This window comes from Rhodoglobus sp. GW821-FHT12B09 (assembly GCF_058809925.1).
Genome location: NZ_JBXATB010000001.1, coordinates 5823 through 61882, shown reverse-complemented (window position 1 = coordinate 61882; position 56060 = coordinate 5823). Strand labels below are relative to the sequence as shown.

At 70.2% G+C, this 56060-nt stretch carries 54 protein-coding genes and 2 tRNA genes (1 of these 56 only partly in view); 23 read left to right on the top strand and 33 right to left on the bottom strand.

Going from position 1 to position 56060, the window contains the following annotated elements; genetic code table 11:
• Together AC1RTC_RS00305 and AC1RTC_RS00300 are read right to left on the bottom strand one after the other, a co-directional pair.
• On the bottom strand, nt 1-692 hold the 5' portion of the coding sequence (locus tag AC1RTC_RS00305) for an NB-ARC domain-containing protein (RefSeq protein ID WP_493153453.1). The gene continues 1819 nt to the left of window position 1, outside the view; the window shows 692 of its 2511 coding nt (coding positions 1-692); the start codon lies at nt 690-692; the stop codon falls past the left edge of the window.
• A gap of 130 nt (nt 693-822) precedes the next feature.
• A tRNA-Glu gene (locus tag AC1RTC_RS00300) sits at nt 823-895 on the bottom strand.
• A gap of 66 nt (nt 896-961) precedes the next feature.
• Here AC1RTC_RS00300 and AC1RTC_RS00295 point away from each other — a divergent pair.
• Complete coding sequence (locus AC1RTC_RS00295; protein ID WP_493153452.1) at nt 962-1396, top strand: hypothetical protein; 435 nt, start codon at nt 962-964, stop codon at nt 1394-1396.
• On the opposite strand, the gene AC1RTC_RS00290 is transcribed toward AC1RTC_RS00295, so the two are convergent.
• From AC1RTC_RS00290 to AC1RTC_RS00280, 3 genes are all read right to left on the bottom strand, one after another.
• Nucleotides 1385-2317, bottom strand: a complete 933-nt coding sequence (locus tag AC1RTC_RS00290) for a diacylglycerol/lipid kinase family protein (protein ID WP_493153451.1) — start codon at nt 2315-2317, stop codon at nt 1385-1387. The genes AC1RTC_RS00295 and AC1RTC_RS00290 overlap by 12 nt on opposite strands.
• Before the next feature lie 317 nt (nt 2318-2634).
• Nucleotides 2635-4713, bottom strand: a complete 2079-nt coding sequence (locus AC1RTC_RS00285; RefSeq protein ID WP_493153450.1) for a copper-translocating P-type ATPase — start codon at nt 4711-4713, stop codon at nt 2635-2637.
• Between the two features lie 2 nt (nt 4714-4715).
• A complete protein-coding gene (locus AC1RTC_RS00280; RefSeq protein WP_493153449.1) occupies nt 4716-4991 on the bottom strand; it encodes a metal-sensitive transcriptional regulator in 276 nt (91 codons plus the stop codon).
• 48 nt (nt 4992-5039) lie between these two features.
• Here AC1RTC_RS00280 and AC1RTC_RS00275 point away from each other — a divergent pair, with 48 nt between their 5' ends.
• A complete protein-coding gene (locus AC1RTC_RS00275; RefSeq protein WP_493153448.1) occupies nt 5040-5678 on the top strand; it encodes an MBL fold metallo-hydrolase in 639 nt (212 codons plus the stop codon).
• Nucleotides 5679-5727: 49 nt separating this feature from the next.
• Here the strand turns inward: AC1RTC_RS00275 and AC1RTC_RS00270 are convergent, their stop codons facing one another.
• From AC1RTC_RS00270 to AC1RTC_RS00195, 16 genes are all read right to left on the bottom strand, one after another.
• Nucleotides 5728-7566, bottom strand: a complete 1839-nt coding sequence (locus AC1RTC_RS00270) for a DUF2207 domain-containing protein (RefSeq protein WP_493153447.1) — start codon at nt 7564-7566, stop codon at nt 5728-5730.
• 25 nt (nt 7567-7591) lie between these two features.
• A complete protein-coding gene (locus AC1RTC_RS00265; RefSeq protein WP_493153446.1) occupies nt 7592-8086 on the bottom strand; it encodes a GNAT family N-acetyltransferase in 495 nt (164 codons plus the stop codon).
• A gap of 10 nt (nt 8087-8096) precedes the next feature.
• On the bottom strand, nt 8097-9506 hold the full coding sequence (locus tag AC1RTC_RS00260) for a DHA2 family efflux MFS transporter permease subunit (protein WP_493153445.1): 1410 nt from the start codon (nt 9504-9506) through the stop codon (nt 8097-8099).
• A gap of 77 nt (nt 9507-9583) precedes the next feature.
• Nucleotides 9584-10129 carry a TetR/AcrR family transcriptional regulator gene (locus AC1RTC_RS00255; RefSeq protein ID WP_493153444.1) on the bottom strand — a complete coding sequence of 182 codons (546 nt, stop codon included), beginning with the start codon at nt 10127-10129 and terminating at the stop codon, nt 9584-9586.
• Nucleotides 10130-10356: 227 nt separating this feature from the next.
• Nucleotides 10357-10428: transfer RNA gene (locus AC1RTC_RS00250), tRNA-Gln, on the bottom strand.
• Between the two features lie 35 nt (nt 10429-10463).
• A complete protein-coding gene (locus AC1RTC_RS00245; protein ID WP_493153443.1) occupies nt 10464-11375 on the bottom strand; it encodes an NAD(P)/FAD-dependent oxidoreductase in 912 nt (303 codons plus the stop codon).
• On the bottom strand, nt 11372-12847 hold the full coding sequence (gene gltX / locus AC1RTC_RS00240) for a glutamate--tRNA ligase (protein WP_493153442.1): 1476 nt from the start codon (nt 12845-12847) through the stop codon (nt 11372-11374). The genes AC1RTC_RS00245 and gltX overlap by 4 nt, the downstream gene beginning before the upstream one ends.
• 31 nt (nt 12848-12878) lie before the next feature.
• Nucleotides 12879-13241, bottom strand: a complete 363-nt coding sequence (locus tag AC1RTC_RS00235) for an L-rhamnose mutarotase (protein ID WP_493153441.1) — start codon at nt 13239-13241, stop codon at nt 12879-12881.
• Nucleotides 13238-14137 carry an aldo/keto reductase gene (locus AC1RTC_RS00230; RefSeq protein ID WP_493153440.1) on the bottom strand — a complete coding sequence of 300 codons (900 nt, stop codon included), beginning with the start codon at nt 14135-14137 and terminating at the stop codon, nt 13238-13240. The genes AC1RTC_RS00235 and AC1RTC_RS00230 overlap by 4 nt, the downstream gene beginning before the upstream one ends.
• Nucleotides 14130-14939 carry an RraA family protein gene (locus AC1RTC_RS00225; RefSeq protein WP_493153439.1) on the bottom strand — a complete coding sequence of 270 codons (810 nt, stop codon included), beginning with the start codon at nt 14937-14939 and terminating at the stop codon, nt 14130-14132. The genes AC1RTC_RS00230 and AC1RTC_RS00225 overlap by 8 nt, the downstream gene beginning before the upstream one ends.
• On the bottom strand, nt 14936-16102 hold the full coding sequence (locus tag AC1RTC_RS00220; RefSeq protein ID WP_493153438.1) for a mandelate racemase/muconate lactonizing enzyme family protein: 1167 nt from the start codon (nt 16100-16102) through the stop codon (nt 14936-14938). The genes AC1RTC_RS00225 and AC1RTC_RS00220 overlap by 4 nt, the downstream gene beginning before the upstream one ends.
• A 56-nt stretch (nt 16103-16158) precedes the next feature.
• Nucleotides 16159-16995, bottom strand: coding sequence for a carbohydrate ABC transporter permease (locus AC1RTC_RS00215; RefSeq protein WP_493153437.1), 837 nt, complete (start codon nt 16993-16995; stop codon nt 16159-16161).
• Nucleotides 16992-17882 (bottom strand): carbohydrate ABC transporter permease, encoded by an 891-nt coding sequence (locus tag AC1RTC_RS00210; protein WP_493153436.1) that lies wholly within the window; start codon nt 17880-17882, stop codon nt 16992-16994. Before AC1RTC_RS00210 ends, AC1RTC_RS00215 begins: the two co-directional genes overlap by 4 nt.
• 135 nt (nt 17883-18017) lie before the next feature.
• Nucleotides 18018-19010: a LacI family DNA-binding transcriptional regulator gene (locus AC1RTC_RS00205; protein ID WP_493153435.1), complete on the bottom strand. Its 993-nt coding sequence runs from the start codon at nt 19008-19010 to the stop codon at nt 18018-18020.
• Between the two features lie 92 nt (nt 19011-19102).
• Nucleotides 19103-20371 (bottom strand): ABC transporter substrate-binding protein, encoded by a 1269-nt coding sequence (locus tag AC1RTC_RS00200; RefSeq protein WP_493153434.1) that lies wholly within the window; start codon nt 20369-20371, stop codon nt 19103-19105.
• A gap of 135 nt (nt 20372-20506) precedes the next feature.
• Nucleotides 20507-21412 (bottom strand): IclR family transcriptional regulator, encoded by a 906-nt coding sequence (locus tag AC1RTC_RS00195; RefSeq protein WP_493153433.1) that lies wholly within the window; start codon nt 21410-21412, stop codon nt 20507-20509.
• A gap of 98 nt (nt 21413-21510) precedes the next feature.
• Between AC1RTC_RS00195 and AC1RTC_RS00190 the strand changes: the two genes are divergently transcribed.
• Genes AC1RTC_RS00190 through AC1RTC_RS00165 form a run of 6 tightly spaced genes read left to right on the top strand, consistent with a single transcriptional unit; the run spans nt 21511 to nt 27643 of the window.
• Nucleotides 21511-22251 carry an RraA family protein gene (locus tag AC1RTC_RS00190; protein WP_493153432.1) on the top strand — a complete coding sequence of 247 codons (741 nt, stop codon included), beginning with the start codon at nt 21511-21513 and terminating at the stop codon, nt 22249-22251.
• A complete protein-coding gene (locus AC1RTC_RS00185) occupies nt 22248-22721 on the top strand; it encodes a nuclear transport factor 2 family protein (RefSeq protein WP_493153431.1) in 474 nt (157 codons plus the stop codon). Before AC1RTC_RS00190 ends, AC1RTC_RS00185 begins: the two co-directional genes overlap by 4 nt.
• Complete coding sequence (locus AC1RTC_RS00180) at nt 22718-23566, top strand: SDR family NAD(P)-dependent oxidoreductase (RefSeq protein WP_493153430.1); 849 nt, start codon at nt 22718-22720, stop codon at nt 23564-23566. Before AC1RTC_RS00185 ends, AC1RTC_RS00180 begins: the two co-directional genes overlap by 4 nt.
• Nucleotides 23563-25089 (top strand): aldehyde dehydrogenase (NADP(+)), encoded by a 1527-nt coding sequence (locus AC1RTC_RS00175; RefSeq protein WP_493153429.1) that lies wholly within the window; start codon nt 23563-23565, stop codon nt 25087-25089. Before AC1RTC_RS00180 ends, AC1RTC_RS00175 begins: the two co-directional genes overlap by 4 nt.
• Nucleotides 25090-25097: 8 nt before the next feature.
• A complete protein-coding gene (locus AC1RTC_RS00170; RefSeq protein WP_493153428.1) occupies nt 25098-26681 on the top strand; it encodes an enolase C-terminal domain-like protein in 1584 nt (527 codons plus the stop codon).
• A 5-nt stretch (nt 26682-26686) separates the two neighbouring features.
• Complete coding sequence (locus AC1RTC_RS00165) at nt 26687-27643, top strand: MBL fold metallo-hydrolase (RefSeq protein WP_493154263.1); 957 nt, start codon at nt 26687-26689, stop codon at nt 27641-27643.
• On the opposite strand, the gene AC1RTC_RS00160 is transcribed toward AC1RTC_RS00165, so the two are convergent.
• The 3 genes from AC1RTC_RS00160 to AC1RTC_RS00150 all read right to left on the bottom strand — a co-directional run bounded on the left by AC1RTC_RS00160 (nt 27640) and on the right by AC1RTC_RS00150 (nt 30626).
• Entirely contained in the window at nt 27640-28539 is a 900-nt protein-coding gene (locus AC1RTC_RS00160; protein ID WP_493154262.1) for a 5-dehydro-4-deoxyglucarate dehydratase, read from the bottom strand. The two genes, AC1RTC_RS00165 and AC1RTC_RS00160, sit on opposite strands and share 4 nt — an antisense overlap.
• Nucleotides 28539-29705, bottom strand: a complete 1167-nt coding sequence (locus tag AC1RTC_RS00155) for a mandelate racemase/muconate lactonizing enzyme family protein (RefSeq protein ID WP_493153427.1) — start codon at nt 29703-29705, stop codon at nt 28539-28541. Before AC1RTC_RS00155 ends, AC1RTC_RS00160 begins: the two co-directional genes overlap by 1 nt.
• A 147-nt stretch (nt 29706-29852) precedes the next feature.
• Entirely contained in the window at nt 29853-30626 is a 774-nt protein-coding gene (locus AC1RTC_RS00150) for a fumarylacetoacetate hydrolase family protein (RefSeq protein WP_493153426.1), read from the bottom strand.
• 15 nt (nt 30627-30641) lie between these two features.
• Here AC1RTC_RS00150 and AC1RTC_RS00145 point away from each other — a divergent pair, with 15 nt between their 5' ends.
• Nucleotides 30642-31274: an alpha/beta hydrolase family protein gene (locus AC1RTC_RS00145; RefSeq protein ID WP_493153425.1), complete on the top strand. Its 633-nt coding sequence runs from the start codon at nt 30642-30644 to the stop codon at nt 31272-31274.
• A 72-nt stretch (nt 31275-31346) separates the two neighbouring features.
• Nucleotides 31347-33986, top strand: a complete 2640-nt coding sequence (locus AC1RTC_RS00140; protein ID WP_493153424.1) for a hypothetical protein — start codon at nt 31347-31349, stop codon at nt 33984-33986.
• A gap of 75 nt (nt 33987-34061) precedes the next feature.
• On the opposite strand, the gene AC1RTC_RS00135 is transcribed toward AC1RTC_RS00140, so the two are convergent.
• Nucleotides 34062-35168 carry a branched-chain amino acid aminotransferase gene (locus AC1RTC_RS00135; protein WP_493153423.1) on the bottom strand — a complete coding sequence of 369 codons (1107 nt, stop codon included), beginning with the start codon at nt 35166-35168 and terminating at the stop codon, nt 34062-34064.
• A 24-nt stretch (nt 35169-35192) separates the two neighbouring features.
• Complete coding sequence (locus AC1RTC_RS00130; RefSeq protein WP_493153422.1) at nt 35193-36251, bottom strand: 3-isopropylmalate dehydrogenase; 1059 nt, start codon at nt 36249-36251, stop codon at nt 35193-35195.
• A gap of 65 nt (nt 36252-36316) precedes the next feature.
• On the opposite strand from AC1RTC_RS00130, the gene AC1RTC_RS00125 reads away from it, so the two are divergent.
• Nucleotides 36317-36577, top strand: a complete 261-nt coding sequence (locus AC1RTC_RS00125) for a DUF6458 family protein (RefSeq protein ID WP_493153421.1) — start codon at nt 36317-36319, stop codon at nt 36575-36577.
• A 78-nt stretch (nt 36578-36655) separates the two neighbouring features.
• Here AC1RTC_RS00125 and serA read toward each other — a convergent pair whose 3' ends face one another.
• Nucleotides 36656-38248 (bottom strand): phosphoglycerate dehydrogenase, encoded by a 1593-nt coding sequence (gene serA, locus AC1RTC_RS00120; RefSeq protein ID WP_493153420.1) that lies wholly within the window; start codon nt 38246-38248, stop codon nt 36656-36658.
• 70 nt (nt 38249-38318) lie between these two features.
• Between serA and AC1RTC_RS00115 the strand changes: the two genes are divergently transcribed.
• Entirely contained in the window at nt 38319-38693 is a 375-nt protein-coding gene (locus tag AC1RTC_RS00115) for a DoxX family protein (protein ID WP_493153419.1), read from the top strand.
• 180 nt (nt 38694-38873) lie between these two features.
• Here the strand turns inward: AC1RTC_RS00115 and AC1RTC_RS00110 are convergent, their stop codons facing one another.
• Genes AC1RTC_RS00110 through AC1RTC_RS00100 form a run of 3 tightly spaced genes read right to left on the bottom strand, consistent with a single transcriptional unit; the run spans nt 38874 to nt 40840 of the window.
• Complete coding sequence (locus tag AC1RTC_RS00110) at nt 38874-39287, bottom strand: hypothetical protein (RefSeq protein ID WP_493153418.1); 414 nt, start codon at nt 39285-39287, stop codon at nt 38874-38876.
• Complete coding sequence (locus AC1RTC_RS00105) at nt 39284-39703, bottom strand: hypothetical protein (protein ID WP_493153417.1); 420 nt, start codon at nt 39701-39703, stop codon at nt 39284-39286. The genes AC1RTC_RS00110 and AC1RTC_RS00105 overlap by 4 nt, the downstream gene beginning before the upstream one ends.
• Nucleotides 39704-39712: 9 nt before the next feature.
• Complete coding sequence (locus AC1RTC_RS00100) at nt 39713-40840, bottom strand: mannitol-1-phosphate 5-dehydrogenase (RefSeq protein WP_493153416.1); 1128 nt, start codon at nt 40838-40840, stop codon at nt 39713-39715.
• A gap of 64 nt (nt 40841-40904) precedes the next feature.
• Between AC1RTC_RS00100 and AC1RTC_RS00095 the strand changes: the two genes are divergently transcribed.
• A complete protein-coding gene (locus AC1RTC_RS00095; protein WP_493153415.1) occupies nt 40905-41672 on the top strand; it encodes an FAD binding domain-containing protein in 768 nt (255 codons plus the stop codon).
• A complete protein-coding gene (locus AC1RTC_RS00090; RefSeq protein WP_493153414.1) occupies nt 41669-44263 on the top strand; it encodes a molybdopterin-dependent oxidoreductase in 2595 nt (864 codons plus the stop codon). The genes AC1RTC_RS00095 and AC1RTC_RS00090 overlap by 4 nt, the downstream gene beginning before the upstream one ends.
• Before the next feature lie 124 nt (nt 44264-44387).
• Here the strand turns inward: AC1RTC_RS00090 and AC1RTC_RS00085 are convergent, their stop codons facing one another.
• Complete coding sequence (locus AC1RTC_RS00085) at nt 44388-45290, bottom strand: XdhC family protein (protein WP_493153413.1); 903 nt, start codon at nt 45288-45290, stop codon at nt 44388-44390.
• A gap of 154 nt (nt 45291-45444) precedes the next feature.
• Between AC1RTC_RS00085 and AC1RTC_RS00080 the strand changes: the two genes are divergently transcribed.
• Entirely contained in the window at nt 45445-46698 is a 1254-nt protein-coding gene (locus AC1RTC_RS00080) for an amidohydrolase family protein (RefSeq protein ID WP_493153412.1), read from the top strand.
• Between the two features lie 157 nt (nt 46699-46855).
• Here AC1RTC_RS00080 and AC1RTC_RS00075 read toward each other — a convergent pair whose 3' ends face one another.
• A complete protein-coding gene (locus tag AC1RTC_RS00075) occupies nt 46856-47806 on the bottom strand; it encodes a PDR/VanB family oxidoreductase (protein WP_493153411.1) in 951 nt (316 codons plus the stop codon).
• On the bottom strand, nt 47803-48351 hold the full coding sequence (locus AC1RTC_RS00070) for a helix-turn-helix domain-containing protein (RefSeq protein ID WP_493154261.1): 549 nt from the start codon (nt 48349-48351) through the stop codon (nt 47803-47805). The genes AC1RTC_RS00075 and AC1RTC_RS00070 overlap by 4 nt, the downstream gene beginning before the upstream one ends.
• Before the next feature lie 223 nt (nt 48352-48574).
• Here AC1RTC_RS00070 and AC1RTC_RS00065 point away from each other — a divergent pair, with 223 nt between their 5' ends.
• The 8 genes from AC1RTC_RS00065 to AC1RTC_RS00030 are packed head-to-tail and all read left to right on the top strand — an operon-like array spanning nt 48575 to nt 55992.
• Nucleotides 48575-49819 carry an amidohydrolase family protein gene (locus AC1RTC_RS00065; RefSeq protein ID WP_493153410.1) on the top strand — a complete coding sequence of 415 codons (1245 nt, stop codon included), beginning with the start codon at nt 48575-48577 and terminating at the stop codon, nt 49817-49819.
• A gap of 8 nt (nt 49820-49827) precedes the next feature.
• A complete protein-coding gene (locus tag AC1RTC_RS00060; RefSeq protein WP_493153409.1) occupies nt 49828-50580 on the top strand; it encodes an ABC transporter ATP-binding protein in 753 nt (250 codons plus the stop codon).
• Nucleotides 50580-51395, top strand: coding sequence for an ABC transporter permease (locus AC1RTC_RS00055; RefSeq protein ID WP_493153408.1), 816 nt, complete (start codon nt 50580-50582; stop codon nt 51393-51395). The genes AC1RTC_RS00060 and AC1RTC_RS00055 overlap by 1 nt, the downstream gene beginning before the upstream one ends.
• Before the next feature lie 47 nt (nt 51396-51442).
• Nucleotides 51443-52615 (top strand): ABC transporter substrate-binding protein, encoded by a 1173-nt coding sequence (locus tag AC1RTC_RS00050; protein ID WP_493153407.1) that lies wholly within the window; start codon nt 51443-51445, stop codon nt 52613-52615.
• Nucleotides 52616-52622: 7 nt separating this feature from the next.
• Nucleotides 52623-53375 carry an SDR family NAD(P)-dependent oxidoreductase gene (locus tag AC1RTC_RS00045; RefSeq protein ID WP_493153406.1) on the top strand — a complete coding sequence of 251 codons (753 nt, stop codon included), beginning with the start codon at nt 52623-52625 and terminating at the stop codon, nt 53373-53375.
• Between the two features lie 9 nt (nt 53376-53384).
• Nucleotides 53385-54686: an FAD-binding oxidoreductase gene (locus AC1RTC_RS00040; RefSeq protein WP_493153405.1), complete on the top strand. Its 1302-nt coding sequence runs from the start codon at nt 53385-53387 to the stop codon at nt 54684-54686.
• Nucleotides 54683-55453, top strand: a complete 771-nt coding sequence (locus tag AC1RTC_RS00035; RefSeq protein ID WP_493153404.1) for a creatininase family protein — start codon at nt 54683-54685, stop codon at nt 55451-55453. The genes AC1RTC_RS00040 and AC1RTC_RS00035 overlap by 4 nt, the downstream gene beginning before the upstream one ends.
• Nucleotides 55450-55992: a pyridoxamine 5'-phosphate oxidase family protein gene (locus AC1RTC_RS00030; protein ID WP_493153403.1), complete on the top strand. Its 543-nt coding sequence runs from the start codon at nt 55450-55452 to the stop codon at nt 55990-55992. The genes AC1RTC_RS00035 and AC1RTC_RS00030 overlap by 4 nt, the downstream gene beginning before the upstream one ends.
• The last annotated feature ends 68 nt before the right edge of the window (nt 55993-56060 follow it).

Genomic DNA, 56060 nt, shown 5'->3' with positions numbered 1-56060 from the left:
CGGCCCTGGTGCTGCCGAGACCAGTGCTCCCCGATCGCTGTCTTGCCCGCACCGTGCCCGCCGTGCAGGATCGCGACTGTCGGGCGGTTCGCCTCCACCGCTCGGTCGAGCACCGCGTCGAGCGCGGTCAGCTCCCTCTTCCGGTTCACGAAGGCGTGCCCCCGGGTCTGCAGTTGCTGCGGTACGAGCCGCGGCCGGGTCGGAGGCTCGCCGTACAGCGCCAGGAGCCGCGCCTCGGGCAGCGAGTCGATCACGTTCTGCCACACCTGATCAGCACCCCAGACGACCGCCGTCAGAGGCCGCGCCGAATCGGCGCCATGAGCCCGTTGGATCTCGAGGACAGCGGCAGCGGCCTTCGGCCCCACGACGGCGTTCGTGACGAACCTCCACTCCGTGAAGCGGGGATAGGAGGCCAGGGCGCGCTCGAAGTCCGAGAGCAGCTTCTTCTCGAGCGCCGATTCGGCGCCCGAACCCCGACCGGTGCCGTAGCAGGCATAGAGGATCCGGCCTGCCTCAGCGAGTCCGTCGCTTCCGCCGTCTCCCAGGCGGCCAACCGGCGCGGGGTTGAGGAAGTCCGGGTGGAAGTGCTGAAGAACTTCCGTGATGTAGTCCTCGAAGTCGCGTCCGGTCGCACGGAAGCGGTCGCGGTGCATCACGCGCCGCCACTGCGTGAGCGGTGCCTGTCCGTCCATCTGACCCTCCGCCAGAAACCGTAGTCGGTCGCGGTCGCGGACGCCGCGCGAAACAGGATGCCGGTCGACACGAGAGCCGTGGCGCGAAAATGACAAAAACCCCCGGATGGACCGGGGGTTTTCGCTATTGTGACCCCAGCGGGATTCGAACCCGCGTTACCGCCGTGAGAGGGCGGCGTACTAGGCCTCTATACGATGGGGCCGTCACGACAACTTTACGAGTATGCCATACCGGGCGAGGCCTCGCCAAACACGGAAGAAGGAACAGAGTGCGGCGCGCCATCATCGCCCTCGCGACAGTCGTCGCGACGACCCTCGCGCTCTCGGGCTGCGACGTGCTCGCCCCCACGAGAGACGCCGACGGGAAGATCGTCAAGGCGCTGCAGATGCCCTCCACCGAGGCGTGGGTCGGCGACTGCTTCACCTTCGTGGACGGCAGCAACCTCGCGCTCGCGACAGTGGTGCCGTGCTCCGCGCCGCACACGCACGTGGTGGTCGGGAAGGGCACGCTGACCCAGAAGCGCATCGACTACTTCGAGACGCTCCAGCTGGCGGTCATCTCCGCCTGCCGCGACCGCATCAACCTCTACTCGGCGGACCGCGACGACGACCCCCAGCCCGAGTACATCGTCTCGAACGAGACGAGCCCGGAGGGCGTCGAGACCATGCACTACTCCTGTCTGGTGACGAACTCAGCGTCCTAGCTGCTGGTCGAGGATGCGCATCGCCTTGGGCACCACCTCGATGTCGAGGGGCAGCAGCCCGATGCGCTCGCCATCGGCGTAGGCCACGACGCCCTCCGACTCGATCCGGATCTTCTTCGCGCGGTGGATCGCCACCCGCGGGTCGGACACGTGCTCTCCCTTGAACACGCGCGGGAAGATCCTCAAGAACGAGATGCGCGATAGCGCCTGAACCACCAGGACGTCGAGCAGCCCGTCGTCGACGAGGGCGTCGGGCGTGACCTTCATGCCGCCGCCGAGCGAGACGTTGTTGCCGACGCTGATGAGGGCGCCCGCCGTCACGATCTCCCGGCCGTCGAGCACGAGGCGGTACGGGATCGGCTTGAGCTTCGCCAGCTCGAGCGCCAGCGCGAGCAGGTAGCGGCTCGGCCCCTTCGGGTGCTCCATGTTGTTGGCGCGCTCGTTCACGATCGCGTCGAACCCGGCGGAGAGCACGCACGCGAACCAGCGGACGGCGGGTGCGCCGTCCTCGACGTACTCGACGCGGCCGGCGTCGACGGCGCGCGACGGGCGGTCGAGGGATGCCACGAGCGTCTCGATGGCGTGCTCGGTGTTCTCGTGCGGGATGCCGAGGCCCCGGGCCATGTCGTTGCCCGTGCCCGAGGGGACGATCCCCAGCGGTACCTTCGTGCCGACGACGAGGTTCGTGCCGAGGTTGACCATGCCGTCGCCGCCCACCACGATGAGCGCGTCGGGCTTGCCCGCCACGGCCTTGCGACCCGCGGCCATGAGCTGCTCGAAGTCGGGCTCCTGCAGGCTCGTCACGTCGTGGCCGAGAGCGCGGAGGGTCTGCACGACGGCTGGGCCCACGTCACGCCCCTTGCCGAACGATGCTGTCGGGTTGATCGCCACTACCAGGCGCTTCGGCTTCGTCGTCGTCACGGGCTAAGTATGCCGGTCCTGCGGGTTGAGTAGCGCGCTCTGGCGCGCGTATCGAAACCGAGGTTAGGGCCCCAGCGGGTTGAGTAGCGCGCTCTGGCGCGCGTATCGAAACCGAGGTTAGGGCCCCAGCGGGTTGAGTAGCGCGCCCTGGCGCGCGTATCGAAACCGACGTTCGGGGTCGTGAGGTTTCGATACGGCCCTAGAGGGCCTACTCAACCTGCCTGGTCGTGAGGTTTCGATACGGCCCCGGGGGGCCCACTCAACCTGCCTGGTCGTGAGGTTTCGATACGGCCCCGGGGGCCCACTCAACCTGCCGGCTAGCGCAGCTTCAGCAGCCTCAGGAGCTGCGCGTTCGCGGCGACGATGATCGTCGAGGCCGACATGAACACGGCGGCGAGGGCCGGCGGGAGCAGGATGCCCGCACCGAACAGCACGCCTGCCGCGAGCGGGATGCCCACCGCGTTGTAGCCGGTCGCCCAGAACAGGTTCTGGAGCTCCTTGCGCCACGTCGCGCGGCTCAGCGTGAGCGTCTCGGCGACGCCGCGGGGGTCGCTCGACGCGAGCACGATGCCTGCCGATTCGATAGCGACATCCGTGCCCGCCCCGATCGCGATGCCCACGTCGGCAGTCGCGAGAGCTGGGGCGTCGTTGACGCCGTCGCCCACCATCGCGACCGTGGAGCCGTCGGCCTGCAGCTTCGCCACCACCTCGGACTTCTGCCCGGGCAGCACCTCCGCGAACACCTCGTCGATACCGAGCTTTCCCGCGACCCAGGCCCCTACCTCGTGGGCGTCGCCGGTGAGCATGGCCACCCGCACCCCGCGCTTCTTGAGCAGGGCGACCGCCTCGGCGGACTCGGGGCGAATGGTGTCGGCAAGAGCGATCATGCCGAGGATGCTCGAGCCCTCGATCAGGTACACGACTGTCGCTCCCCCGGCCGAGACCTCGCGCGTCTCGTTGACGAGCTCGGCGGGCAGTTCGAGGCCCCGCTCCGTCACAACGCGGCGGCTGGCCACGGTGAGCTCGCGGTCGCCGACCGTAGCGGTCACGCCCCGGCCCGCGAGGGACGAGAAGCCCTTCGACCGCGGGACTTTAAGCTTGCGCTCCTTCGCGGCGTCCACGATGGCGCGCGCGATCGCGTGCTCCGACTTCGACTCGACCGCGGCGGCGAGCGCGAGAACCTCGTCGTCGACCTCGCCGATGACGCCCTGGCGGCCGGTGGTGAGGGTTCCGGTCTTGTCGAAGAGGACGACGCTGATGCCGCGAGCCTCCTCAAGGGCGAGGCGGTTCTTCACGAGGATTCCGTTGCGTGCTCCCAGTGCCGTGGAGATCTGCGACACGAGCGGGATGGCGAGGCCGAGAGCGTGCGGGCACGCGATCACGAGCACGCTCACTACCCGCTCCAGCACGAAGGCCGGGTCGTCGGGCCGGAGGAGCAGCCACGCGACGAGCGTGATGATCGCCGCCCCGAGCGCGACGTAGAAGAGGAGGGCGGCCGCGCGGTCGGCGAGCAGCTGGGCGCTCGACTTGCTGCCCTGCGCGTCGGCGACGAGCTTCATGATGCCGGCGAGCGCCGTCTCTCCCCCGGTCTTCGTGACACGGATCGTGAGGGCCCCTGAGCCGTTCACACTGCCGGCGATGACCGCGGAGCCGGGCTTCTTGTCGACCGCCGCCGACTCGCCGGTGAGGAGAGACTCGTTCACGTCGGACTCCCCGTCCACGACCTCGCCGTCGACGGGGACGGATGCACCGGGGCGCACGAGCACGTGGTCGCCGACGACCAGCTGCGCCACCGGAACGGGCATGACATGGTCGCCGTGGACGAGGTCCGCCTCATCCGGAAGCAGCTTCGCCAGCTCGCCGAGCGCGTCCTGCGCGCCCATGACGGCGGACATCTCGATCCAGTGCCCGAGCAGCATGATGGTGATGAGGGTGGCGAGCTCCCACCAGAAGTCCATGCCCGGGAGGCCCAGCGTCACGGCCGTGCTGTAGCCGAGGGCGACGACGATCGCGAGGGAGATGAGCGTCATCATCCCGGGCTGCTTCGCGCGGAGCTCGGCGACGGCGCCCTTGAGGAACACGAGTCCGCCATACAGGAAGATCGCCACGCCGAACGCTGCGGGGATGTACTGGCTGCCGGGGAAGCGCGGGCCGGAGAGGCCCAGGATGTCCTGCAGGCCCATCGAGAACACGAGAGTGGGGACGGTGAGGATGAGGCTCAGCCAGAACTTGCGGCGGAAGATCGCGGGGTCGTGGGCGGAGTGGTCGCCGTGGGCAGAGTGGTCGCCGTGGCCGGCGTGGTCGTGAGCGCTGTGGTCGTGAGCGCTGTGATCCTGGTGGTCGTGGTGGGCCTCGACAGGCTCGACCGGCGAGTGGTGGTGCTGTGAGTGGTCCATGGTCAGTTCCCCCTGTTGTTCTCGAGCTCGTACACCTTGAGCAACTCGTCGACCGCGACATCCTGCTCCCCGTTCGCGAACATGTCGGCGACGTGGGTGCGCAGGTGGTTCTCCACGAGCAGTTTGTTCAGGCTCCGCAGCGACTTCTGGATGGCGAGGGACTGCGTGATGATGTCCATGCAGTAGTCCTCGCTCTCGATCATCTTCTCGAGCCCGCGCATCTGGCCCTCGAGGATCTTGGTGCGGTGCAGTGCGCGCTTCTTGATGTCCGCGATCATGCATCCACTATACCCCCCGGGGGTATACGGGAGGAATACGCTACGAAGATGAAGCTGACGAAGTACGAGCACTCCTGCCTGGTCATCACGAAGGGCGACGCGACGCTCGTGATCGACCCCGGATCGTTCACCACGCCGCTCAGCGACCTCAACGGCGTGGTGGCGATCGTCATCACCCACGAGCACGCCGACCACTGGACCGCCGAGCAGCTCAACCGGATTCTCGACCGCAACCCGAGCGCGCGCATCCTCGCGCCCGCAGGTGTGGCGGCAGCCGCACCGGACTTCACCATCGAGACCGTCAAGGGCGGCGACACGGTCGAGGCCGAGCCGTTCGAGCTGCGGTTCTTCGGCGAGAAGCACGCCGTGATCCACTCGTCGATCCCCGTGGTCGACAACGTCGGCGTGCTCGTCGACGGCTCGCTCTACTACGCGGGCGACTCCTACACGGTGCCCGAGGGCGTCGAGGTCGAGACGCTCGCGGTGCCGATCGGAGCGCCCTGGCTCAAGATCGGCGACGCCATGGACTACGTGCTCGAGGTCAAGCCGCGACGCTCGTTCCCCGTGCACGAGGCCGTGCTCTCGCAGATCGGCAAGACCATGACGCAGGCGCGCATCGAGGCCGCCACTGCGCAGGGCGGCGGCGAGTTCTTCCTGCTCGAGCCCGGGGAGTCGTTCGACCTGTAGGTTTCGATACGGCCGCGGGCGGCCTACTCAACCCGGCTGCTCAACCGGCCTAGATCCCGCCGCCGCCCCCGCCGCCGCCTCCGCCGCCGGAGCTTCCGCCGCCGCTCGATCCGCCTCCGCTCGAGGAGCCGCCCGAGCTCGAGTACGACGTCGTCGACGAGACGCTCGATGTGAAGCTCGCGATGCCGCTGGCGAACGCGCCTGCTTGGAAGGCAGAGAAGCTGTCGCCGCTGTACCAGTCCGGCGGCGTCGAGCCGTAGTACTGCTCTAGCGTCTCGCCCCACTCGCGCTCGAGGCCGAAGATGAGCGCGTACGGCAGCAGCTTCTCGTAGATCTTCACGACATCGCCCCCACCGCCCTTGCCGGAGATGCGCTCGGCGCCCGTCACCGACTGGAGCATCTGCAGGCGATCGGCCTCCGCGAGCCGGATGTAGAGCCGCATCCCCTCCAGGTAGTCGTGCACTCGCGCGCCCGCCTCGGTGAGCGGCTTGCGGCCCGCAACCTGAACGATGAGGAAGATCGTCAGCCACGGCACGAGGTTCGCCCCGAGCACGCCGAACACGATTCCCGCCCCATTGTCGTCTTCGCCGAAGGTGCCGAAGAGGAAGATCAGGAAGGCGACGACGGCGAGGACGACCATCACGACGGCGGGCCAGCGCGGCGCGTTTCGTCGCAGCCCGAGGGCGATCTCCTCGGCCTCGATGCTCTTGGACAGCGACTGCACCTGGCTGCCGAGCAGCACGTCGCGCTGGCTGAACCAGCGCTCGGAGCGGCTGGGCGCACTGAAGAAGCCCGTCGAGAAGAGCACGTACATGGCGCGGGCGGAATCCTGCTCGAGGCCCGAGTCGTCGACCTCCTGCACGCCGTACTGCTTCCCCCGGCCGGTGGGGCTGTCCCGCTCCAGGATCCTCACCTTGCCGCGCACCGCGAGGTCGATGATCGTCGCCGACATCCCCTTCTTGGGCTTGCCCCAGATGTTGGCCGCGAGCCACGGGCTCACGCCCGGCTGCGGCTCGTACTGCGCGACAACCGTCGCCCCCCGGTGGTCGCGCAGCACGGTGAGGCGCGCGACCACCGCCAGCGCGACGGACGAGAGGAGGGCGAGGATGGCCAGCAGCGGTGCGAGCGGGATGTAGTCGAGCGGGTTGAAGGGCGCCGCCGCGAACGTCCTCGGCTCGAAGCCGACGGCCACGGTCAGGTTCTGCCGCGCGCTGGCGTCGGTCGCGCTCGCCGAGACGCCGTCGGGCGTCGTCGCGATCTCGCATGTCTGAGTCGCGCCCTCGTACCCGAAGTAGCAGGCGTTCTGGCCCGTGAGAGCGTCCTGCAGCGCGGGCTCGACGTGCACCCGGGCCGTGATGGAGCCGAACGGCTGGTCCCAGCCGGTGCCGTTCGTGTCCCAGTAGAACTCGTCGTCGTTCGTGTCCTTGAAGTACTGCGTGACGTTCGCCTGCGTGTAGGTGATGACGTACGTCTGGGAGCCGTGCACGTACTGGCCCTCCGGCACGGCGATCGTGATCGTGGTGAAATCGCCGTCCGTGCCCATCGCGAAGTCGCGCGGTCTGCCGCCCGCGTCGGTCACCGACTTCACGTCGATCTGGGTGCCGTGCCCGTCGTACTTCGTCGGGATCGCGCGGATGATGCCGCGGTTCTGGTCGTAGTCCGGGAACACGGCGACGAGCGTCTCGACGGTCAGGAGCGTCGACCGCCCGGCGCCGTCGCGCCCGAGCGTGTAGTCGGCGCTGAAGGAGTCGAAGGTGAAGTCGTCGACCCCGGCGGGAGCGTCCACCGCCGCCACGGGAGGGGGGTCATCCGCCACCGCTGCTGACACCGGCACCGCGAGCATGGCGGCAAGGAGAATCGCGCCGGCGAGAATCCTGGGGGCGAGCACGAGCCAACAGTAGGGCTCGCGGGGGTCAGAGCGCGAGCCTCATGAAGGCCAGATCGAGCCAGGAGTCGAACTTCGTGCCGACCTCGCGGAGGACCACGGGCGGCTCGAACCCCAGCGACTCGTGCAGAGCGATCGAGGCGGTGTTGCCCGCCTCGATGCCCGCGACCATGACGTGGATGCCGGCGGCCCGCGCGAGGGCGATCAGCTCGACCATGAGCGCCCGGGCGATCCCCCGCCGCTGGTAGGCGTCCGCGACGTACACGGAGTTCTCGACGGTGAACCGATAGCCGATCCTCTCGCGCCACCGGCTGTAGGCGGCATAGCCCGCAACCGCCCCGTCCACCTCGGCGACGATGACCGGATGCCCGTCCGCGACGTGCGCGGCGAGCCAGCGCTCGCGGTCCGCCCTGTCCACCTCGAGCTCGGTCCAGATCGCGAGCGACGTGCGGATCGAGGCGTTGTGGATCTCGAGGATGGCGTCGAGATCGGCGTCGACGGCGGGGCGGAGGAGGGCGGGCATCCGGGTCACTCTACCGAGCGGCCGGGCGGCGCGCGAAGCCCGCGACGACCGCCGCAACGGCCACGAACGCCGCTGCGCCGAGGAAGAGCCAGGAGAACCCGCCGGTCAGGGCGTCGGGGAGCGCGGTGCCGGCCTTCGCCAGGTCGCCGGCGCGAGCGGTGGCGATCGACGCGAGCACGGCGAGGCCGAGAGCACCGCCGATCTGCTGGCTGGTGTTGACGAGGCCGCCCGCGAGGCCGGCCTCGCCGCCGACCACGCCGTCCACCGACAGCTGCGTCGCGGTGACGAGTGCGCCGCCGATCCCGGCGCCGATCAGGAGGCCGGGCCCGAGCAGGTGCACGAGGTAGACGGCGTCGCTGGGCGCCGCCGAGAGCCAGACCAGTCCCGCCGCGAGCACGAGGAGCGAGACCACGAGCGTGCGCTTCTCGCCGAGCCGCGCGATGATCACCGGGGCCGAGCCCGCGACGAGCACGAGCACCCCGGCGAGCGGCAGCTGCGAGAGGCCGGCCTGAAGCGCGTCGTAGCCGAGAACCGACTGCGTGTAGACCGAGATCGCGAAGAACAGCCCGACCATCGCCGCCCCGACGAGCAGCACGATCACGTTGCCGGTCGCGAGGTTGCGGTTGCGGAAGATGCCCAGGGGCACGAGCGGCTCGGCCGCCCGGCGCTCGACCACGACGAATGCGGCTCCGAGGGCAACCGCAGCCGCGAGGAGGCCGAGGGTGAGCGGGTGCACGAAGCCGACCTGCTGGGCCATGCTGAGCGCGAAGACCGCGGAGACGAGAGCGCCGGTGATGGTCGCCGCGCCCGCGAAGTCGAGGCGCGTGCGGGCCGTCGCAGGGTCGCGCGTGATGAGCATCGGGATGAACACCAGCACGAGCACGCCGATCGGCACGTTCACGAAGAACACCGCGCGCCAGCCGAGGGAGGCGGTCAGCACTCCCCCGAGCAGCACGCCCGCGACGGCGCCGATGCCCGCGACGCTCCCCCAGATGCCGAGGGCCTTGGTGCGCTCCCCCGGCTCCGGGAACAGCTGGGTCAGCAGGGCTAGCGCAGCCGGGGCGAGCAGGGCGGCGGATGCCCCCTGCAGAGCCCGCGCGGCGAGCAGCATCTCCCCTCCGACCGCGAGGCCGGCCAGGGCGGAGGCCCCGACGAATCCCACGGTGCCGATGAGGAACAGCCTGCGGTGCCCGTAGCGGTCCGCGAGCCGGCCGCCCAGCAGGAGCAGACCGCCGAACGGCAGCACGTACGCCGTGATCACCCAGGCCAGGGTGACGGTGTCGAGGGCGAACTGCTGCCCCACCACCGGCAGCGCCACGTTCACGATGGAGGCGTCGAGGATGACGAGGAACTGCGCCAGCGCGAGCACGACGAGCGCGAGCCAGCGCCGCGTGCTCCTGGGGGTTGCGGTGATAGTCATTGGTTCTTCCTTTCGTTGGAGAGTGATTGGTCACTCACTGTTGAGGGCATGAAAAAGTCTTCCGATCGGGCGCGGGCTCACGGGTGGCGGATGCCGTGCGAGAGGACCCGCGCCCACTCCTCCGGCACGGACTCGAGGCCGACGGTGACGATGAGGTGGCAGAGCTGGCCGTAGGCGATGAACCGCTGCACGTCGTCGTCATCGGCGCCGGAGCGGGTCTTGACGAACCGCGTGAGCGCGCCGAGGCCGGCACGCAGGGCATCCCCGACCTCGGGGATCTCGGCCACCGACTGCGCGTGCACCTGGAGCATGAGCAGGGTGCGGTCGGCGATGAGCTCGGCGTAGGAGCCGCCCATGGCGTAGAGCACACCCTCGGGAGACTGGTCGGCCGAAGCGTCCGCACCGGCGGCCACTGACTCCATGATCTCGTCGAAGCAGCGCTCGAGAGCGGCGACGAACAGCTTCTCCTTGCTGGGGAACAGCTTGAATACGTAGGCGGGCGAGATGCGGGCATCCTCCGCGACCGCGGCGATCGTGGTGCCGTGAAAGCCGCCGCGCGCGAACACGCGGGTCGCGCTGGCTGCGACGAGGGGCCGGCGGGAGTCGGCGGTGGAGAGGACCATGAGAGTGACTGTACACTCACTCACTGCGATCGGGCAAGCCTGGGTTCGGGATGCCGCGGTCCCGCGTTAAACGTTGGACGGCGGCCCCTCGGGGCCGCCGTGATCAAAACGTTACCTCACGTCGAGCGCGCTGGATACCCGATGTCGGAATGTTTCACCGCGCGTTCAGGAACGGTTCAACGCAAACAAAAAACCCTCGATCTCTAGGAGAAATCGAGGGTCTGAAGCTGGGGTACCTGGACTCGAACCAAGAACAAAAGAATCAGAATCTTCCGTGTTGCCAATTACACCATACCCCACAGGACCACGGGCAAGCCCGGGCCGACTGTCTACTTTAGCGTACCGGCGAGGCCTCGTGAAACCCGAGCAGATCGCGGTTGAGTGCGGCTGCCACTCGAGCGCCCGTGCCCGCTGCGACGATCAACTGCTGCGGGCCGGGCGGGGTCACGTCGCCCATCGCGTAGACGCCCGGAACGCTCGCGCGGCCGTCGGCGTCGACCACGATGAGGCCGTCGGGGTCGCGGTCGACAGCGAGGGGCGCGGCGAAGTCCAGCACGGCCTCGAACCTCGGGCGGATGAAGACGCCGACGCGCGGCACCGTGCTCCCGTCGGCCAGGACGACGCCGGTGATGCCCGAGCGGTCGCCCGCGACATCCGCCACCGCCCTTCTGTCGACCCGGATGCCCAGGGTCGCGAGGTGCGCCTCGTCCTCCGGGGAGACCGTGCCGACGCCGTTCGTGAAGACGATGAGGTCGCGGCTCCACTGCGACATGAGCAGTGCGCGCTCGGCCAGGTCGTCGGTCTCGCCGACGAGGGCGATGGGACGGTCGGCGTACTCGTAGCCGTCGCACTCCATGCAGGAGTGGGCGCTGGTGCCGTAGAAGGCGCGCAGGCTCGGCAGCGCCGGCGGGAGCTCGCGGAGGCCGGTGGCCAGGATGACGGTGCGCGACTCGACGACGCCGGACGTGTGCGTGATCGAGAATCCCGTGGGCGAGGGCTCGACAAGCTCGACCAGCGATCGCTCGTAGGACGCCTCGGGGTAGGCCTCGAGCTCCTCGCGGCCGAGGCGCCGCAGCTCGAGCGGGGAGATGCCGTCGCGGCTCAGGAAGCCGTGCGCGTGGAAGGTCGCCGAGTTGCGCGGCCGGTTGCTGTCGAGCACGAGCACCCGCCGCCGCGCGCGGGCGAGGTTGAGCGCGGCGCTCAGCCCCGCGGGACCGGCGCCGATGATGACGGCGTCCCAGCTCACAGCGCGGCTCGGAGCCTCTCGATGCGGGCCAGCGTGTGCTCGCGGCCGAGCAGCTCCATGGACTCGAACAGGGGCGGGCTGATCCGGCGGCCGGAGATCGCGGTGCGCAGGGGGCCGAACGCGACACGGGGCTTGAGCTGCTTCACGTCGATGAGTTCGGTGCGCAGGGCCGCCTCGATGGCCTCCGTGTTCCACGGGGCGACGGCGGGCAGCACGGATGCCGCGGCCTCCAGCACCACGGAGCCCTCGTCCCCCGGCATTGCGTCGGCGGCGAACTGCAGCTCGTCGTCGGGGGTGAACAGGAACGCGAGCAGCTCGGGCGCCTCGCCGAGCAGTTGCATGCGCTCCTGCACGAGGGGCGCGGCGGCGAGCAGCATGGAGCGGTCGGCGTCGTCCTTGACCAGGTCGCCGAGGTACGGCAGCAGGCGGTCGGCGAAGTCCTCGACGGTCAGCAGGCGGATGTGGTCGCCGTTGATCGACTCGGCCTTCTTCACGTCGAACCGCGCCGGGTTGGGGTTCACGTCGACGACGTCGAACGCGGCGACCATCTCGTCGATCGAGAACACATCACGGTCGTGCGTGAACGACCAGCCCAGTAGGGCGAGGTAGTTGACGAGGCCCTCGGGGATGAACCCGCGGTCGCGGTGGTGGAACAGGTTCGACTCGGGATCGCGCTTGGAGAGCTTCTTGTTGCCCTCCCCCGTCACGTACGGCAGGTGGCCGAAGCGCGGGATGAACTCGGTAAGCCCGATCTCGATGAGCGCCGTGTAGAGCGCGATCTGCCGTGGGGTGGACGAGAGCAGGTCCTCGCCGCGCAGCACGTGGGTGATGCCCATGAGCGCGTCATCGACGGGGTTCACGAACGTGTAGAGCGGCGCACCGTTGGGGCGAACCACGACGAAGTCGGTGAAGGACCCGGCCGGGAACGTGATCTCGCCGCGCACCAGGTCGTCGAAGCTCAGATCGCTGTCCGGCACGCGCAGCCGCAGCGCGGGCTGGCGGCCCTCGGCGCGGTACGCCTCCCGCTGCTCCTCGGTGAGGTCGCGCTCGAAGTTGTCGTAGCCCTGCTTCGGGTCGCGGCCGGCCGCGACGTTGCGCGCCTCGATCTCCTCGCCCGTGGCGAACGACTCGTACAGGTGGCCGGATGCCTTGAGCTTCTCGATCACGTCGAGGTAGATCCCGGTCCGCTGCGACTGGCGGTAGGGCTCGTTGGGCCCGCCCACGTCGATGCCCTCGTCCCAGTCGATCCGCAACCAGCGCAGTGCGTCGAGCAGCTGGAGGTAGCTCTCCTCGCTGTCGCGCTCGGCGTCCGTGTCCTCGATGCGGAACACGAGCTTGCCGCCCGTGTGCCGCGCGTAGGCCCAGTTGAACAGGGCAGTGCGGATGAGGCCGACGTGCGGCGTACCGGTCGGCGAGGGGCAGAACCTGACGCGGACGTCGGAACCGGCAGCAGTGGAGAATGGCGCAGTCATCGCTGTCAAGTGTACGAGGCGCGGGTCGGGTCTACGGAGACCACTGCTTCTGGCCGTCCATCCCCCAGACCGGCGGGAGGATCTCGTCCGCCCCCGCCTCGGCGCTCAGCAGGCCGCCGATCCGCTCGTTCCACGCGGGGTCCACAGGCGGCTGCGAGCGCAGGGACGCGATGGTCTCCGCGTACGGCGCTCGGGAGACGATGACGTGCACGAGACGGTCGCCGTCGCGCCAGATAGTCCAGGTGAGGATGCCGTGCTCCCGCAACTGCGCGGCCGCGGCGTCCGGGATCCGCGAGTGCACCCTGGCGTACTCGTCCGCCCGACCGGCGCGCACGGTCGTGCGGCGGACCGTGACGAACTCCGCGGCACCGGGATCGGAGGCCGAGGACGTCACTCCGGGATCACCGCGCCCTCGGGCAGCAGCCCGAGACCGGCCAGCTCGGGCCAGAGGGCGGCGGGGACATCCGCCGACCACGCCGCGACGTTGGCGCGCACCTGCTGCGCACTGCTGGCCCCGAGCAGCACGGAGGTGACGGCGGGGTGCGCCCGGGAGAACGTGAGCGCGGCATCTCGGAGTTCGACGCCGTGGCGGCGCGCGACCTCCTGGATCGCGCGGGCGCGCGCGAGGTGCTCTTCCGAAGCCGGCCGGTAGTCGAAGGATGCACCGTCGCGCGGGTTCGCGAGCACGCCGGAGTTGTAGACACCGCCGAGCACGACCGCCACCCCGCGGTCGCGGCACTCGGGGAGCAGCTCGCCGGCGGCTCCCGCATCGAGCAGGGAGTAGCGGCCGGCGATGAGGAGCACGTCGAGGTCGAGCTCGCGGATGAACCGCAGCGGCATCTGCCACTGGTTCATGCCAGCGCCCACAGCGCCGATCACGCCCTCGTCCCTGAGGTCGAGGAGGGCGGGGAGCGCGCCGTCGAGTGCCTCGCGCTCGTGGTTGTCCGGGTCGTGGACGTACACCGTATCGACGGAGGCGACGCCGAGCCTGCCGAGGGAGGCGTCGAGGCTGCGGAGCACCGCGTCCCTCGAGTAGTCGAAGTGCCACTGCCGGGTCTCGGGGTCTACGGTGCGTCCGACCTTGGTAGAGAGGGTGAGGCCGTCACTGCCGAGCTCGCGCAGGGCACCGCCGAGCGCGAGCTCCCCCTGCCCGAGCCCGTAGTACGGCGCGGCGTCGAAGTAGCGGACCCCCGCGTCGAGGGCGGCGGCGACCGCGGCGGTCGCCTCAGGCTGGCCGGCGCCGGAGGAGAGCGCGGCGACGCCGAGGCCGAGGGTGGCACTCCTACTCAAGGGGGCGCCCGTCCGCCTCCCACTTGAGGTACTCGGCCTCCCCCACCTCGTCGAGCGGGTAGTACCGCCGCAGCGAGCCGCCCGCCTTGAGGCGCATCCGGGAGAACACCTCCCAGGTGTCGTGCTTCGTGCTCGCCTCGAGGATCGCGGGGGCCTTCTTGATCGGCACCACGACCGCGCCGTCGTCGTCGGCGATGATCAGGTCGCCCGGGATGACCAGCGCGCCGCCCACGGCGACCGGCACGTGGTATCCCCAGGCGAACAGCGTGCCCTGCGACGCGTAGTGCGGCGTGGAGCCGAGCGACCACACGGGCGTGCCGTTCTCGCGCACGCTCTGCGAGTCGCGGATGCGGCCGTCGACGACGATTCCGAGCCCGCCCCGGTTGTGGAAGTGGTGCGCGAGCATCTCGCCCACCACGCCCGACCGCGGCGAGCCGTAGGCCTGCACGACGAGCACGTCGTTCGGCTCGACCTCGTCGAGCACTGCCCAGAGCGCGGTCGACCGCTCGACGTACTCCTGGGTCTCCCCCGCGTCCGTGTAGATGTCCTCGCGCAGTGGCATGAACTGCAGCGTCACGGCCCTGCCGACGATGCGCGTACCGGGCGCGTTCGTGGTCGGGCCCTCGATGAAGCTCCGGGTGATGCCCATGCGGTGCAACTGGGCGGAGGCCGTGGCCGAGCCGATGCCCGCGAACGCCTCGAGCAGGGCGGGGTCGATCGGGGCGATCTGCGGACCGCGCACAGGAAGGGACCACACGCCCTCGATGCGCCGCGCGGGAGCCGCCTCGTCCGTGGAGCTCATCGGTAGACCTCGACTCCGTAGTGGCCTTCGACATAGGGATAGGTATCCGCGAGGCCGTCGATCACGCTCACGCCGAGCCCCAGGTCGTCGGTGAGGGTGACGCGGCCGTCGACGACGCGGGATCCGCCCTCGACCGAGTCCCACACGAGCGGGCCCTGCGCGCGCGACTCCTCGACCATGAGGCCGTTCGGCAGGGCGGCCACCGCGTGCGCGTTGGCCATGGCCATGACCCCGTTGTGCCACGAGTGCGGCACGATGTCGACGCCGTAGCGCTCGGCCATAGCCCCGATGGAGAGGAGCTCGGTGATGCCGCACACCCCCGCGTCCGGCTGGGCGATGTTGAGCGCGCCGCGCTCCAGCCACGGGCGGAACTGCTCGAGGGTCGTGAAGGTCTCGCCGCCGGAGATGCGGAGGCCGACGGAGTTGGTGATGGCGATGTAGCCCTCGATGTCCCGCTTCGCGATCGGCTCCTCGAAGAAGAGGGCGCCGCGCTCGTCGAGGCCGTAGGCGACCGCCTGCGCCTCCTCGCGGCTCAGCCGGCTGTTCGCGTCGACGGCGAGGCCGATTCCGTCGCCCACCTCGGCCCTCACCTGGTCGAACAGGCGCAGGAAGCGGTCGGGGGTCACGCCGTCCCAGCCCCAGTGCGTGCCGAGGCGGAACTTCACCGCCGAGTACCCGGCGGCGACGTAGCCGACGATGTCGTCGACGAGCTGGGCGGGGTCGTCGATCCGCCAGTCGTAGCGGACACCGCCCGAGGCGTAGAACTGCACGGAGTCATCCGCGTCGGGGTTGATGAGCCGGCTGACCGGCAGGCCCGCGGCGCGAGCACGGGCATCCCACAGCGCGCAGTCGATGGCGGCCACGGCGTAGTCGTAGGCCGACTCGATGGGCCGCGCGAACGACGTGCCGGTCGGGCGCGGGACGATGCGCGGGTCGTCGAGCTCGGCCCCGATGAGCGTGGGGGCGAGCCACGAGACCCAGTCCTCGATCTGCACGGGGTTGCCGTAGGCGCACGCCTCGCCGATGCCGACGATGCCCTCGTCGGTGGTGATGGTGACGACGGTCATGTCGGCCTTGACGCTGCGGAACGTGTGCGTGAACCACTGCTCGTCGAGGCCGTGCATCCTCGTCGCATGGGTTGTCGTGACGTCGGTGATCTTCATAGCGGCTGTCGATTGCTTTCTCGAAGGGGCTGGATTCTCGGTGGTGGCTGTGGCTGTCATCCCTTGACCGACCCCTCGGTGAGGCCGTCGATGAACTGCCGCTGCATGATGAAGTAGGCAATCATCACGGGCAGCACGGCGACGAGCAGGCTGCCGAAGACGCTGCCGTAGTCGGAGTTGAACTGGCCGACCGACGAGTAGATGCCGGTGGTGACCGTCTTGCCGCCCGACGGGCCCAGGATGATGAGCGGGTCGAGGAAGTTGTTGAAGGAGGAGAGGCCCGTGAAGATCGCGATCGCGGCGGTCGCCGGCTTGAGCACCGGGAAGATGATGCGCCAGTAGGTGGTGAACGCACCGGCGCCGTCCACGGTCGCCGCCTCGTCGAGCTCGCGGGGTATCGACCTGATGAACCCCACGTAGATGAAGATCACGTACGGGATGTGGAGTGCCGCCAGGTAGGTGATGAGGGCGAAGAGCGTGCCGTCGATTCCCAGGAACTGGAACACGCGCGTGGCGGGGATCAGCAGCACCTGCGAGGGGATCAGGATGCCCGCGATGAGCACCACGTAGACGAGCACCGACCAGCGGCTCAGGGACCGGGCGAGCACGTAGGAGATCATCCCGCCCGCGAGCAGGGCGAGCCCGACCGACCCGAGCGTGATGATGATCGTGCGGCCGAACGAGCCGATGATGTCAAGCTGCGGGTTCGTGATCGCCGACACGACGTTGTCGAGCGTGAGCCTGTCGAACGGGAGCGTGAGGGGCGAGCTCTGGATGTCGGCGTTCGTCTTGAACGCGCTGATCACCATGATGTAGATCGGCACCAGGCTGATGAGGAGGAACGGGAACAGGGCGACCTGCCTCCCGATGGCTGCGGCGGGTCGCTGCTTCACAGGACATCCCTTTCACGACGGCGGAGGAGGGTGATGAGCACGCCGGCGACGATCGCCACCGACACCATGAGGACCGCGGCGTAGGCGGAGCCCCTGCCGAGGAACCCGAGGCTGAACGCCTCGGTGACGACGCGGTAGGCGAGGGTCTGCGTGCTCCCCCCGGGGCCGCCCGCCGTGATGGCCAGGATGCGGTCGTACTCGCGCATGTTGAAGATGAAGACCGAGACCACGTTGACCGTGAGCACCGGAGCGAGCATGGGGAAGGTCACGTGGCGGAAGGTCGAGAGCGGGCCGGCGCCGTCGACCACGGAGGCCTCGACGAGCGAGCGCGGGATGTTCTGCAGACCCGCCAGGTAGAGCACCATGTTGAAGCCGAGGCTCTGCCACACGATCACCCAGATGATCGAGGCGAGGGCCGATTCCGGCTTGCCCAGGAACTCGACGGGCGCGACTCCGAAGGAGCCGAGCAGCTGGTTGATGACGCCGCCGTAGTCGAGCAGCGTGCGCCAGAGGAACCCGACGATGAGCGGGCTGAGCACCATCGGCAGGAAGAAGATCGAGCGGTAGAGCGAGGTCAGCACGCCCGCGCGGTTGAGCAGCAGCGCGAGGCCGAGGCCGACGACGTTGAGCAGGACGGTCGACGAGACGGCGATGATGAGCGTCACGGCGACCGCGCGGCCGAACCCGGGCGAGTCGAACAGGCGGCGGTAGTTGTCGACGCCGACGAAGTTCGCGTCGAAGCCGGAGCCGCGCCAGTCGGTGAAGCTGAAGTAGAACGACAGCACGAGCGGCACCGCGATGAGCACGACCACCATGAGCAGTGCCGGTGCCGACATGAGCGTGCGAACGAACGAGTCGTTGAGGCTTCTAGTCCTGAACCTCTTCATCGGCGTCCTCCATTGGACCTCGGGGTGAAGCACCGCGCGTCGATGCGCAAGTGCGTGTACTTAGACTGACAACGTTTGCGCACATTGTCAAACTTGTTGCGCAAAGCGGTCCACGGGGGACGCGGAGGGGGCGAATCAGGCGCGCGCGACGCCCGTCGACTCGCGCACGACGAGCTCGGTCGGCAGCGCGACGCGCTGCACCGACCGGGCATCCGGATTCTCGATCAGATCGACGAGGAGGTCGACCGCCGAGCGCCCCACGCGGTTGGGCTCGACGCGGATCGTGGTGAGCGCGGGGCTGATCATGGACGCGTACGGGAAGTCGCTGCCGCCGATGATGCTCAGGTCGCGGGGGCAGACGAGCCCCCGCGAGCGCATCTGCGCGATCATCCCGAGCGCCATCTCGTCGTTGAACGCGATGACCGCGGTGACCGACGACGCGGCGACCGGCTCGAGGGCTGCGGCACCGCCGTCCGCGGTCGTCGAGTACGGCCCGAACTCGGTGACGCTGATGCGGTGCTGCTCGGCCTCGGCGCGCAGCACCTCCAGCCGGTACCGGTTCGCCCAGGAGTACTCGCTGCCGCTCAGGTAGCCGATCGAGCGGTGCCCGAGGGCGACGAGGTGCGCGACGGCCTGCCGCAGTCCGAGGGCGAGGTCGGCGCGTGCCGACGACATGCCCTCGGCCTCGCGGTTGACCACGACGAGCAGGCTGTCGGAGTTGTAGTGGGCGAGGTCCGCGTCCGTCGTGGCAGCCGCCACGGGGTGGATGATGAGCCCCGCCGTGAGGTTGGAGATCTCGCGCACCACGTCGCGCTCGAGCGTCGCGTCGTTGTCGGCATCGGCCAGCAGCACGATGTAGCCGCGCGAGCGGGCCCTCAGCTGCACGCCCTTGAGCAGGGACGTGAAGAACGGGTTGGCGATGTCGGGGACGACCAGGCCGATCGTGTTGGAGTGCCCCGTCACGAGCGTCTTGGCCGCCTGGTTGGGCACGTAGCCCAGGTCGCGCGCCGCGCGGAGGATAAGGTCGCGCGTTGCCGCGTTGACCCTTCCCTTCTGCCCCAGGGCGCGGGAGACCGTGGAGATGGACAGGCCGGTGGCATCGGCGACAGTCTTGATCGTGGCGACCACGCCGACCTACCTTCCCTGGCTGCGCTCGCAGCCGATCCTAGTGGCGGGAACGGGAGTCGGGCTCAGGTGAGCACCGACTCCCGTCACCGTGATTACTCCTGGTTCGAGTCCCACCAGTCGTCGAAGTTCTTCGCGTACGTTGCCGCGTCGACGTCTCCGAGGATCAGGGACTGGGCCGACTGCGTGAGCATGTCGGCGAAGCCGGGCGGCGGTACCGCGTCACCGGAACCGGTGCGCGAGGCCACGAACTCGACCTTGGTGAGGAGGTCCGCGACCTGGGGCAGCGGGCCCGAGAGCTCGTACGTCACCGGGTCTTTGGCGTTCGAGAAGAGGCCGTCCTTCGCGAGCTGCTTGGCGACGGCATCCTTGTTCTGGGTGACGTAGGTGAGCAGCTTCTTGGCCTCTGCCGGGTGCTTCGAGTCGGCCGAGATCGCGTAGTTGAGCGAGAACTCGACGCTCAGAGCGGGATCGCCGCTCTCGGTCGGCATCGGGAAGACGCCCACCTCGAAGGCGGGGTCGGCCGCCGCGAGCGTCGCGCCGTACCAGACGCCCATCGGGTAGATGCCGCTGCCGCCGGCGATGAACTCCTGGCCGCCGGAGTCGGCGCCCTTCGAGAGCACGCCCGCGCCGAGGAGGCCCTCGGAGTTCCAGCCGGAGAGCAGCTTGGCGTTGTCCTCCCAGCCGCTCCCGGCGAAGGTCACGTCGCCCGCGAGCCGCTGCGCGTACCAGTCGGGGTCGGCGTCCATCACGCGGGGCAGCGCCATCGATGCGATCTGGAAGCCGCTCGTCCACTCGCCGGTGAAGGCGAACGGCACGGGGGTGACGGCCTTGAGCGCGTGGACTGCTGCGTCCAGCTGCTTGATCGTCGTCGGCGGGTTCTCGGGGTCGAGACCGGCCGCGGTGAACAGGTCCTTGTTGTACCAGAGCAGGCTCTGCGGCTGCAGGGCGGTCGGGACGTAGTAGTTGACGTCGTCGAGCTTGATGTCGTCGACGTTGCGGAACGGCTCGACCGAGTCCTCGTCGAGCGGCGCGAGAGCGCCCAGCTGTGCCAGGTCGGTGTTGAGCACCGTGAGCACGTCGGGCAGCTTGCCGGCGGCGTAGAGGGTCTTGCTGAAGGCGTTGAAGTCCTCGGCGCTTCCCGTGTTGTACTTCACGTCGATGTTCGGGTTCTCGGCCTCGAACCCGTCGACGATCTCGCCCCAGAACTCTGCGGTGAGGTTCGCCGAGGTGACGGGCATGAACTCGATGGTGACCTTGCCGCCGTCGCCGCCGGCGGATGAGCATCCGCTGGCCACGAGAGCAAGGGCCACACCGATGCCGGCGGTTGCGAGCAACCTGCCTGCAGTGGCGCGTTTGAACATGTGTGCTCCTTTATTCCTCTTGGGTTCTGCACTGAACACGATGAGATTCACAGCGAAGCGACCAGACGTCATCGTCTCAAATGCTTTGTCCCCGAAGTATGCGAACGTTTGCGCACAATGTCAAATGTTTGCGCACTAAGCGTAGTCCAGACGATCCCGCTTCCCATTCACTGACACGGCGAGCGACGACTGCGGCGTGTAACCGAGACTCCGCGAGACGGCCTCGGCCGTCCCCACGACCAGAGCGCCGAGCTTGGGCAGCAGGGGCGTCACGCGTGTTGAGACCCCCGAGATGCTGATCGCGCCCACCGGGCGCCCGGTGTGGTCGAGCACCGGAGCGCCACAGCACGTGCTCGCGTCGTCGAACTCCATGAGGTCCTGCGACCAGCCCCGCGCGATGACCTCGTTGATCTCCTTCTCGAGCGCCTCGGGCGACCAGATCGTGCGCGAGGTCTTGGGCGTGAGGCGCATCGACGAGATGAGCGCCGAGCGCTCGTCCGGCGGGAGCGCCGCGAGGTACGCCTTGCCCACGGCCGTGCAGTGCATGGGCCGCCGCGCGCCGACCTCGGCGTTCACGGCGACGGACTGCGGTCCGGCATCCCGGTAGATGAAGACCATGTCGGTGCCGCGCGGCACACCCAGCCCGATCGACTCGCGGGCCTGGTGCACGAGGATGCGCAGGAACGGCGGCGCGACGCGCGCGACGTCGCTCGTCTCGATCACCGAGAGCGCCATGCGGGCAACAGCGGGACCGAGGCGCCACGTGCCCTCGGTTCCGGCATCGTCGATGTAGCCCTTGCGGCGGAGGCGGTCCATGACGCGGTAGGCGGTGCTCCTGCTGAGCGCGAGCTCCGCCGCGACCTGCGAGGGCGTCGCACTGCGCACGGTGGCGAGGTAGTCCAGGATGGCGAGGGCCCGGTCGAGGGCAGTGTTGCCGTCGATCGAAGTCCCACCCGATGGGACGCCCTCATCGGCCTCCGCGAGGGGTATGGGAAATTCGCCTCCGGGACCGAGAACGAGGCCGTCTTCTGTGGGTCCCATGGGGAGCCCTCCCTAAGCTGATCACGCCATCGTCCCAATTGAGGGGACGCCGTCCCTGAATTTGGGACACCTCGTGACCATACGGAGGAATCACCGCCATGTCCACCCTATCCAGCGACACCGCTGTCGTTGACATCGACCCCTCGGTGCTCGACACCCTGCGCCAGGTGAGCAGCGCGACGCTCGCCACGCAGCTGTTCCGCCGCGGCCTCCGCCACCAGTACCTCGTGGGCGTCTCGGCACTCGGTCCGGTCTCGGGGCGCGTGGTCGGCGAGGCCTTCACGATGCGCTTCATCCCGGCCCGGGAGGACCTCGAGACGCTGGAGAGCCTCCCCGGCACGGCCAACCTGCAGTGGCAGGCGGTGGAGCAGATCGGCCCCGGCCAGATCATGCTCGTCGACAGCATGGGCAGCATCGCGGCGGCGACCGCCGGCGACATGCTCGTCGCGCGGGCGATGCACCGCGGCGCGCTCGCCTTCATCACCGACGGCGCGTTCCGCGACGGTGCCGAGATCGCCGAGCTCGCGATCCCGACCTTCTCGAAGGCGGTGACCTCCACGAGCCGCCTCAGCTGCTTCCATGTCGCCGACCTGCAGGTGCCCATCGCCTGCGCCGGGGTGGCCGTCTACCCCGGCGACATCGTCGTGTGCGACGCCGACGGCGTCATCGTGGTGCCCCGCCACCTCGCGGCCGAGATCGCCGGGCCCGCCCTCGAGCAGGAGAAGCTCGAGCACTACCTCCACTCGCGCGTGCACGGCGGCGAGGCCCTGTGGGGCGTCTACCCGCCCAACGAGCAGACCCTCGCCGAGTACCGCGCGTGGCAGGAGGCCGCATCGTGAGCGGCCTGGCCGACGCCTACGAGGCGACGATCCGCCGGTACTTCGAGGGCTGCAACGAGGCCGACGTCGAGAAGATGGCCGCCTGCTTCACCCCGGATGCCGTGCACTACTTCCCGCCCGCCGCCTACGGTGGGGCGTGGCGGGGCGGCAGGCTCATCGCCGAGCGCTGGGCCGACTTCGTCGCGACGAAGGGCTCGGCGTGGACCATCGACCGCCTCGTGGTCGCTCCCGACTCGCACCAGGCGGTGATCGAGTGGACCCACTTCAAGACCTTCGAGGGCACGGTGCTGCGCGGCGACGAGTGGTACGTGTTCGATGAGCTGACCGGTCTCATCAGCGAGATCCGCGCCTACTACGCGTCGCCGCTCGACCCCGCCCGGCCGCTCTCCGAGCTCGCCGACTACGACTACCCAGGGCGCGGCTACGCCCTGACCTCGCCCATCGACAGGACAACTGGGAGCACATCATGACAGCACGCCTCGAGGGACGCACCGCGTTCGTCACGGGATCCGGCCGCAACATCGGCAGGGCAATAGCCCTCGCTCTCGCCGCCGAGGGGGCGAGGGTCGCGGTCTGCGACATCATCCCCGACAACGCCCGCGCCGTCGCCGCCGAGATCACGAGCGCCGGCGGCACCGCCCTTGCCGTCGCGGGCGACGCGACCGACTTCGCCCAGGTCGACGCGATGTTCGCGCAGGTCGAGGCCGGGCTCGGCACGGTCGACCTGCTCGTCAACAACGCGTACGCCCGCGTCGGCGCCACGAACTGGGCCTCGTTCCTCACCGTGGCCCCCGCCGACTGGTCGGAGTTCGTGACGCGCAACATGAACATGTTCTTCGCCTGCACGCAGCGCGCGAGCCGCGCTCTCGCGCTCGAGGGCAAGCCCGGCGCCGTCGTGAACATCAGCTCGAACGGGGCCGACCGCGCGCACCGCAACCACATCGCGTACGACTCCGTGAAGGGCGCGATGGACTCGTTCACGCGCGCCACCGCTGTCGACCTGGCACCCTGGGGCATCCGCGTCAACGGCATCCGGCCGGGCAACATCGCCATTGAGGACGAGCCAGAGGAGGTGTGGCCCGGCGACAAGCGCGAGCTGCGCAGCGCCCAGATCCCCCTCGGCCACCCCGGCAGCGGTGCGGACATCGCGGCTGCGGTCGTGTACCTGGGCGCGCACGAGGCCGGCTACGTGACCGGTCAGACGTTCAACGTCGACGGCGGTCTGCTGACCCAGGGCCGCGCGCCCCAGGTCGAGATGGTCGACATCATGACGCCGGCCACGATCCCCGCCTTCAGTCGGGAACTGCTGGGATGACGGGCATCCTGAGCGTCGCCGCGCGCGGTGGGCGCGAGCCCGTGGCTGTGGCCTCGGAGACCACGGACGCCGAGCTCGAGGAGATCGTCGCGCGGGCGGCCCGGGCATCCCGGGTGCTCGCCGAGGCGACGCGGGCCGACCGCGCCCGCCTCCTGCGCGCCCTTGCCGACGCGCTCGAGTCCGACGCGGACGCCATCGTCGCGGCCGCCGACGAGGAGACCGCGCTCGGCGCCCCGCGCCTCACCGGCGAGCTCGCGCGCAGCAGCAACCAGATGCGGCTGTTCGCCGAGGTGCTCGAGGACGGCGGCTACCTCTCGGCGACCATCGACCACGCGAACCCGGCCGCGGTGCCCGTCGCGGTGCCCGACCTGCGCCGGATGCTCGTGCCGATCGGCCCCGTCGCGGTGTTCAGCGCGAGCAACTTCCCGCTGGCGTTCAGCGTGCCGGGCGGCGACACCGCGAGCGCCCTCGCCGCGGGGAACTCCGTCGTCGTGAAGGTGCACTCCGGGCATCCCGCGACCTCGCTCGCCTGCGCGGCATCGCTGCGCCGCGGGGCCGAGTTGGCGGGCTTCCCTGCCGACATCGTCTCGCTCGTCTTCGGGACGGCCGCGGGAGTGCAGCTCGTCAAGCACCCCTCGATCAAGGCCGCCTCGTTCACGGGCTCGGTGCCCGGGGGCCGCGCGCTCTTCGACATCGCCGCCGCACGGCCGGAGCCCATCCCGTTCTTCGGCGAGCTCGGCAGCATCAATGCCTTCGTGATCACCGGCGCCGCGATCGCCGAGCGCAAGGACGAGCTCGCCGCGGGCCTCGCGGGCTCGTTCACGCTCGGGCTCGGGCAGTTCTGCACCAAGCCCGGGCTCGTGCTCGTGCCCACAGGCGCGGACGACTTCATCGCCTCGCTCACGCAGGCCGCGGCCGGGGTCGCCCCCGGGACGATGCTCAATCCGCGCATCCGCGGCGGCTGGGCGGCGTCGATCGACGCTCTCAGCCAGGCCGCGGGAGTGACGACCCTGCTCGCCGGGCTCGGCACGGGCGAGGGCCTCGCCGGGGTGAGCCTCTACTCGATGCCCGCCAGCGCCGTCCTCGAGCGCGGCGCCGACTCCCCCGCCTTCGAGGAGTGCTTCGGGCCGTCGACGCTCGTCGTCACGTACGCCGACGAGGAGGAGCTGACCGCGGTGCTCGCCCTCGTGCCCGGCTCCCTCACCGGGACCGTCCACGCGACGGACGCCGAGGGCGCGCCCGGCACGCTCGCCTCCCGCGCCGTCGCGCTGCTCTCCGAGCGCTGCGGCCGCGTGCTGTGGAACCAGTACCCGACCGGGGTCGCAGTGACGTGGGCCCAGCAGCACGGCGGCCCCTACCCCGCGACCACGTCGTCCGTGAGCACTTCGGTCGGTGCTGCGTCGATCCTCCGATTCCTTCGCGCCGTGGCGTGGCAGAACGCCCCGGCGGCGCTCCTGCCCGTCGAGCTGCGCGACGACAACCCGACCGGCGTGCCGCAGCGCGTCGACGGCCGACTCTCCTGAAAGGCACCATGTACTTCGTCGTCACTGCCACCGACTACCCCGACGCGCAGGACCGCCGCGCGGCGAGCCGCCCCGCTCACCTCGACGGGCTCGCCGCGATGGGGGCGCGCGGCGAGTTCATCGGCGGCGGAGCGGTGACCGACGCCTCCGGCCGCGTCACAGGATCGTCGGCGCACGTGCGCTTCGACGACGAGTCGGGCGTGCGGGGGTGGCTCGACGTCGAGCCGTACATGACGAACCGGGTCTGGGAGCACGTCACCGTCGAGCAGCTGCGCCTGCTGGACACGACGGAGGCCTCCCTCGGCAGGGCGGTGGTGACCGCCGTGCGCGTCACGCCCGTCCTCATCGCCGACGGGCCGCTACTCAACATGCAGGGTGTGCACCAGCCGTACACGCCTCGCACGATCGTCGAGGTCGAGACGGCGGACGGCACGATCGGGCTCGGCGAGAGCTACGGCGACGACGACTACCTCGGGGTGTTCACCGCTTTCGCGCGGCACCTCGTGGGCGAGACCGTGCTCTCCCCCAACCGCCTCGCGCAGCTCGCCGAGACCCACATCACCGCGGCGACCGTGCCGCCGTCGCTGGTCGACAACAAGCCGAGCCACAACGTCTTCGGCGACAACAGCCTGCACAAACTGCGGGCGACCGTCGTCTCGCTCTTCGAGGTCGCGTTCCTCGACGCGGCCGGGCACGTGCTCGGGGTTCCCGTGCACCAGCTGCTCGGCGGCAAGGTGCGCGACCGCATCGACTTCGCGGCGTACCTGTTCTACCGCTGGGCCGAGCACCCCGTGGCCGGGGCGCCCGTCGACGGCTGGGGCGAAGCGCTCGACCCCGCCGGCATCGTCGCCCAGGCGCAGCGCATGATCGACCTGCACGGCTTCCGCTCCCTCAAGCTCAAGGGCGGCGTGTTCCCGCCGGACGAGGAGATCGCCGCCGTCCGCGCCCTCGCCGAGGCGTTCCCCGGCGTGCCCGTGCGCCTCGACCCGAACGGCGCGTGGTCGGAGGCCACGAGCATCCGGGTCGCCGACGAGCTCACGGGAGTCATCGAGTACCTCGAGGACCCGTGCGTCGGCAGGGCGCCCATGGGCCGCGTTCACGCCGCCACGGGGATGCCGCTCGCGACGAACATGTGCGTCACGCGCCTGGACGAGATCCCGGAGGCGGTCGCGCTCGACGCCGTGCAGGTGCTGCTCACCGACCACCACTACTGGGGCGGGCTGCGGGCGACCCAGAAGCTCTCCGCGATCTGCAGCACGTTCGGCATGTCGCTCTCTATGCATTCGAACAGCCACCTGGGCATCAGTCTCGCCGCGATGATCCAGGCCGCGGCCTGCGTCGAGGGCAGCCTGCACGCCTGTGACACGCACCGCCCGTGGCAGACCGACGACGTCATCACCCGGCCGCACACGTTCACGGACGGCGCGATCGCGGTGTCGGACTCCCCCGGGCTCGGCATCGAGCTCGACCGCGAGGCCCTCGCGCGCCTGCACACCCGGTGGCTCGAGAGCGGCGTGCGCCGACGCGACGACGTCGCCGCCATGCAGGTGCGCTACCCCGACTTCGTGCAGCCGCCGGTGCCGCATTGGTGACCGGGATGCTCGCCGCGGGCCTGCACCTGATCGACATGCCTCTCGGCGCGCGACGGAACACCGCGTACCTCGTCGAGGGTGCCGACTCCCTCCTGGTCTTCGACACGGGGATCGCCGGGCAGCTCGAGCAGCACCTCGTGCCGTACCTCGCGGAGATCGGCCGCTCCCCCGACGAGATCGGCACGGTCGTCGTCTCGCACTGCGATATCGACCACTGGGGCGGGGCCGCCGACATCCGCCGGATCGCCCCAGCCGCTCGGATCCTCGCCCACGAGCTCGACGCCGCCCTCATCGGGAACACCGACCGCACGATCGCCGAGCGCTACCAGGAGTTCGTCGCGGAGCACGGCATCGGGTGGAGCGACGACTTCCTCGCCCTCCAGCACGAGCGCTCGGCGCCCGTCACCGTCGACGAGCTCGTCGAGGACGGGCACGTCGTCGACCTCGGCGGCCGCACCGTCGAGCTGCTGCACGTGCCCGGGCACTCGGCCGGCCACCTCGCGCTGTGGGACGAGAGCACCCTCAGCCTCCTGATCGCGGACGCGCTGCTCGGGGACGGCGTTCCCGACTACGCGGGGCACCCCGCCATGCCGCCCAACTACCGCTACCCCGCCGACTACCTGGCGACGTGCGAGCGGCTGGGGGCGTACGGCGCCGACCTGCTGCTGAGCGCGCACTTCGCACCTCGGAGGGGCGCCGAGGTCGGGCGGTTCGTCGCCGCCTCCGCCCGGTACACCGCCTACGTCGAGGGCGAGCTGCTCGGCGCCCTCGCGGGACTGCGCTCGGCAACCACGCTCGAGCTCGTGCGCGCACTCCAGCCCGCGCTCGGCCCGTGGCCCGTGGGCGAGGTCGACTTCGGGGTGGCGAGCATGCTCGTCGGCCACCTCGAGGACTGGGCGGCGGCCGGGCGCGTCACCCGCAGCACCGGTCTCGACGGCCTCGTCGTGTGGACGGCGAGCTAGAGCAGGTCGTGGCCCCGGGCCAGGAGCGCCTCCAGCTCGGCGAGGTGCTCGGGCGAGGGGTCGACCAGGGGCGGGCGCACCGAGCCGACGTCCAGCCCGCCCAGGCGCACTCCGGCCTTCACGAGCGAGACGCCGAAGCCGGGCACGCGGTCGCGCAGGCGGGCGAGCGGGAAGTAGAACTCCTGCAGCAGCCGCGTGCGCACCGCCTCGTCTCCGGCGATATACGCGTCGTAGTGGGCGGCGGCGATGCGCGGCGCCATCGCGAACACCGCTGACGAGTACAGCGGGATGCCCAGGCCGCGGTACGCCGCCTGCGACAGCTCGGCGGTCAGGAGCCCGTTGAAGAACTGGAAGTCCTCCCGGCCCGTCGCCGCCACCGCGGACACGATGTCCTGGGCGAGGGCGACGTCGCCCGTGCCGTCCTTGAAACCGACGATCTTCGGGTTCGCGGCCAGGCGCACCATCGCCTCGGCCGTGTACTGCGCCGTGCCGCGGTGGTACACGATGACAGGCAGTCCGGATGCCTCGGCGACCGCCTCCACGTACGCCACCGTGCCCGCGGCCGGCCCGCCGAGGAGGTAGGGCGGCAGCAGCAGCAGTGCGTCGGCGCCCGCCGCCTCGGCGCTGCGGGCGCACGCCCGCGCGTGCGCGAGCTGCCCGCCCGCGCCCGCGACGACGGGCACCCGGCCGCCCACCACGCGCACGGTCTCGGCGACGACGGCGGCGACCTCGTCGGCGTCGAGCGCGTTGAACTCGCCCGTGCCGCACGCGGGGAAGACCGCCCCCGGCGAGAACTCGAGGCGCTGCTCGACATGCTCGCGGAAGAGGCCCAGCTCGACGCGGTCGTTCGAGTCGAACGGGGTAACAGGGAAGAACAGCACTCCGTCGAAGGTGATCACGCGGCGACCTCCACGACGTGGGTGTCGATGAGCCAGTGCGAGAGCGCCGATTCGTCAACCTCGACGCCGATTCCGGCGCCGGACGGTATCGCGACAACGCCCGCCGTCGCGACGACCGGCTCGACGAGCACGCCGTCGCGCAGCGGGTTCTCCCCGCGGTCGAGCTCGAGGAGCGGAGGGTAGGGCGTCCGCTCCCCGAAGGGCAGGTCGGGCAGCGAGGCGATGAGCTGCAGCGTCGCGGCGAGAAGCACTCCGGTGCCCCACACGTGCGGCGCCACCCGCACGTGGAAGGAGGTCGCGAGGGCGACTATCGCCTTTGCCTCCGTGAAGCCGCCGCACACCGAGAGGTTGGGCTGCGCGACATCCACGCGCCGCTGCGCGATCTGGTCGCGGAACCCGTGGCGCGTGTACTGGGCCTCCCCCGCCGCGAGCGGGATGCCGGCGGCGCGCAGCAGCGGCCAGCCGGTGTCGTCGGGCAGCAGCGGCTCCTCAGCCCAGTGGATGTCGAGCGGGGCGATTGCCGCGAGCGACCGGAGTGCGACGTCCAGGGTCGCGTTGGTGTTGTAGTCGACCATCAGCAGGCCGTCGTCGCCCAGCAGGTCGCGCGCGATGCCCGTCCGCTCGACGTCGTCGCGCAGGCCGCCGCCGATCTTGATCTTCGCGGCCGTGAACCCCTCGGAGACGGCCTCCTCCATGTAGGCGCGCAGCGGCCCGCTGTCGCCGGCCTCGTGGAAGAAGCCCGTCGAGGCGTAGGCGCGCACCTCGTCGCGCATGGCGCCGCCGAGCAGCGCGGAGACCGGCACGCCGTAGGTCCGCGCTTGCGCGTCCCACATCGCCATGTCGATGCCGCTGAACGCGAGGACCTGCGGCCCGGCGCCCGTGAGGTGGTAGCTGCGGGTGAGGCGGTCGAGCCACACTCCCTCGCGCCGGTCGACCGGCTTGCCGACCACGTACTGTGCGGCGTCGCGCACGAACTCCGCGATGAGCCTCGGCGGCCCGAAGGACTCGCCCCAGCCGACCACTCCGTCGGACGTGGTGACTTTGACGAGGGTCGCCGTGCGTGCGGAGGGCCGCGACTTGGAGGCGCCGTGGCCGCCGTCGGGCAGCACGAACTCGAGGGGGAAGGTCTGGATGCGGCTGACTGTGGGACTGCTGTGGGTCATGGCAATTCCGAGCCTAGGGCGGTGCGGCGGGCGCATGACGGCGTTGGGCGGCGCTCCCGAGCGGCCGTTCGACAAGTTCCCGGGGGCGGGTGCGACGGGGGCCGGGGCATCCCACCCACTGCGACAGCTCGCAGTTGATCCGCGGGGTCAGGCGGCCCGGACCGGGTTCCGGAGCGTGCCGATGCCGGGGACCGTGATCTCGATGGTGTCGCCGTCGGAGAGCTGTCCGACGCCGGCGGGGGTGCCGGTCAGGATGACGTCGCCGGGCAGCAGCGTGAAGACCGAGGAGGTGAACGCCACGAGCGAGGCGACCGAGTGCACGAGCGCGGTCAGGGGCGAGGACTGGCGGACCTCGCCGTTGAGCCGGGACTCGATGGTCTCCGAGGCGAGGTCGAACTCGGTCTGGATGACCGGGCCGAGCGGGCAGAAGGTGTCGAAGCCCTTCGCGCGGCCCCACTGGCCGTCCTTCTTCTGGAGGTCGCGTGCCGAGACGTCGTTGGCGATCGTGTAGCCGAAGACCACGCTCGCCGCGTCCTCCTCCCGCACGTTGCGGGCAACGCTGCCGATGACGACCGCGAGCTCGCCCTCGAAGTCGACGTGCGAGCTCTGCTTCGGCAGCACGATCGCGTCGCCCGGGCCGATCACCGACGTGTTCGGCTTGAGGAACATCATCGGCTCCTCCGGCACCTCGTTGCCGAACTCGGCGGCATGGTCGCGGTAGTTGCGGCCGATAGCGATCACCTTCGAGCGCGGGATGACCGGGGCCAGGAGCCGCACCTGGGTGATCGGTACCCGCTCGTCGAGAGTGTCGAAACCGCTGAACAGCGGATCGCCCGCGAGCACCACGAGGTCGGTGCCGTCGAGGATGCCGTACCGGGGGTCGCCGCCGGCGGAGCCGGTCGAGAAGCGCGCGATCTTCATGGATACGATCGTGCCATGCCCGTCGACCTGCTGTGGAACTCGCCGCCCGACCCGATCGCGACGCTGGTCCTCGCGCACGGTGCGGGGGCGGCTATGGACTCCGCCTGGCTGAACGGGTTCGCCGAGCTTCTCGAGGAGCGGGGCATCCGCGTCGCCCGCTTCGAATTCGACTACATGGCCGCGCGGCGCACCGGGGCGCGCAAGCCCGCGCCGAAAGCCGAGCGGGTGCTGGACGAGTACCGGGCGGCCGTCGCGGAGGCGGTGGCGGTCGTCGGCGGCGCGGTCTACATCGGGGGCAAGTCGTACGGCGGCCGGGTCGCGAGCATGGTCGCCGACGAACTGCGCGGCGCGGGGTCGGTCGAGGGGCTCGTGTGCCTCGGGTATCCGTTCCACCCGCCGGGCGCGCCGGAGAAGCTGCGGACCGCGCACCTGCTCGAGCTGCGCACTCCCGCCCTGATCTGCCAGGGCTCGCGCGACCCCTTCGGCACGCGCGAGGAGGTCGCCGGGTACGGCCTGCCTGCGAGCATCCGGTTCTGCTGGCTCGAGGACGGCGAGCACGAGTTCAAGCCGCGCAAGGCCGTGTCGGGGTTCACGCACCGTGAACATCTGGTGACGGCGGCGGACGCGGTGCGGGAGTTCATCGGATAGGGACGCGAGCGGCCCTCACCAACGCTACTATTAGGCACTTTCGCACGTGACCCGAACACTAGGAGCGCAACAATGAGCACAGTCCCGTCCCGAGGTTGGCGCCGCGCGCTGACCGCTCTCACGGCCGCAACCGCCGCTGCGGCGCTCGTCGTCACGGGGATCGGCGCCGCCAGCGCGAGCCCGTCAGACCCGGCCGACCCCGGGTACTACCTGTACGGGCAGAACTGGTCGCTCAGCACCGATGGCGTGAGCATCGCCGAGATCGCGACCGCCCCGTGCTCGGGCGGCAAGACCGTGTCGTTCCGCAAGGCGGGCGTCACCACCGCGCTCACCGGCAACGGCAAGGGCTTCCCCGCCTGGGGCACTGTCTCCGGCTACGTCTTCCCCTCGGGCCTCAGCGGCGTCGGACAGATCGTCGTGAAGTGCGGCAGCACGGAGCTGGCAGCCCTGCCGTTCACCATCCAGACGAGCACGCCCTCGTCGATGTTCCACAGCTCGGGCCAGTGGACGACCTTCACGGATGAGGGGGCCGTCAACTTCACCGTGAACAAGGTCGGGTTCCTCGACGGCGAGTCGGTGCGGGTCACTCCCTACGACGAGTCTGTCGCCAATGAGGACACCTTCGAGAATGCGGTCGCTGCGACAGTCACGGTGCAGGCGGCCGGCGGCGCCATCACCTCCACCACCGCGATTCCCGGGAACTTCGCCGGCGAGGACTACCGGGCGCTCCTCACTTCGGCAACAAGCCGTGTCATCTACGACACGGGCACCGACGTCTCCGTTCCAACGGGGAGCCTCTCCTTCACCGCGGACGCCACGGCAGTAGCCGGAAGCACCGTCACCGTGGCCGGTGCCGGTTACGCGCCGAACGAGTCCGTGGTGGTCGCTCTCTACGGCCCTGCCGTGGCGACGAGCCTCACCACCCTCACTGCCGGACCGGGCGGCGACATCGCCGGAACCGTGACCATTCCCGCCTCGACACCGGCCGGTGCGTACCGGCTCTGGGCAGGCTCGAAGAGCGAGAGCTACGTGCTGCTCAACGCCCCCATCACGATCAGCAACGGTCCGCTCGTGAACTCTGCGCTGCCGGTGATCACCGGTAGCGCGATCGTCGGCGGCACCCTCACGGCCAGCAAGGGCACGTGGGCCGCAGTTCCCGCGCCGGCTCCCGTCTTCACGTACAGCTGGTGGCGCGACGGCGCGGCAATCAGCGGCGCCACGGCCGCTACCTACAAGCCCACGCTGGACGACTTCGAGGCCGCCCTCACCGTGCGGGTGCAGGCGGTGAAGGCCGGCTATGGAACCAGCACGGCCGAGAGCCTGCCGACGGCGCCGATCGGCGCCGGCGTGCTCGCCCCCGCCGCGGTGCCGACGATCACCGGCACCGCGAAGGTCGGCGCGACCCTGACGGCGGTCACTGGCGTCTGGGCAGCCTCCACGGCGTTCACGTACCAGTGGCTCGCGGCGGGCATCCCGATCGTCGGCGCCGTCGGTTCGACCTACGTACCGACCGCGGACACGTTCGGCAAGAAGATCACGGTCACCGTGACCGGCACGAAGACCGGCCTCACGGCCTCCAAGACCTCGCTGCCGACTGCCGCGGTCGCCGCGATCCCGTTCGAGGAGACCGTCGCACCGGTGGTCAGCGGAACGCCGCAGGTCGGGGTGACCCTGACCGCGGACCCCGGCACCTGGACGCCGGCTGCCACGTTCTCGTACCAGTGGCTCGCCGCCGGTGTGCCGATCGCCGGCGCGACCCAGTCGACGTTCACCCCCAAGGGCGCACAGCTCGGCAAGCTCATCACGGTCAAGGTGACCGGCACCGCCGTCGGCGCGATCGCCGCCGCGCGGGTCGTGACCCCCGCGACCGCCGTGGCGCTCGGCGTGTACGCCGCCACGCCGGAGCCCACGGTGACCGGCTCCGCGCGGGTCGGCGCGACGCTCACCGCGTCCACCGCCGGGTGGGACGCGGGGTCGACCTTCACCTACCGCTGGTTCGCCGACAGTGTGCCGATCGCCGGTGCCACGGCGGCTACGTACATGCCGACGGCAACCCAGGTCGGCGAGGACATCACCGTCCGCGTGACGAGCACCACGCCCGGCTACCCGGTGGTGGTGCGCACCTCGTCGGTGGGTAGCGGCCCACTCGAGCGCGGCGCGTTCGCCACGGCACCGGTGCCGACCATCACCAAGACACCGGCCGCGGCATCCCTCCGATTCGGGAACACCCTCACGGCCGTCCCCGGCACCTGGTCGCCCGGCGCGACGTTCTCGTACCAGTGGTACGCGAACGGGGTTGAGATCATCGGCGCCGAGGCCGCGACCTACAAGCCGACGGCCGCGCAGGTCGGCGCGACGTTCAGCGTGCGGGTGATCGGGTCCAAGTCCGGATTCGCGTCAACGGCACGGACCTCGGCCGAGACCGCGCCCCTCGAGGCGCTCACGTTCACGACGACTCCGGTCGCGGCGTCCGTCACGGGCACCGGCAAGGTGGGCACCAAGCTCACCGCCGTCGTGGGCACGTTCACCCCCGCGCCGAGCCTGGTCTACCAGTGGTTCTCCGATGGCACCTCGATCGACGGCGCCACGGCGTCGACGTTCACCGTCACCAGTGCGCAACTGGGCACCACCGTGACGGTCGTGATCTCGGGGAGCCTGCCCGGGTACACGCCAGTGGCGAAGTTCCCCGTGGGCAAGCTCGTGGTGCCGTAGGGGGCGGGGGGGTTTCGATACGGCCGCGGGCGGCCTACCCAACCAGCTGGGGCGCGGGCGGCCTACTCAACCCGCCTAGGCGTCCAGGCGGGTCATCCAGCCGTGGCGGTCCGCGGCGCGGCCGTACTGGATGTCGGTGAGCTCCTGCCGCAGTGACAGCGTGAGCTCGCCGGCGGGCGCATCGGCGTCGCCGATCGTGTAGTCGACGGCCTTGAACTGGGCGATCGGCACCACGACGGCTGCGGTACCACAGGCGAACATCTCCACGATGTCGCCGGATGCCACACCCTCGCGCACCTCGTCGATGGTCACCTTGCGCTGCTGCACGTTCAGGCCGCGGTCCTTCGCCAGCTGCAGGATCGAGTCGAGCGTGATGCCCTCGAGGATGCTCGAGGACTCCGGCGTGACGATGCGGCCGTCCTTGTAGACGAAGACCACGTTCATGCCGCCGAGCTCCTCGAGGTACTGGCTCTTCTCGGAGTCGAGGAACAGCACCTGGGCGCAGCCGTGGTCGTACGCCTCCTGCTGCGCGACGAGGGAGGAGGCGTAGTTGCCGCCGGTCTTCGCCGCACCGGTGCCGCCGCGGCCCGCCCGGGCGTAGTCGGTGGAGATCCAGATGGAGACGGGGGCGACTCCCCCGCTGAAGTACGCGCCGGCGGGCGAGGCGATCACGTAGTAGTTGACCTTCGCGGCGGGGCGCACCCCGAGGAACGCCTCCTTCGCGAACATGAACGGCCGCAGGTACAGCGAGGTGTCCGGCGCGGACGGCACCCAGCGGGCGTCGACAGCGATGAGCTGGCGCAGCGACTCGATGAAGTACTCGGTGGGCAGCTCGGGCAGCGCGAGGCGGGCGGCGGAGCGCTTCATGCGCTCCGCGTTCATCTCGGGGCGGAACGTCCAGATCGAGCCGTCCTCGTGGCGGTAGGCCTTGAGCCCCTCGAAGACCTCCTGCGCGTAGTGCAGCACGGCAGCGGCCGGGTCCATCGCGATCGGGCCGTAGGGCTGCACGCGGGGGCGGTGCCAGCCGCCCTGCTCGCTCCAGCAGATGTCGACCATGTGATCGGTGAAGTGCTTGCCGAAGCCGGGGTTCGCGAGGATGTCGGCGTGCTCGGCCGCGGATCGGGATTCCTGGTTCGGCTTCACCATGAACTGGAGAGTCGTGGGGGCGAGGAGGTTCTTCATGATGGTCCTTAGTCGGAAGGTCTGTTAATTCTGCGCCACGGCTGCCGCAATCGCGTCACCGATCTCAGAAGTGCTGCGTTTCGCCGCCCCCCTGGCCGCCAGGTCTGCCACGACCGCCGTGGAGATCCGGGCCGCGGCATCCTGCTCGCCCCGGTTGGCGAGGAGCAGTGCAACGGACAGGATCGCCGCCGTGGGGTCGGCGAGCTGCTGGCCTGCGATGTCCGGGGCCGAACCGTGCACGGGCTCGAACATGCTGGGGAAGGTGCCGTCCGGGTTGATATTGCCCGAGGCCGCCAGTCCGATGCCGCCGCTGATTGCGGCAGCGAGATCGGTGAGGATATCGCCGAAGAGGTTGTCCGTGACGATGACGTCGAATCTAGCAGGGTTCGTCACGAAGAAGATGGTCGCGGCGTCGACGTGGAGGTAGTCCCAGTCCACCGAGGGGTGATTGGCCGCCTCCTCGGTCACGATCCGCTGCCAGAGCGCGCCCGCGTTGGTGAGCACGTTGGTCTTGTGGACGAGAGTGAGCTTCTTGCGTCGCTGCTCGGCCTGCTCGAAGGCGAACTTCACGACCCGCTCCACCCCGAACGCCGTGTTGATCGACACCTCGGTCGCGATCTCGTGGGCGGTGCCCGGCCGGATGACCCCGCCGTTGCCCACGTACGGGCCCTCGGTGCCCTCCCGCACGACGAGGAAGTCCACGTCGCCGGGCGCGGCCAGGGGCGACTCCACCCCGGGGAAGATGGCGGTCGGGCGCAGGTTCACGTAGTGGTCGAACGCGAACCGCAGCTTCAGCAGCAGGCCCCGCTCGATGATCCCGCCCTTCAGCCGTGCATCCCGAGGGTCGCCTCCGATGGCGCCCAGCAGGATCGCGTCGTGCTTCGCGAGGGCGTCCAGGTCGTCCGGCTCCAGAATGCGGCCGGTCTCGAGGAAGTGGCCGGCGCCGAAGGGGTACTCGGTGATCGTGGCATCCACCCCCGTCGCGGTCAGGACTTTGAGGGCTTCGGCGATGACCTCGGGGCCGATGCCGTCACCGGGGATGACGGCGAGGGAGAGAGACGTGCTTTCGGAGCGGGATGACATGGCACAACGATATCGGGAGCGCAACCCCTCACCGATTCTCGGGACGCGGAGATAGCGTCAGCCCCATGAGTATTGGAACCGGAATCGTCTTGTTCGTCATCGGCGCGATCCTCACTTTCGCCGTCAACCTTGAGAACGCGTTCGTCGACCTCGACCTGATCGGCTACATCCTGATGGGTGCCGGCCTCGTGGTCTTCGTCATCGGGCTCGTCCTCACCCTCCGCAAGCGCCAGTCGGTCACCACCGTGACCACGGGCGTCGACAGCAGCGGGGCGAACGTAGCCCAGCGCCGCACGTCGACGACGCCGCCCACCGACGTCGTCTGACCCAGACCCGTAACGGCCCGGCACCGTGGTCCGGGTCGTTACGTCTACGGTCGGCTTGCCGCGGTGAGCTAGTCCGAGCTACTGCGCGACGATGTCGATCTCGCGCAGCAGGTCGGCCTCGATCGCCGTGCGCACCTTCTCGAGCAGCTCGTCGGGCACCGGGGAGTCGACGGTCAGCACGCTCAGTGCCTGGCCGCCCGCGCTCTGGCGCGCGATCTGCATGCCCGCGATGTTGATGCTGGCCTCGCCGAACTCCTTGCCGTACACGGCGACGATGCCCGGGCGGTCTTTGTAGATCATCACGATGAGGTGCTCGGCGATCGGCACCTCGACGTCGTACCCGTTGATCTCGACGATCTTCTGCGTCTGCTTGGTGCCCGTGAGGGTGCCCGACACCGAGATGGTGGAGCCGTTGGAGAGCGACCCGCGAATGGTCAGCAGGTTGCGGTATTCCTCGCTCGTGGCATCCGTCGCCAACCGCACAGTGATGCCGCGGGCCTCGGCGAGCAGCGGCGCGTTCACGTAGCTGACCGACTCGGTCACGTTGTTCGAGAACACGCCCTTGAGGGCCGCGAGCTTGAGCACATTGACGTCGTGCTCGACGATCTCGCCGCGCACCTCCACGTCGATGGTCGTGATCGGGCTGTCGGCGAGGCCCGCGAAGACCTGGCCGAGCTTCTCCATGAGCGGGATGCCCGGGCGCACGCTCGGGTCGATGGCGCCCCCGGCCACGTTGACCGCGTCGGGCACGAGCTCCCCGTCGAGGGCGAGGCGGACCGATCGCGCCACGGAGACGCCCGCCTTCTCCTGCGCCTCGTCGGTGGAGGCGCCGAGGTGCGGCGTGAGCACGATGTTGTCGAGGCCGAGGAGCGGCGACTCCTTCGGCGGCTCGTTGACGAAGACGTCGAGGCCCGCGCCCGCGATCCGCTTCGACTTGAGGGCGGCGAACAGCGCGTCCTCGTCGATCAGGCCACCGCGGGCGACGTTCACGATGAAGGCCGTCGGCTTCATGAGGCCGAGCTGGTCGGTGCTGATCATCCCGGTCGTCTCGGGGGTCTTCGGCATGTGGATGGTGATGAAGTCAGCGGTCTTGAGCAGCTCGTCGAGGCTGAGGAGGGTCACGCCCAGCTGCTGGGCCCGGGCGCTCGTGACGTAGGGGTCGTACGCGACGACGTTCATGCCGAACGCCTGGAGGCGCTCCGTGATGAGGGCGCCGATGCGGCCGAGGCCGATAATGCCGATCGTCTTCTCGTAGAGCTCGACGCCGGTGTACTTCGAGCGCGCCCAGGTGCCGGCGGCGAGGTTGGCGTGAGCGGCCGGAATGTGGCGCGCCAGGCTCAGGATGTGGCCGACGGTGAGCTCGGCCGCGGAGATGATGTTGGAGGTCGGGGCGTTGACGACCATGACACCCGCCGCCGTGGCGGCCTTGATGTCGACGTTGTCGAGGCCGACGCCGGCGCGGGCCACCACCTTGAGGTGCTTCGCGGCGGCGATCGCCTCGGCGTCAACGTTGGTCGCGGACCGGATGAGGATCGCGCTCGCGTCCTCCAGGGCGGCCAGGAGCGCCGCGCGGTCGGTGCCGTCCACGGAGCGGATGTCGAAGTCGGGCCCGAGGGCTTCGACTGTCGCGGGCGAGAGTTCTTCGGCGATCAGCACGATCGGCTTGGCCACGGGATCGAATCCTTCAGTCGGTTAAGGAGCAACCCCACGACTTTACCGGTCGCCGTGTGAGCATGAGGACATGGACGTAACGCAGTGGATCATCCGCATCGCCCTCGCCGCGGTGTTCCTCGTGATGGGGGTCAACCACTTCCTGCCCGCGACGGCGCGCGGCATGGCGGCGATGGTGCCGCCCGCCCTCAAGACGCGCGTGAGCGGCAAGACGCTCGTGCGGTTCACCGGGCTGTGCGAGATCGCGGGGGCCGTCGGCATCCTCGTGCCCTTCACGCGGTTCGCGGCCGGAATCGCCCTGGTGCTGTTCCTGATCGCGGTGTTCCCCGCGAACGCGTACGCGGCCGAGCACCCGGAGAAGTTCGGCCGGGCAGCGTTCCCGTTCTGGCCGAGGTACATCGCCCAGCTCGTGCTGATCCTGCTGGTGCTGCTCGCGATCGTGTGAGCGCCGGTACCGCCCGGTTGCCTGTTCTCCGAGCGGGCGGGCCCTCCACCGCATTCACCGTGTGTAGGACATTTGGGCGCACTGCACCGGAACACACCGGCCGCCGGCCGGCGCAGAATGTCCTACGAACGGTGAACGCCACGGAGGGGCAGCCCCGGGGCACGCGAAAGGACGCGGCACTCAGTTCGAGAGCACCCCGGGCAGCAGGGGCGGCAGCAGCGAGTCGGCGAGCGCGAGCATCCCGAGCGTCAGGGCCGCGACGACCGCGAGGCCGACGAGGAAGATCAGCGCCTTGCCGAAGACGTTGTTGCGGCGGCCGACGAAGACGGCGACTGCGAAGACGAGCGGCGGCACGAGCACGCCCACCCAGAGCAGGGCCCACGGGATGCGGTCGCCGAGGCCGAGCGCGTTGTAGGCGGTCGGCAGGTTGAAGAGGTTGCCGAGGGCCTCCCACACGTCGTAGGCGTAGAAGAGCCCGAACAGGGCCGCGACAACGAGGCTCAGCCAGCCGTACCGGCCGCGCTTGGCCTCGCGGGCGTCGTCCTGGACGATCTCCTCGAGAGGGTTCTCCGAGTCCGCGATCGAGTCGCTCACTGCCACACCCCCAGCACGAACGGCCACGGCAGGACCACGACGAGACCGATCAGGAGGGCCAGCAGCCGAATGACCGGCTTGCGCCCGCGCGTCAGCAGCAGCGCGGCCGCGAACCACAGGGCGGGGGCGAGCATCGCCAGGATCTCCCCCAGCCCGAACATGAAGGCGTTGAGCGGCTCGGGCGACGTGACGACTGTGGCGTTGTAGCGCTGCACGCTCACCACCCAGCCGATCGTGTAGATGAGGTACGCGCCGGCGAGGATGCCGTAGGTGATGAGCAGCGCCGCGGGCATCTGGGGCTTCGCGTCCGGGGCGACCTCGACGATGCGGGTCTCCGTCTTCGGCCCCGCGACCGGCACCGGCTTCTCATCCCCGGCCCAGGCCAGGGCCGCGTCGTCGTCGTCCACGTCCGCCATAGTCGAACCCTAGCGCGCCAGGCGCAGTTCGAGGACCTCCACGACGTGCGGGAAGAGGGGATGCGACGGCTCCAGCCCGGTGATCGTCTGGGCCAGGGCGTCCGCCGGCGCTCCGCTGGCGAGCATGGCCTGCAGCTCGACGCTCTCCGCGTCCTCCTCCACATCGAACCGGAGTGCCGCGCCCACGGCGTTGAGCAGGTTCCACGTCTCCATGCCGCGCTCGGCGAGCTCGGCGGCGGGGCCGATGAACCGCTCCTTGCGGGAGAGCTTGCGGAGCGGCCCGCGGCCGACCCGCTCGCAGGTGTCGGGCAGCGCCGGGTTGCTGATGCGCTTGAGGGTCTTCTCGATATAGGCCTGCTGCTCGTCCGGGTCGAAACCGTGCTTGACGACGAGCAGGGCCTTCGTCTCGGCGAGCACCGCCCGGATCTCGGCCTGCAGCTCGGGGGTGGCGAGGGCCTCGCGGATCGACACCCAGCCCCGGTCGATCCCGTGGTAGGCCGCTGCCGCGTGCGCGGTGTTCACCGTGAAGAGCTTGCGCTCGATGAACGGCTCCAGGTCGTCCACCCAGGTGACGCCGTAGATGTCGGGGGTGGTGCCACCGAACGGCGTGCGGTCGACGACCCACTCGAAGAACGACTCGATCGTGACATCCAGACCGCCCGACTGCTCGGGGACTATGCGGTCGATCGCGCAGTTCGCGAAGACCGCGTTCTCAGCGGGGTCGTGCTTGCGCACCTCGGCGGCGAGCACGTCGGTGCCGCCGATGGCGTTCTCGCAGGCGATGACGACGAGCGGCTCGGGGTTGGTGCGGGCGGCCAGGCCCGCGGCGATGACCGGGGCGACGAACTGCAGGATGCGCGCGCCGACGGCCGTCGTGACGATGTCGGCCTTCGCGATCTCGGCGATCACGTCGGCCTCGTGCGACTTCGAGTTGATCGCGCGGTAGTTGTCGACGGTCTTGGTCTGGGCCCCCTCGCCGACCTCGATCACCTCGTAGGAGTCGCGCGCCTGGAGCGCGCCGATGAGCTCCTCGCTCACGTCGGCGAAGACCACCTCGTACCCGCTCTCGTGCAAGAACTGGGCGACGAAGCCCCGGCCGATGTTGCCCGCCCCGAAATGTACAGCCGTCTTCGCCATGCAGTGATCCTATTCTCGTGCGAGGCGTTACACCCCCGTCACATCCATCGGCAAGACTCAGGGGATGGACCTCGTCGCAGTGCAGTCGGCCAGAGTCGCCCGGGAGCGCGGCGACCTCGCCCTCGCGCCCGGCGAGGTGGTGATCGGCGGGGGCACCTGGCTGTACTCCGAGCCGCAGGAGGCGACCGGTGTCGTCGACCTGCTCGGCATGGGCTGGGAGCCGGTGACCCGCACCGACGACGCGCTGGTCATCGCCGCGACGTGCACCATCGAGACCCTTCGCGGCCTCGGCCCGTTCTTCCAGCAGTGCGCCGACTCGCTGCTGGCGTCGTGGAAGATCCAGCGGATCGCCACGGTCGGCGGCAACATCGCGCTGTCCCTGCCTGCCGGGCCGATGACCTCCCTCGCGGTAGCTCTCGACGCGACGCTGCTGCTCTGGACGGCGTCCTCCGAGCGCCGGGTGCCCGCTGCCGAGTTCATCACGGGGGTGCGCACGAACGTCCTCGCCCCCGGCGAAGTGGTCCGGGCTGTCGAGATCCCGCTGTCCTCGCTGGAGCGGACCGCGTTCCGCCGCATCGCACTCTCGCCGCTGGGCCGCACCGGCACCCTCGTGACCGGGCGGCGGGATGCCACGGGCCTGACGGTCATCGCCGTGACAGGCGGCACCACCCGCCCTCACCGGCTCGCGTTCGACGCCTCCCCCAGCGCGGCGGAGGTTGCGGCATCCGTGGACACCATCGACGACTGGTACCGCGACGCGCACGGCACCCCGGACTGGCGCCGCGCGATGAGCCTCGCGTTCGCCGAGGAGATCAGGGGCGAGCTCGCATGAGGTTCACCGTCAACGGGTCCCCGCTCGAGGCCGCGCCGCGGCCCGGCCAGGTGCTGCGCACCCTGCTGCGCGAGAACGAGCACTTCGAGGTCAAGAAGGGCTGCGACTCGGGCGACTGCGGCGCGTGCACGGTGCTGGTAGACGGCGGGCCCGTCCACTCCTGCATCTACCCCGCGCACCGGCTCGAGGGGGCGGCGGTGACGACGGTGTCCGGGCTCGGGACCGTCGAGCACCCGCATCCCGTGCAGCAGGCGTTCGTCGACGCGGGCGGCTTCCAGTGCGGCTTCTGCACGGCGGGGATGGTCGTCACGGCGTCAGCTCTCGACTCCACCGACGACCTCCCGCGGATGCTCAAGGGCAACCTGTGCCGCTGCACGGGCTACCGCTCGATCGGCGACGCGGTCTGCGGCGTGCACAACACCGAGCAGGCCGGCGCCGGCGAGGCTGCGGGCCGCTCGATCGCTCCGCCCGCCGCCCTGAGGGTGGTGACCGGCACGGAGCCGTACACGCTCGACTTCACCACCACGGCCCTGCTGCACGTGGCCGTGCTCGGGTCGCCGCACGCGCACGCGCGCATCCTGTCGATCGACGCGTCCGCGGCTCTCGCGACGGAGGGCGTGCACGCCGTGCTCACCCACCTCGACTCGCCGGACGTGCTGTTCTCGACCGGCCGCCACGAGAACCGCGAGGACGATCCGGATGACTCGCGCGTCTTCGACCCGGTGGTGCGGTTCCGCGGCCAGCGCGTCGCCGCCGTCGTCGCCGACACGGTCGGGATCGCGCAGCTCGCGCTCGGGCTGATCGAGGTCGAGTACGAGGAGCTGCCCGCCGTGTTCGACCCGCTGCGCGCGCGGGAGACGGGGGCTCCGCTCCTGCACGGGGACAAGGGGCCGGAGTCGCGCATCTCCGATCCCTCGCGCAACACCGTTGCGGAGTTCCACGGCGAGCTGGGCGACGTGCGCGGTGCGGTCGCGGCCGCCGCGGCATCCTTCTCAGGGGTGTTCCAGACCCAGCGCGTGAGCCATGCCGCCCTCGAGACCCACGCCGCGCGGGGCTGGCTCGACGCCGACGGGCGGCTCGTGATCCGCACCTCGAGCCAGGTGCCGTTCCTCGTGCGCGACGAGCTCGCCCACATCTTCGCGCTCGACCCCGCGCGGGTGCGGGTGTTCACGGCCCGCGTGGGCGGCGGGTTCGGCGGCAAGCAGGAGCTGCTGACCGAGGACCTCGTGACTCTCGCGGTGCTGAAGACCGGGCGCGCGGTGCAGTACGAGTTCACCCGCGAGGACGAGTTCACCATCGCCCCGACGCGGCACCCGATGCGCGTCGAGGTGACCGTCGCCGCGTCGGCAGACGGGGTGCTCACGGCGCTCGCGGTCGACCAGCTCATGGACACCGGCGCCTACGGCAACCACGGCGTCGGGGTGATGTTCCACTCGATCCACGAGTCGATCGAGGTGTACCGGTGCGCGAACAAGCGGGTCGACGCCCAGTCGGTGTACACGAACAACCTGCCCTCTGGCGCGTTCCGCGGCTACGGCCTCGGCCAGGTGATCTTCGCCGTCGAGTCGGCCATGGACGAACTCGCGCGCCGTCTCGGGATCGACCCGTTCGAGTTCCGCCGCCGCAACGTGATCGTGCCGGGCGACGACTTCGTCGTGACGTCCGTCGACGAGCAGAGCGACCTCTCGATGGTCAGCTACGGGCTCGACCAGTGCCTCGACCTCGCGGAGGGAGCACTCCACTCGGGTTCCGCGGAAGGCCCCGCCGGGTGGCCGGTCGGCACCGGCATGGCGCTCGCCATGATCGCGACGATCGCGCCGCGCGGCCACTACGCGACGGCGTCGGTGACGGTACTGGGCCCGGACGCCTACGAGATCGCCGTGGGGACAGCGGAGTTCGGCAACGGCACCACGACGGTGCACGCCCAGCTCGTGGCATCCGCGCTGGGCACGACCGTCGACCGCATCGCGATCAGGCAGTCGGACACGGATGCCGTCTCCTACGACACCGGGGCATTCGGCTCGGCCGGGGTGGTGGTGGCGGGCAAGGCGCTGCTCGCGGCGGCCCTGTCGCTGAAAGAGCTCATCGCGGCGGAGGGCCCGCGCCCCGGCCTCACCGCCACCGCCTCGCACGACGGCTCGCCGCGCTCCGTGTCGTTCAACGTGCACGCCTTCCGGGTGGCCGTGAACCCCGCGACCGGCGAGGTGCGCATCCTGCAGTCCGTCCAGGCCGCGGACGCCGGCTACGTGCTCAACCCCGAGCAGCTGCGCGGGCAGATCGAGGGCGGCACCGCGCAGGCGATCGGCACGGCCCTGTACGAGGAGATGATCCTCGACGGGGAGGGGCGGGTGCTCACGAAGGCGTTCCGCAACTACCACGTGCCCCAGTTCGCGGACATCCCCGTCACCGAGGTCCTGTTCGCCGACACCACCGACGCCCTGGGGCCCCTCGGCGCGAAGTCCATGAGCGAGGCGCCCTACAACCCGGTGGCGCCGGCGCTCGCGAATGCGGTCCGCGACGCCCTCGGCGTGCGGCCGCACGAGCTGCCGATGTCGCGCGACCGGCTGTGGAGGCTCGCGCGGGTTGAGTAGCGCCCTCCAGGGCGCGTGGCTTCACGATCCGGTTTCAATACGGCCGCGGGTTGAGTAGCGCCCTCCAGGGCGCGTATCGAAACCAGCTGTTTCACGATCCGGTTTCGATACGGCCGCGGGCGGCCTACTCAACCAGCCGGACCGCGCGGCGGCCGTGGATAGCACCGTCGAGCACGGTGAGCGGCAGCGCGGTGCTGTCGGAGCGGGCCGCGAGGATCTCGGCAAGGATCGAGACCGCGGTCTCCTCGGGAGTGCTCGCGCCGAGGTCGAGGCCGATCGGAGAGTGCAGTCCGGCGATGGTGTCGTGGCTCACTCCCCGCTCCAGCAGGGAGGCGACCCGGCGGTCGTGGGTGTTGCGCGAGCCCATCGCGCCCACGTAGGCGACGGGCAGCGCGAGCGCCTGGGCGATGAGCTCCGCGTCGAACCGCGCGTCGTGGCTGAGCACGCAGATGACGGTGCGCTCGTCGACGGCCGTCGTCGCGAGGTACTCGGTCGGCCACATGACCACGACCTCCGCGGTCGGGAACCGCACGGATGTCGCGAACAGCGGCCGCGGGTCGCACACCGTCACGCGGTATCCCAGCACCGCCGCCGCCGTTGCGAGCGTCGCGGAGAACTCCATGGCGCCGAAGATGATCATCCGCCGCTCGACGGGAGCTCGGTCGAGGTAGCCGCAGACGTCGACATCCGCGCCCTCGCGCAGGGAGGCTTCGAGCTCCTCGGTCAGGGGCTGCACGTGGATCCGGATGACTCCACCGCAGGTGAGTCCGACAGAGAACGCGGTCTCCTCGCTGACCCCGTACTCGACCGTGCGCGCGACGCCGTCCTCCGCGACCAGCTGGCACGTGTCGACCACCGCCCCCTCGACGCAGCCGCCGGCGATGCTGCCGATGACGGAGTCGCCGTCCCATGCCATCGACGTGCCGACGGTGCGCGGCGCGCTCCCGTCGATCGCGATCGCCGTGGCCACGACGAGCGTCCGACCGGCGTCGACGGCCGCGAGGATGCGGTCAGCGATCTCGTGCATGTCACCAATGTCTCACACCCCCGTTTCCGCAGGGTTACGGCTGCCGCCCGCAAAGGTCCCTACTCATTCGACGGCGAGCAGCCCATCATCTGGCAGTGCCGCTACCGCTACTAGCCGTTACAACCCCGACACATCCGCGGAGTAGAAACGCACCATGCTCACCATCACCGGCGCCACCGCGATCGTCATCGACGAGACGACCGAGACGAGCGGGGACCTCGTCGTCGAGGGCGACGGAGTAATCGATGCATCGGGATGCATCGTCACCCCCGGCCTCGTCAACGCGCACCACCACCTCCTGCAGTCGGCGTTCCGCACGCTGCCGGGCACGCGCGGGGTCGCCATGCGCGACTGGCTGCCCACCATGGCCGCCGCCTACGCTCGGGCCGGGGTGGACGCCGAGCTGGCGTCGGCCGCGGCATCCGTCGGAGTCGCCGAAGGCCTGCTCAGCGGCGTGACCACCGTCGCCGACCACCACCTCACCTGGCCGAGCGGCGCCGACACCGTCTCCATCGCGCGGGCGACCGCCGACGCGGCGCGGGCTCTGGGCGGGCGGCTGGTGTTCGTGCGGGGGTCGGCACGGGACGACCCGCAGGAGGCCGCGGCCTCCGCCGAGGCGATCGTGGGCGCCCTGCTCGGCGAGCGCAACGGCGTGACGAGCGACGGGATGCTCCAGCTCGCGGTGGGCCCGGCCGGCGTGCACAGCGATTCGCGCGAGACCTTCGAGCTGCTCGCCGAGGTCGCGGCGAAGCACCGGCTCCGGCGGCGGACCCAGTCGAACGAGCAGGTCGACACCGCGATCGCGCTGGAGAAGTACGGCAGGCGGCCCATCGACCTGCTCGAGGAGTGGGGCTGGCTCGCCGACGACGTCACGCTCGCGCACCTCTGCGACGTGACCCCGGACGAGATCGCCCGGCTCGCGCGCGCCGGGGTGAGCGCGACCCACGCTCCCGGGTGCGACCTGCCGATGGGCTGGGGCGTAGCCCCCGTCGCGGCACTGCTCGCGGCGGGCATCCCGGTCGGCCTGGGCACCAGCGGGGGCGGCAGCAACGACGCGGGGCACCTGCTGGCGGATGCCCGGCTCGCGATGCAGGTGGCGCCCCTGGTCGGGCGCCCGCTGGCGGCGCGGGAGGTGCTCGCGATGGCGATGGCCGGCTCGGCCGCCGGTCTCGGGCGGGGAGAGCTCGGGCACCTCCGCCCGGGGTCCGCCGCCGACCTGTGCGTGTGGGACGTGTCGGGCGTCGCCGATGCGGGCGTCGCCGACCCGGTCGCCGGGCTGCTGTGGGCGAACCCCGGGCGCCGGCCGAAGCACGTCGTCGTGAACGGGCAGGTCGTGGTGCGCGACTACGCCCTCGTCAACGCGGACGAGCGCGACCTGGTGGAGCGGCTGCGCCAGCGGGTTGAGTAAGGCGCCCTGGCGCCTGTATCGAAACCGGGGTCGCGGAGGGGAGGTTTCGATACGGCCCTAGGGGGCCTACTCAACCCACCGGGTTTCGATACGGCCGCGGGCGGCCTACTCAACCCACCGGGTGTCGATACGGCCGCGGGCGGCCTACTCAACCGACCTAGAGCTCGAGTGTGAGCCTCGGCCCCGCCGAGCGGGAGACGCAGATGTACATCACGTCGTTCGCGTCCTGCTCGTCAGGGGTGAGGATCGAGTCGCGGTGGTCGACCTCCCCCGCCATCACGCGCGTCTCGCACGTGCCGCAGGTGCCCTCCTTGCAGCTCGACAGCACGAGCACGCCCGCCTCCTCGACGACCTCGAGCACGCTGCGCTCGGGCGGCACGACGAGGTCGATGCCGGAGAACGCGAGCTCGACCTCGAACGGCTCCGCGAGGATCGGCGCGCCCAGCGCCTTCGGCTCGAACCGCTCGACCTTGAGCTGCCGCCCCTTCGCCGCAGCCTCGACAGCCTCGATCAGCCGCGCGGGACCGCAGCAGTACGTCGTGGTGAACGGCGGCAGGGTCTCGAACAGCGCAGCCAGGTCGAGCCGCTGCCCCTCGTCGGCAGCATAGACAGACACACGCCCCGGATGCCCGTCCTCGAGCGACACGAGCGCCATCGTGGAGCGCGACCGCCCGGCGTACTCGAGCCGGTACTCCACGCCCGCGGCGGCGGCCGCCTCGACCATCGCGGAGATCGGCGTGATGCCGATCCCGCCCGCGATGAAGAGGTAGCGCGTGCCGCGCTCCGGCGCGAACTCGAAGTGGTTGCGCGGCCCGGCGACCCGCAGCACGGCGCCCTCGAGGGCGTGGTCGTGGATCCACACGGAGCCCCCGCGGCCGTCGTCCTCGCGCAGGACTCCGATGCGCCACGTGGTCGAGCCCGGCGTTCCGCAGAGGGAGTACTGGCGCGCGTCGCCGCTCGGCAGGATCACGTCGATGTGCGCGCCGGGCCGCCAGCGCGGCAGCGGGCGGTCGCCGACCGCCTCGAGTTCGAGGAGGGCGACCCCGTCGGCATCCTCGACCCTGCGGGTCACGACCATGTCGAAAGCTGTGGAATCGAGGGCGTTCATAGCTGCTCTGGTTTCTCCTTGACCACGAACAGGCGGTACCCGCCGGGCTCGAGGGCTCTCCAGCGGTGGGGAGTGCCCCCAACGTAATAGAGCGAATCGCCCTCGACCAAAACCGAGACGCCCTGCTCGCCGAGATCGACCTCGACGGAGCCCTCGACGACGTGGATGAACTCGTCCTCGTCGTGCACGAAGTAGTCGCCGGCGATCTGGTTCGAGCCGCGGAACTCCATGGGGTGGAAGCTGCGCGTGCCGTGCACGAGCATGCGCGCCTCGCCCTCGCCGTAGTGGCCGCGCGTGCCCTCGGCGGCGCGCACCAGGGTCGAGGTGGTGTCGTCCCCGCCCGCGAGCAGCTCGAGCTGGCTGCTGCCGAGCGCCCTCGCGATCTTCTCGAGTGAGACCATGCTGGGCCTGGCCCGACCGCGCTCGAGCTGGCTCAGGAACGGGTGCGAAAGCTCGCAGAGCGCGCCCAGCTCCTCGAGTGTGAGGCCGCGGGCTCGGCGGAGCGCGCGGATGCGCGAGCCGACCTGAACGGCCTGCCTGTCGATGGCGGCGTCGAGCGCTGTGACGGTGTCCTCCTCGTTCCTCGTGAATTCGTACCACGCCTATCCCGAGAGCGCGCCGCAAATTAACACGTCGAAATGATCACGTCACACGCTGGAAACGCGACGCTCTTAGATTCGGTCCTGTTGATCCCATCAACATTCACGTGCAGCCGACTCAACGGTGCGGATGCTGCATCCAGCCACTTCCAGCCCTGGAGTCCGCACCGTGCCCACCCTTCCCCACCAGCTCTCGCTGCTGAGGAACGCCCTGCTCCCGGACGGCTCGCTCGTCGACGTGGAGCTCATCGAGGACATCGTCCGGGCGGTGCGGCCGGCGGAGCCCGGCATCGTCGCGGCGGGCGACTCGATCATCGACCTCTCCGGGTACATGCTCCTCACCGCCCCGGCGGAGCCCCACGCCCACCTCGACAAGGCCCTCTCCTGGGACCTCATCAACCCGCCCGCGGGCGACCTCGTCAAGGCCATCGAGTCGTGGCGCGCGTACTCCTCGGGCATGAGCGTCGAGAGCATCGCCGACCGCGCGCGCACCGCCGCGCTCGGGATGCTCCGCAACGGCACCACCGCCGTGCGGTGCCACGTCGACATCCTGATCGGCGACGACCCGCTGCGCGGCGTGCGGGCGCTGACCCGGGTGCGCAGCGAGCTCGCCCACCTCATGGACATCGAGCTCGTCGCGCTGGCCGCCTCCGATATCCCGGATGCCGCGATCGAGGCCGCGCTCGACCTCGGCGTCGACCTCGTGGGCGGCGCCCCGCACCTCGCCCCCGCGCCGCTGGACGACCTGCGCCGCCTCCTCGCCCTCGCCGAGCGCCGCGGGCTCGGCGTCGACCTGCACACGGACGAGGGGCTCACGGGAGACCCGACCATCCTCGAGTTCGCCCGCATCGTGCGGGACTGGGAGGTGCCCGTCTCGGCCGGCCACTGCGTGCGACTCGGCACGCTGGAGGCGGCGGAGCTCGACGAGGTGATCACCGCGGTGCTCCGCGCCGACATCGGCATCATCTCGCTGCCCATCACCAACCTGTACCTGCAGGGCTGGGAGCACCCGGTGTCCACACCCCGCGGTCTCACAGCCCTGCGTCCACTCCTCGACGCGGGCGTCCGTGTCGGGGCCGGCGCCGACAACGTGCGCGACCCGTTCAACCCGGTCGGCCGCAGCGACGCCCTGGAGACGGCATCGCTGCTCGTCACCGCCGGGCACCTCTCCCTCGAGGAGGCGTACGCCGCCGTGAGCGACGGCGCCCGCTCGGTCATGAATCTCCCCCGGGCCGGCGTGAGGGTCGGCGCGCGGGCGGAACTCCTCGCGGTGCGCGGGTCGAGCCTCTCGGATGTCATTGCGAACGCCTCGGCGGACCGCTACGTCATCCACGCCGGCTCGCTCGTCGCCCACAGCGAGGTCAGCTACACCGTGGCATCCCCCATCCGCACACCCATCCTCGAAACGAGGTGACACCCACCATGCCCACTGCAACACAGACAGACACACTGCTGGACTTCAGCGATGTGCAGATGACCTTCCCCGACGGCACCGTAGCCCTCTCGGGAGTCGACCTGACCGTCAAGCGCGGCGAGTTCGTGACTGTCGTCGGCCCCTCCGGCTGCGGCAAGTCCACGCTGCTGCGCATCGCCTCCGGGCTCGAGACCGCGTCGCACGGCACCGTCGAGCTCGCGACCGACCGCATCGGCTACGTCTTCCAGGATGCGACACTGCTGCCCTGGCGCAGTGTGCAGTCGAACGTCGAACTGCTCGCCGAACTGCACGGCACGCCGAAGGCCGACCGCCTCGCGAAGGCCAAGGAGGCCATCGACCTCGTGGGCCTCACGGGCTTCGAGCAGCACCTCCCCCGCGCCCTCTCCGGCGGGATGCGGATGCGCACCTCGCTCGCGCGCTCCCTCACCCTCGACCCCGAGATCTTCCTGTTCGACGAGCCGTTCGGCGCGCTCGACGAGATCACCCGCGAGCGGTTGAACGATGAGCTCCTCCGGCTGTTCGCCGAGAAGCAGTTCGCCGGGCTGTTCATCACGCACTCGGTCTCCGAGGCCGTGTACCTCTCCACCAAGGTCATCGTCATGTCGGGCCGCCCCGGCACGATCGTCGACACCTTCGAGGTGCCGTTCGCGATGCCCCGCGACCCCGACATCCGCTTCACGGGCGAGTTCGCGGCGCTCGTCGGCAAGGTGTCGCACGCGCTGAGGGAAGGGCACAACTGATGGCCGACACGCAGGCAGCCCCGCTGCGCCGCCGCCGCGGCAACTTCGGCCCCGCGAAGGTCGGGCTCTGGGGCCCGCCGATCGCCCTGCTCGCGGCGATCATCGCGGTCGCCTACATCGCCAACGCTGCTCTCGGCAAACGCAGCTTCCTCCTGCCCCGCCCCGACCAGGTGCTCGGCAAGCTGGTCGAGCCGAAGACCGCACCCGACATCTTCGAGGCCCTCGGCAACACCGCCGTGGTCGCGCTGGTCGGGCTGCTGATCGCGATGGTCATCGGCATCATCTGGGCCATCGCCATGAGCCAGGCGCGGTGGGTCGAGCGCACCCTGTTCCCCTACGCGGTGCTGCTGCAGGCCATCCCGATCCTCGCGATCACGCCCCTCATCGGCTTCTCGTTCGGCTACGACTTCCCGTCGCGCGTCGTCGTCTGCATCATGATCGCGCTGTTCCCGATGGTGTCGAACACCCTGTTCGGCCTGCAGTCGGTGGACCGGTCGCACCGCGAGCTGTTCAAGCTGCAGGGCGCCTCGCGCTGGACCATCCTGACCAAGCTCGAGCTGCGCGCGGCGACCCCGGCGATCTTCGCGGGCATGCGCATCTCGGCGGGGCTCAGCGTCGTCGGCGCGATCGTCGGCGACTTCTTCTTCCAGCGCGGGACGCCCGGCATCGGGGCCCTCATCGCCAAGTACAGCGCGCGCCTCAACTCGGCCGAGCTGTTCGCCTCCGTGCTCGTCGCCTCCCTGTTCGGCGTCGTCATCTTCCTGGTCTTCGGTTGGCTCGGCCGGCGCGCCGTTGGCAAGTGGTACGACTTCTAATTCTCATCCGACCCCCTGCAATCACACACAACACAGAAGGAGATCCAATGCGCATCACACGCACGCGTGCGATCATCGTGACCGGCCTCGTCGCCGGCTCGATGGTGCTCACCGCCTGTAGCAGCACCCCCACCCCGGCGGAGACGTCCGACGGCCTGACCATTGGATCCGTTGACCTGGCCGCAGCAGGCTGCCCGACGGACATCAAGATCCAGACCGACTGGAACCCGGAGGCCGAGCACGGCCACCTGTACTCGCTCCTGGGCTCCGACTACACGATCGACGACACCAACAAGACGGTCACGGGCCCGCTCATGGCCAGCGGCGAGTACACCGGCGTCGACGTGACGATCCTGGCCGGCGGCCCGGCGGTCGGCTTCTCGCAGCCGAACGCCCAGCTGTACAGCGATGACTCGATCTTCATGGCGTACGTGGGCACGGATGAGGCAATCGCCCACTCGGTGGACCTCCCGACGGTCGGCGTGTTCCAGCCGCTCGAGAAGGACCCGCAGATGATCATGTGGGACCCGGAGACCTACCCCGACGTTGAGACGATCGCCGACCTCGGCACCGCGAAGGCGCCCATCCGCGTCTTCCCGGGCGGTGTCTACATCGACTACTTCGTCGGTGCGGGCATCCTCTCGGCCGACCAGATCGACTCGACCTACGACGGCTCGCCCGCCGTGTTCGTGTCGGAGGCGGGCAAGACGGCCCAGCAGGGCTTCGCCTCGGCAGAGCCCTACATCTACAAGAACGAGGTCCCGGAGTGGGGCAAGGACGTCAAGTACCAGCTGATCAACGACGCGGGCTTCCCCAAGTACGCGGCGATGGTCTCGGTGCGCCCGGACGACGTGACGAAGTACGCCGACTGCCTCACCGCCCTCGTGCCGGTCATGCAGCAGGCTGAGATCGACTACTACGACGGCACCACCAAGGACGCGACCAACAAGCTCATCCTCGAGCTCGTCGACAAGTACGACACCGGCTGGGTCTACAGCCAGGGCGTCGCGGACTACTCGTTCGACACCCAGCTGGCCGACGGTATCGTCGCCAACGGGCCGGACGACACGCTCGGCAACTTCGACGAGGCCCGCGTCAAGGACCTCTTCGACATCGTGACGCCGATCTTCACGGCACAGGATGTCGCGATGGCCGACGGACTCACCCCGGAGGACCTGTACACGAACCAGTTCGTGGACATGTCTCTCGGCCTGAAGTAGCACACCGATGACCCCGCCAGTGGCAGGCCGGTTGGCCGGCAAGCGCGTGATCGTCACTGGCGGGGCCCGCGGCATCGGCGGCGAGATCGCCGCCCGCTTCGCGGTCGAGGGTGCTCGGGTGAGCATCCTCGACCGCCTGGTCGACCTCGGCGCACAGCACGCCGAGAGGATCGGCGGCACCTTCCACGAGGTCGACCTGCTCGACCCCGTCGCGACACAGGCCACCACGGAGGCGGCCGTCGAGTCGCTCGGCGGCGTCGACGTGCTCGTCAACAGCGCGGGCATCCTCAGGTTCACGTCTCTCCTCGACCTCACCGTTCAGAACTGGAACGAGACGTTCTCGATCAACACGCGCGCCATGCTCACGACCATGCAGGTCAGCGTGCGCGCCATGATCGCCGCCGGCCACGGCGGCAAGATCATCAATCTCGCGTCCATGGCGGCCAAGAAGGGCGGGGCGGGCGAAGGCGCATATCCGCCCTCCAAGGCCGCCGTGGTCGCGTTGACCCGAATGGCGGCACTTGAGTGGGGATGCCACGGCATCACGGCGAACTCGCTCTGCCCCGGCTACATCCTCACCGAGATGGGTGCCGCCACCCGCACCCAGGCGGACATCGACACGTGGTCGGCCTACTCGCCTCTCGGGCGCCTCGGCGAGACGTCGGATGTGGCCTCGGTGGCGCTCTTCCTCGCCAGCCCCGATTCCGACTACCTCACCGGCCAGGCGATCAACGTCACCGGTGGGATGGTCATGCACTAAAAGGACCACATGAACCTCGAAGAAGAACTCCGCTCCCTGCTCGGCGAGAAGGGCGTGAGCGTCGAGCTCGCGGCCCGCGAGAAGGCCTCCGTCGACGGCGCGCGGATGTCGCCCGTCATCGCCGAGCAGCTGCCGCTCGGTTTCGCCGATCTCGTCGCCTACCCCGCCAACGCGGAGGAGATCGCCCTCGCGGTGGGCGCCGCCGTACGCCACGGCGTGCCGATCACGCCCCGGGGCAAGGGCACGGGCAACTACGGGCAGGGCATCCCGATGGCCGGCGGCCTCGTGCTCGACCTGTCTCGCGCCCGCGAGGTCCTGGAGGTCGGCGACGGCTTCATCACCGCCGAGGCGGGCGCGACCATGGTCTCGCTCGAGACGGCCGCGTGGAAGTCGGGCCAGCAGCTGCTCATGTACCCGTCGACGGCGCAGTCGTCGATCGGCGGCTTCATCTCGGGCGGCTCCGGAGGCACCGGGTCGATCAAGCACGGCATGCTGCACCACGGCTACGTGCTCGCGCTCGACGTCGTGCACGGAGTTCCGGACGCGCAGCTTATGCACGTCGAGGGCGAGGCCGCCGAGCCGTACATCCACAACTACGGCACCGCCGGCATCATCGCGCGGGCCACCGTCGCCCTCGAGCCGCTGCAGGACTGGCGGGGGTTCTACGCGAGCTTCCCGACCTTCGAGGGCGCGCTGTCGGTCATCCGGCCGTTCGCCGACCTCGAGCCGACCCCGCGACTGGTCTCCGCCGACCTGCCAGCCCTCGCCGATGCCCTGCCGGACGACCCGGCCATCGTGAAGGGGCGGGCCTCACTGCGCGGCATCCTCGACGCGGCGTCGCTGCCCGAGGCCCGGCGTCTCGTGGAGGCCGCGGGCGGAACTGTGGAGGACGTGCGCGAGGGCGCCCAGGCCTCGATGAAGCTCAGCATGCTCAGCTACAACCACCCCATCGAGTGGCTGCAGAAGTCCGACCCGAACCGCTACTTCCACGTCGAGGTCTCGGGCGACGCGCTGGTCGACCGCATCGACGAGGTGCACGCGGTCTACCGTGGGGGGATGCTGCACATCGAGGCCCAGAAGGGCAGGCCGATCGGGATGCTCGTGGGCGAGTACGAGTCGGCCGAGGAGGTGTTCGCGGGATTCGACAGGCTCACGGCCCTCGGCGTCGGGTACCACAACCCCCACCAGTGGTTCGTGGACTACGAGCCCGACCGCACCCTTGCACACGCGGCGACCACCGACCCGGGCAACCTGCTCAACCCCGGCAAGCTGCAGGCAAAGCCGCCCGTCGCGACGGGGTCGCAGCTGTGAGCTCCCGGGAGCTTCACGAGCTGGCGGGCCCCTCGCTCGCGACAACACTCACCGCGGACTCGATCATCGTGCTCCCGACCGGCTCGATCGAGCACCACGGCGCGCACCTGCCGCTCGCGACCGACCTGATCCTCGCCGACCTGATGTCGTCTCGCATAGTGGACGCTGCTGTCGCGACGGGCCTCGACGTCTGGCGGCTCGCCCCGCTCGCGTACACGAAGTCCGACGAGCACCACTGGGCGCCCGGCACGATGTGGGTCTCGTGGGAGACCCTCATGCGCACCCTCGTCGACCTCGGGCGATCGGTCGCGAACACGCCGGCGAAGACCCTCGTGTTCTACAACGGGCACGGCGGCAACACCGCGCTGCTCATGGTCGCACTCCGCGAGCTGCACATCCAGTTCGGGCTGCGGACGTTCCTCATGAACGCCGGCATGCCCGCCGGCGACGGCGTGAACGGGCCGGATGAGCGCGGCTTCGGCATCCACGGCGGCCACGGCGAGACCTCGATGGTGATGGCGCTTCGGCCCGAGCTCGTCGACCTGTCGGTCGCCACGCGCGCGGTGCCCGATCAGATCGCGGACTTCGAGCACATCAAGTTCAACGGCGGCTCCGTCGCGTTCGGCTGGCAGTCCAACGACTTCGGGCCCACCGGCGTGATCGGCGACCCGACGTCCGCCAGCGCCGCCTGGGGGTCGCACCTGGTCGAGACCTCGACCGCGCAGGGCGTGGCCGAGCTCACCGAGATCGCCCGGTTCAACCAGTGACCTTCCCGCTCCTCGACGACTGGCTGCCGGGCAACGACGTGCTCGAGCGGCCGCAGATGATCCTGTCCACCGTGTCGAACGGCGCTCCGGATGCCCGCACCGTCCTTCTCACGGAGCGCGACGACGAGGGACTCTACTTCCACACCGACAGCCGCTCCCGCAAGGTGGCGGACATCGCGGCCAACCCCGCCGTCGCCCTCACCTTCCTCTGGCCGGGCTTCACGCGGCAGCTCGTCGTGCAGGGCCTCGCGTCGGTGGCGCCCGCCTCCGAGCAGGCCGCCGCGTTCGAGCGCCGATCGCCGTACCTGAAGCAGCTCGCGTGGCTGAACTCCCCCGAGTTCGCGCAGCTGCCGCTCGCCTCTCGCGTCGCTCAGTGGGCCGCGTTCGACGTGCCGGCCGACCCGCCGCCGACCTGGATCGGCTTCCTCGTGCGCCCGACCCGCCTCACGTTCTGGACCAGCAACGCGGAGGCCGCCTCCCGCCGCGACGAGTACGCGCTCGTCGACGGGCAGTGGGTGCTGAGCTACCTGGCTGGTTGAGTAAGGCGCTCCAGCGCCTGTATCGAAACCTGGTCTCGACCCGTCTCGATACGCGCCCTAGAGGGCGC

Bases quoted from the DNA above. Each gene is read 5' to 3' on its own strand.
- AC1RTC_RS00285 (WP_493153450.1), bottom strand. From the start codon at position 4,713: ATGGACCACTCACAGCACCACCACTCGCCGGTCGAGCCTGTCGAGGCC.
- AC1RTC_RS00280 (WP_493153449.1), bottom strand. From the start codon at position 4,991: ATGATCGCGGACATCAAGAAGCGCGCACTGCACCGCACCAAGATCCTC.
- AC1RTC_RS00275 (WP_493153448.1), top strand. From the start codon at position 5,040: ATGAAGCTGACGAAGTACGAGCACTCCTGCCTGGTCATCACGAAGGGC.
- AC1RTC_RS00265 (WP_493153446.1), bottom strand. From the start codon at position 8,086: ATGCCCGCCCTCCTCCGCCCCGCCGTCGACGCCGATCTCGACGCCATC.
- AC1RTC_RS00260 (WP_493153445.1), bottom strand. From the start codon at position 9,506: ATGACTATCACCGCAACCCCCAGGAGCACGCGGCGCTGGCTCGCGCTC.
- AC1RTC_RS00255 (WP_493153444.1), bottom strand. From the start codon at position 10,129: ATGGTCCTCTCCACCGCCGACTCCCGCCGGCCCCTCGTCGCAGCCAGC.
- gltX (WP_493153442.1), bottom strand. From the start codon at position 12,847: ATGACTGCGCCATTCTCCACTGCTGCCGGTTCCGACGTCCGCGTCAGG.
- AC1RTC_RS00225 (WP_493153439.1), bottom strand. From the start codon at position 14,939: ATGAGCTCCACGGACGAGGCGGCTCCCGCGCGGCGCATCGAGGGCGTG.
- AC1RTC_RS00220 (WP_493153438.1), bottom strand. From the start codon at position 16,102: ATGAAGATCACCGACGTCACGACAACCCATGCGACGAGGATGCACGGC.
- AC1RTC_RS00210 (WP_493153436.1), bottom strand. From the start codon at position 17,882: ATGAAGAGGTTCAGGACTAGAAGCCTCAACGACTCGTTCGTTCGCACG.
- AC1RTC_RS00200 (WP_493153434.1), bottom strand. From the start codon at position 20,371: ATGTTCAAACGCGCCACTGCAGGCAGGTTGCTCGCAACCGCCGGCATC.
- AC1RTC_RS00195 (WP_493153433.1), bottom strand. From the start codon at position 21,412: ATGGGACCCACAGAAGACGGCCTCGTTCTCGGTCCCGGAGGCGAATTT.
- AC1RTC_RS00190 (WP_493153432.1), top strand. From the start codon at position 21,511: ATGTCCACCCTATCCAGCGACACCGCTGTCGTTGACATCGACCCCTCG.
- AC1RTC_RS00180 (WP_493153430.1), top strand. From the start codon at position 22,718: ATGACAGCACGCCTCGAGGGACGCACCGCGTTCGTCACGGGATCCGGC.
- AC1RTC_RS00175 (WP_493153429.1), top strand. From the start codon at position 23,563: ATGACGGGCATCCTGAGCGTCGCCGCGCGCGGTGGGCGCGAGCCCGTG.
- AC1RTC_RS00170 (WP_493153428.1), top strand. From the start codon at position 25,098: ATGTACTTCGTCGTCACTGCCACCGACTACCCCGACGCGCAGGACCGC.
- AC1RTC_RS00165 (WP_493154263.1), top strand. From the start codon at position 26,687: ATGCTCGCCGCGGGCCTGCACCTGATCGACATGCCTCTCGGCGCGCGA.
- AC1RTC_RS00155 (WP_493153427.1), bottom strand. From the start codon at position 29,705: ATGACCCACAGCAGTCCCACAGTCAGCCGCATCCAGACCTTCCCCCTC.
- AC1RTC_RS00150 (WP_493153426.1), bottom strand. From the start codon at position 30,626: ATGAAGATCGCGCGCTTCTCGACCGGCTCCGCCGGCGGCGACCCCCGG.
- AC1RTC_RS00145 (WP_493153425.1), top strand. From the start codon at position 30,642: ATGCCCGTCGACCTGCTGTGGAACTCGCCGCCCGACCCGATCGCGACG.
- AC1RTC_RS00140 (WP_493153424.1), top strand. From the start codon at position 31,347: ATGAGCACAGTCCCGTCCCGAGGTTGGCGCCGCGCGCTGACCGCTCTC.
- AC1RTC_RS00135 (WP_493153423.1), bottom strand. From the start codon at position 35,168: ATGAAGAACCTCCTCGCCCCCACGACTCTCCAGTTCATGGTGAAGCCG.
- AC1RTC_RS00130 (WP_493153422.1), bottom strand. From the start codon at position 36,251: ATGTCATCCCGCTCCGAAAGCACGTCTCTCTCCCTCGCCGTCATCCCC.
- AC1RTC_RS00125 (WP_493153421.1), top strand. From the start codon at position 36,317: ATGAGTATTGGAACCGGAATCGTCTTGTTCGTCATCGGCGCGATCCTC.
- AC1RTC_RS00115 (WP_493153419.1), top strand. From the start codon at position 38,319: ATGGACGTAACGCAGTGGATCATCCGCATCGCCCTCGCCGCGGTGTTC.
- AC1RTC_RS00105 (WP_493153417.1), bottom strand. From the start codon at position 39,703: ATGGCGGACGTGGACGACGACGACGCGGCCCTGGCCTGGGCCGGGGAT.
- AC1RTC_RS00100 (WP_493153416.1), bottom strand. From the start codon at position 40,840: ATGGCGAAGACGGCTGTACATTTCGGGGCGGGCAACATCGGCCGGGGC.
- AC1RTC_RS00095 (WP_493153415.1), top strand. From the start codon at position 40,905: ATGGACCTCGTCGCAGTGCAGTCGGCCAGAGTCGCCCGGGAGCGCGGC.
- AC1RTC_RS00090 (WP_493153414.1), top strand. From the start codon at position 41,669: ATGAGGTTCACCGTCAACGGGTCCCCGCTCGAGGCCGCGCCGCGGCCC.
- AC1RTC_RS00085 (WP_493153413.1), bottom strand. From the start codon at position 45,290: ATGCACGAGATCGCTGACCGCATCCTCGCGGCCGTCGACGCCGGTCGG.
- AC1RTC_RS00080 (WP_493153412.1), top strand. From the start codon at position 45,445: ATGCTCACCATCACCGGCGCCACCGCGATCGTCATCGACGAGACGACC.
- AC1RTC_RS00075 (WP_493153411.1), bottom strand. From the start codon at position 47,806: ATGAACGCCCTCGATTCCACAGCTTTCGACATGGTCGTGACCCGCAGG.
- AC1RTC_RS00060 (WP_493153409.1), top strand. From the start codon at position 49,828: ATGCCCACTGCAACACAGACAGACACACTGCTGGACTTCAGCGATGTG.
- AC1RTC_RS00055 (WP_493153408.1), top strand. From the start codon at position 50,580: ATGGCCGACACGCAGGCAGCCCCGCTGCGCCGCCGCCGCGGCAACTTC.
- AC1RTC_RS00050 (WP_493153407.1), top strand. From the start codon at position 51,443: ATGCGCATCACACGCACGCGTGCGATCATCGTGACCGGCCTCGTCGCC.
- AC1RTC_RS00045 (WP_493153406.1), top strand. From the start codon at position 52,623: ATGACCCCGCCAGTGGCAGGCCGGTTGGCCGGCAAGCGCGTGATCGTC.
- AC1RTC_RS00040 (WP_493153405.1), top strand. From the start codon at position 53,385: ATGAACCTCGAAGAAGAACTCCGCTCCCTGCTCGGCGAGAAGGGCGTG.